Annotated in this window: 47 protein-coding genes; 26 read left to right on the top strand and 21 right to left on the bottom strand. The window is 59.7% G+C overall.

Annotated elements, in window-relative coordinates; all coding sequences use genetic code 11:
• From HA46_RS15845 to HA46_RS15815, 7 genes are all read left to right on the top strand, one after another.
• The coding region (locus HA46_RS15845; RefSeq protein WP_143807648.1) for a cytochrome ubiquinol oxidase subunit I at window positions 1-738 on the top strand (738 nt) is incomplete at its 5' end.
• A 1-nt stretch (window position 739) separates the two neighbouring features.
• On the top strand, window positions 740-1,744 hold the full coding sequence (gene cydB / locus HA46_RS15840) for a cytochrome d ubiquinol oxidase subunit II (protein ID WP_033792169.1): 1,005 nt from the start codon (window positions 740-742) through the stop codon (window positions 1,742-1,744).
• A gap of 1 nt (window position 1,745) precedes the next feature.
• A complete protein-coding gene (locus HA46_RS15835) occupies window positions 1,746-1,913 on the top strand; it encodes a DUF2474 domain-containing protein (protein ID WP_065426289.1) in 168 nt (55 codons plus the stop codon).
• Window positions 1,914-2,362: 449 nt separating this feature from the next.
• On the top strand, window positions 2,363-3,229 hold the full coding sequence (locus tag HA46_RS15830) for a helix-turn-helix domain-containing protein (protein WP_033792168.1): 867 nt from the start codon (window positions 2,363-2,365) through the stop codon (window positions 3,227-3,229).
• Window positions 3,230-3,414: 185 nt separating this feature from the next.
• Window positions 3,415-3,618 (top strand): hypothetical protein, encoded by a 204-nt coding sequence (locus tag HA46_RS15825; protein WP_033792167.1) that lies wholly within the window; start codon window positions 3,415-3,417, stop codon window positions 3,616-3,618.
• 228 nt (window positions 3,619-3,846) lie between these two features.
• Window positions 3,847-4,638, top strand: coding sequence for a siderophore-interacting protein (locus tag HA46_RS15820; protein ID WP_084885324.1), 792 nt, complete (start codon window positions 3,847-3,849; stop codon window positions 4,636-4,638).
• Window positions 4,639-4,719: 81 nt separating this feature from the next.
• Complete coding sequence (locus HA46_RS15815; RefSeq protein WP_033792165.1) at window positions 4,720-5,256, top strand: PadR family transcriptional regulator; 537 nt, start codon at window positions 4,720-4,722, stop codon at window positions 5,254-5,256.
• Between the two features lie 10 nt (window positions 5,257-5,266).
• On the opposite strand, the gene HA46_RS15810 is transcribed toward HA46_RS15815, so the two are convergent.
• Window positions 5,267-5,554 (bottom strand): Rdx family protein, encoded by a 288-nt coding sequence (locus HA46_RS15810; RefSeq protein ID WP_084885322.1) that lies wholly within the window; start codon window positions 5,552-5,554, stop codon window positions 5,267-5,269.
• A gap of 237 nt (window positions 5,555-5,791) precedes the next feature.
• Here HA46_RS15810 and HA46_RS15805 point away from each other — a divergent pair, with 237 nt between their 5' ends.
• The 6 genes from HA46_RS15805 (at window position 5,792) to HA46_RS15780 (ending at window position 12,424) form a co-directional block, all read left to right on the top strand.
• Entirely contained in the window at window positions 5,792-8,143 is a 2,352-nt protein-coding gene (locus HA46_RS15805; RefSeq protein ID WP_084885321.1) for a TonB-dependent receptor domain-containing protein, read from the top strand.
• Window positions 8,144-8,198: 55 nt separating this feature from the next.
• Window positions 8,199-9,230 (top strand): hemin-degrading factor, encoded by a 1,032-nt coding sequence (locus HA46_RS15800; RefSeq protein ID WP_084885319.1) that lies wholly within the window; start codon window positions 8,199-8,201, stop codon window positions 9,228-9,230.
• Entirely contained in the window at window positions 9,227-10,051 is an 825-nt protein-coding gene (locus HA46_RS15795) for a heme/hemin ABC transporter substrate-binding protein (RefSeq protein WP_084885317.1), read from the top strand. Before HA46_RS15800 ends, HA46_RS15795 begins: the two co-directional genes overlap by 4 nt.
• Window positions 10,044-11,042, top strand: a complete 999-nt coding sequence (locus HA46_RS15790; protein WP_084885315.1) for a FecCD family ABC transporter permease — start codon at window positions 10,044-10,046, stop codon at window positions 11,040-11,042. Before HA46_RS15795 ends, HA46_RS15790 begins: the two co-directional genes overlap by 8 nt.
• Complete coding sequence (locus HA46_RS15785) at window positions 11,039-11,818, top strand: heme ABC transporter ATP-binding protein (RefSeq protein WP_084885313.1); 780 nt, start codon at window positions 11,039-11,041, stop codon at window positions 11,816-11,818. The genes HA46_RS15790 and HA46_RS15785 overlap by 4 nt, the downstream gene beginning before the upstream one ends.
• Before the next feature lie 96 nt (window positions 11,819-11,914).
• Window positions 11,915-12,424 (top strand): CinA family protein, encoded by a 510-nt coding sequence (locus HA46_RS15780; protein ID WP_084885311.1) that lies wholly within the window; start codon window positions 11,915-11,917, stop codon window positions 12,422-12,424.
• Here the strand turns inward: HA46_RS15780 and acuI are convergent.
• Window positions 12,421-13,404: an acrylyl-CoA reductase (NADPH) gene (gene acuI, locus HA46_RS15775; RefSeq protein WP_084885309.1), complete on the bottom strand. Its 984-nt coding sequence runs from the start codon at window positions 13,402-13,404 to the stop codon at window positions 12,421-12,423. The two genes, HA46_RS15780 and acuI, sit on opposite strands and share 4 nt — an antisense overlap.
• A 576-nt stretch (window positions 13,405-13,980) precedes the next feature.
• Here acuI and HA46_RS15770 point away from each other — a divergent pair.
• On the top strand, window positions 13,981-16,134 hold the full coding sequence (locus tag HA46_RS15770) for an ornithine decarboxylase (RefSeq protein ID WP_084885307.1): 2,154 nt from the start codon (window positions 13,981-13,983) through the stop codon (window positions 16,132-16,134).
• Between the two features lie 752 nt (window positions 16,135-16,886).
• Here the strand turns inward: HA46_RS15770 and mltC are convergent.
• The 3 genes from mltC to mutY are packed head-to-tail and all read right to left on the bottom strand — an operon-like array spanning window position 16,887 to window position 19,381.
• Window positions 16,887-17,966 (bottom strand): membrane-bound lytic murein transglycosylase MltC, encoded by a 1,080-nt coding sequence (mltC, locus tag HA46_RS15765; RefSeq protein WP_084885306.1) that lies wholly within the window; start codon window positions 17,964-17,966, stop codon window positions 16,887-16,889.
• 57 nt (window positions 17,967-18,023) lie between these two features.
• Window positions 18,024-18,296 (bottom strand): oxidative damage protection protein, encoded by a 273-nt coding sequence (locus HA46_RS15760; protein ID WP_084885304.1) that lies wholly within the window; start codon window positions 18,294-18,296, stop codon window positions 18,024-18,026.
• On the bottom strand, window positions 18,296-19,381 hold the full coding sequence (gene mutY / locus HA46_RS15755) for an A/G-specific adenine glycosylase (protein ID WP_033792152.1): 1,086 nt from the start codon (window positions 19,379-19,381) through the stop codon (window positions 18,296-18,298). Before mutY ends, HA46_RS15760 begins: the two co-directional genes overlap by 1 nt.
• A 155-nt stretch (window positions 19,382-19,536) precedes the next feature.
• Here mutY and trmB point away from each other — a divergent pair, with 155 nt between their 5' ends.
• The 3 genes from trmB (at window position 19,537) to HA46_RS15740 (ending at window position 21,494) form a co-directional block, all read left to right on the top strand.
• Window positions 19,537-20,256: a tRNA (guanosine(46)-N7)-methyltransferase TrmB gene (gene trmB / locus HA46_RS15750; protein WP_033792151.1), complete on the top strand. Its 720-nt coding sequence runs from the start codon at window positions 19,537-19,539 to the stop codon at window positions 20,254-20,256.
• Window positions 20,256-20,582, top strand: a complete 327-nt coding sequence (locus HA46_RS15745; protein ID WP_033792150.1) for a YggL family protein — start codon at window positions 20,256-20,258, stop codon at window positions 20,580-20,582. The genes trmB and HA46_RS15745 overlap by 1 nt, the downstream gene beginning before the upstream one ends.
• A 198-nt stretch (window positions 20,583-20,780) precedes the next feature.
• Window positions 20,781-21,494 (top strand): YggN family protein, encoded by a 714-nt coding sequence (locus tag HA46_RS15740; protein ID WP_084885302.1) that lies wholly within the window; start codon window positions 20,781-20,783, stop codon window positions 21,492-21,494.
• Window positions 21,495-21,536: 42 nt separating this feature from the next.
• On the opposite strand, the gene HA46_RS15735 is transcribed toward HA46_RS15740, so the two are convergent.
• The 3 genes from HA46_RS15735 to cspE form a co-directional block, all read right to left on the bottom strand.
• Window positions 21,537-21,782: a DUF2543 family protein gene (locus HA46_RS15735; RefSeq protein ID WP_033792148.1), complete on the bottom strand. Its 246-nt coding sequence runs from the start codon at window positions 21,780-21,782 to the stop codon at window positions 21,537-21,539.
• Between the two features lie 52 nt (window positions 21,783-21,834).
• Window positions 21,835-22,311, bottom strand: a complete 477-nt coding sequence (locus HA46_RS15730; RefSeq protein ID WP_033792147.1) for a cold-shock protein — start codon at window positions 22,309-22,311, stop codon at window positions 21,835-21,837.
• Between the two features lie 258 nt (window positions 22,312-22,569).
• Window positions 22,570-22,782, bottom strand: coding sequence for a transcription antiterminator/RNA stability regulator CspE (gene cspE, locus HA46_RS15725; RefSeq protein ID WP_023479762.1), 213 nt, complete (start codon window positions 22,780-22,782; stop codon window positions 22,570-22,572).
• A 409-nt stretch (window positions 22,783-23,191) separates the two neighbouring features.
• Here cspE and HA46_RS15720 point away from each other — a divergent pair, with 409 nt between their 5' ends.
• The 5 genes from HA46_RS15720 (at window position 23,192) to HA46_RS15700 (ending at window position 29,707) form a co-directional block, all read left to right on the top strand.
• Window positions 23,192-24,850: an ATP-binding protein gene (locus HA46_RS15720; RefSeq protein WP_084885300.1), complete on the top strand. Its 1,659-nt coding sequence runs from the start codon at window positions 23,192-23,194 to the stop codon at window positions 24,848-24,850.
• Complete coding sequence (locus HA46_RS15715) at window positions 24,837-25,538, top strand: response regulator (protein WP_033792145.1); 702 nt, start codon at window positions 24,837-24,839, stop codon at window positions 25,536-25,538. The genes HA46_RS15720 and HA46_RS15715 overlap by 14 nt, the downstream gene beginning before the upstream one ends.
• Before the next feature lie 176 nt (window positions 25,539-25,714).
• The gene (locus HA46_RS15710; protein ID WP_084885298.1) at window positions 25,715-26,803 is read left to right on the top strand and encodes an ABC transporter substrate-binding protein; all 1,089 of its coding nucleotides are present in this window, start codon (window positions 25,715-25,717) and stop codon (window positions 26,801-26,803) included.
• Between the two features lie 71 nt (window positions 26,804-26,874).
• Window positions 26,875-28,644 (top strand): ABC transporter permease, encoded by a 1,770-nt coding sequence (locus HA46_RS15705; RefSeq protein WP_033792143.1) that lies wholly within the window; start codon window positions 26,875-26,877, stop codon window positions 28,642-28,644.
• Window positions 28,637-29,707 carry an ABC transporter ATP-binding protein gene (locus HA46_RS15700; RefSeq protein ID WP_084885296.1) on the top strand — a complete coding sequence of 357 codons (1,071 nt, stop codon included), beginning with the start codon at window positions 28,637-28,639 and terminating at the stop codon, window positions 29,705-29,707. Before HA46_RS15705 ends, HA46_RS15700 begins: the two co-directional genes overlap by 8 nt.
• 37 nt (window positions 29,708-29,744) lie before the next feature.
• Here the strand turns inward: HA46_RS15700 and hemW are convergent, their stop codons facing one another.
• From hemW to HA46_RS15680, 4 genes are read right to left on the bottom strand one after another with little or no spacing between them, the layout of a single operon-like run.
• Window positions 29,745-30,884, bottom strand: a complete 1,140-nt coding sequence (gene hemW / locus HA46_RS15695) for a radical SAM family heme chaperone HemW (protein WP_084885294.1) — start codon at window positions 30,882-30,884, stop codon at window positions 29,745-29,747.
• Entirely contained in the window at window positions 30,877-31,470 is a 594-nt protein-coding gene (locus HA46_RS15690; RefSeq protein WP_033792140.1) for an XTP/dITP diphosphatase, read from the bottom strand. Before HA46_RS15690 ends, hemW begins: the two co-directional genes overlap by 8 nt.
• A 17-nt stretch (window positions 31,471-31,487) precedes the next feature.
• Window positions 31,488-32,042 carry a YggT family protein gene (locus tag HA46_RS15685; RefSeq protein WP_033792139.1) on the bottom strand — a complete coding sequence of 185 codons (555 nt, stop codon included), beginning with the start codon at window positions 32,040-32,042 and terminating at the stop codon, window positions 31,488-31,490.
• Window positions 32,043-32,054: 12 nt separating this feature from the next.
• On the bottom strand, window positions 32,055-32,762 hold the full coding sequence (locus HA46_RS15680; protein WP_084885292.1) for a YggS family pyridoxal phosphate-dependent enzyme: 708 nt from the start codon (window positions 32,760-32,762) through the stop codon (window positions 32,055-32,057).
• 16 nt (window positions 32,763-32,778) lie between these two features.
• On the opposite strand from HA46_RS15680, the gene HA46_RS15675 reads away from it, so the two are divergent.
• Entirely contained in the window at window positions 32,779-33,831 is a 1,053-nt protein-coding gene (locus HA46_RS15675) for a type IV pilus twitching motility protein PilT (RefSeq protein WP_084885290.1), read from the top strand.
• Here the strand turns inward: HA46_RS15675 and ruvX are convergent.
• The 9 genes from ruvX to HA46_RS21065 all read right to left on the bottom strand — a co-directional run bounded on the left by ruvX (window position 33,800) and on the right by HA46_RS21065 (window position 41,596).
• Window positions 33,800-34,216: a Holliday junction resolvase RuvX gene (ruvX, locus tag HA46_RS15670; RefSeq protein WP_033752261.1), complete on the bottom strand. Its 417-nt coding sequence runs from the start codon at window positions 34,214-34,216 to the stop codon at window positions 33,800-33,802. The genes HA46_RS15675 and ruvX overlap by 32 nt on opposite strands.
• The gene (locus HA46_RS15665) at window positions 34,216-34,779 is read right to left on the bottom strand and encodes a YqgE/AlgH family protein (RefSeq protein ID WP_033792137.1); all 564 of its coding nucleotides are present in this window, start codon (window positions 34,777-34,779) and stop codon (window positions 34,216-34,218) included. Before HA46_RS15665 ends, ruvX begins: the two co-directional genes overlap by 1 nt.
• Before the next feature lie 81 nt (window positions 34,780-34,860).
• Window positions 34,861-35,805 (bottom strand): glutathione synthase, encoded by a 945-nt coding sequence (gene gshB, locus HA46_RS15660; protein ID WP_033752255.1) that lies wholly within the window; start codon window positions 35,803-35,805, stop codon window positions 34,861-34,863.
• A 116-nt stretch (window positions 35,806-35,921) separates the two neighbouring features.
• Window positions 35,922-36,653 (bottom strand): 16S rRNA (uracil(1498)-N(3))-methyltransferase, encoded by a 732-nt coding sequence (gene rsmE, locus HA46_RS15655; protein WP_033792134.1) that lies wholly within the window; start codon window positions 36,651-36,653, stop codon window positions 35,922-35,924.
• A 73-nt stretch (window positions 36,654-36,726) separates the two neighbouring features.
• Entirely contained in the window at window positions 36,727-37,434 is a 708-nt protein-coding gene (gene endA, locus HA46_RS15650) for a deoxyribonuclease I (RefSeq protein ID WP_033792133.1), read from the bottom strand.
• A 78-nt stretch (window positions 37,435-37,512) separates the two neighbouring features.
• Window positions 37,513-38,025 carry a SprT family zinc-dependent metalloprotease gene (locus tag HA46_RS15645; protein WP_143807647.1) on the bottom strand — a complete coding sequence of 171 codons (513 nt, stop codon included), beginning with the start codon at window positions 38,023-38,025 and terminating at the stop codon, window positions 37,513-37,515.
• A gap of 252 nt (window positions 38,026-38,277) precedes the next feature.
• On the bottom strand, window positions 38,278-39,675 hold the full coding sequence (locus tag HA46_RS15640; protein WP_033752553.1) for a sugar porter family MFS transporter: 1,398 nt from the start codon (window positions 39,673-39,675) through the stop codon (window positions 38,278-38,280).
• 432 nt (window positions 39,676-40,107) lie between these two features.
• Window positions 40,108-41,259, bottom strand: a complete 1,152-nt coding sequence (metK, locus tag HA46_RS15635) for a methionine adenosyltransferase (protein ID WP_084885285.1) — start codon at window positions 41,257-41,259, stop codon at window positions 40,108-40,110.
• Between the two features lie 172 nt (window positions 41,260-41,431).
• Window positions 41,432-41,596 (bottom strand): hypothetical protein, encoded by a 165-nt coding sequence (locus HA46_RS21065; protein WP_156943257.1) that lies wholly within the window; start codon window positions 41,594-41,596, stop codon window positions 41,432-41,434.
• Window positions 41,597-41,973: 377 nt separating this feature from the next.
• On the opposite strand from HA46_RS21065, the gene speA reads away from it, so the two are divergent.
• The 3 genes from speA to HA46_RS15620 form a co-directional block, all read left to right on the top strand.
• On the top strand, window positions 41,974-43,950 hold the full coding sequence (gene speA / locus HA46_RS15630; protein ID WP_084885283.1) for a biosynthetic arginine decarboxylase: 1,977 nt from the start codon (window positions 41,974-41,976) through the stop codon (window positions 43,948-43,950).
• Between the two features lie 705 nt (window positions 43,951-44,655).
• Window positions 44,656-45,432: an EAL domain-containing protein gene (locus HA46_RS15625; RefSeq protein WP_084885281.1), complete on the top strand. Its 777-nt coding sequence runs from the start codon at window positions 44,656-44,658 to the stop codon at window positions 45,430-45,432.
• Window positions 45,433-45,669: 237 nt separating this feature from the next.
• A partial coding sequence (locus HA46_RS15620) for an Ig-like domain-containing protein (RefSeq protein WP_143807646.1) occupies window positions 45,670-48,528 on the top strand: 2,859 nt, incomplete at its 3' end.

The raw sequence follows: 48,528 nt of genomic DNA, 5'->3' as shown, positions 1-48,528 counted from the left end.
GTCGCGCCGATTCAGGCGATGATCGGCGATGCGCACGGTCTGAATACCCTTGAGCATCAGCCGGCGAAGATCGCCGCGATTGAAGGCCACTGGGAAAACCCGCCGGGCGAAGCGACGCCGCTGATCCTGTTCGGTATCCCGGATATGGATGAAGAGCGCACCAAATATGCGGTGGAAATTCCTTATCTCGGCAGTTTGATTCTGACGCACAGCCTCGATAAGCAGGTGCCGGCGCTGAAGACTTTCCCGAAAGAGGATCGTCCTAACTCACTGATTATATTCTGGTCTTTCCGCGTGATGGTGGCGATGGGGCTGCTGATGATTACGCTCGGCGTGGTCAGCCTGTGGCTGCGCTATAAAGGCCGTCTCTATCAGTCGCGTCCGTTCCTGTGGTTTGCTTTGCTGATGGGGCCGTCTGGCTTGATCGCGCTGCTGGCGGGCTGGTTCACCACGGAAATCGGCCGTCAGCCATGGGTAGTTTACGGCGTGCAGCGCACTATCGACGCGGTTTCAGGTCATGGCGATCTGCATATGAGCATCAGCCTGCTGGCCTTTATCGCGGTCTACTCCGCGGTGTTTGGCGTGGGTTACGTCTATATGGTGCGCTTGATTAAGAAAGGCCCGCTTACCGGCGAAGGCAAGGATGTGCGTCACGGCGGTCCAGGCCACGGCAAGACGCCGGCTCGTCCGCTCTCTGCGGCCCATGAAAGTCTGAACGATCCGCAGGAGGGAAAATAAAATGATTGATTTTTCCATTATCTGGTTCGCGATTATTGTTTTCGCCACCCTGATGTATATCGTCATGGACGGTTTCGATCTCGGTATCGGGCTGCTGTTTCCCTTTAATAAGGACGCCGTCGAGCGCGACATGATGGTCAATACCGTCGCGCCGGTCTGGGACGGCAACGAAACCTGGCTGGTGCTGGGCGGCGCGGGCCTCTATGGCGCCTTCCCGCTGGCCTATTCGGTGATTGCCGATGCGCTCTCTATCCCGCTGACGGCGATGCTGATCGGCCTGATCTTCCGCGGCGTCGCCTTCGAGTTCCGCTTTAAGGCGACCGAGACGCACCGCGCATTCTGGGATAAGTCGTTCGTTGCAGGTTCGGTGCTTGCGACCTTTAGCCAGGGCGTGGCGGTCGGCGCGATGCTCGACGGCATCAAGGTGACGGGCCGTCATTTCAGCGGCTCGGCGATGGACTGGCTGGCGCCGTTCCCGCTGTTCTGCGGCGTGGGTCTGGTTATCGCCTATGCGCTGCTGGGCTGTACCTGGCTGATTATGAAAACCGAGAACGAGCTGCATCGTAAGATGTCCGCGCTGGCGACGCCGCTGGTGATCGCGCTGCTGGTGGTTGTCGGCATTATCAGCCTCTGGACGCCGTTCAGCCATGACGCCATCGCGCAGCGCTGGTTTACCCGTCCAAACCTTTACTGGTTCCTGCCGGTTCCGGCGCTGGTGCTGCTCTGCTCGTGGGGCATTGTGCGCGCCATTAAGCGCGAGGCGCACTATTCGCCGTTCCTGCTGACGCTGGCGCTGATTTTCCTCGGCTTCTCTGGCCTGGGTATTAGCGTGTGGCCGAATATTATTCCGCCTTCGGTGACTATCTGGCAGGCGGCGTCGCCGGCGATTAGCCAGGCCTTTATGCTGGTGGGCAGCTTGTTGATTATTCCGATGATCCTGGGCTACACCTTCTGGAGCTACTACGTGTTCCGCGGGAAAATCAAAGCAGACGAAGGATACCATTGATATGCGAACCGAGGTCGGCAGCGTGAAAAACCACAAAGAACCCAAAGCCCCGTTGTGGAAACGCATTCTGTGGCTGGTGGTGATCTATGGAGCAAGCGTGCTGGCGCTCGGCGTCGTGGCTACGTTGTTCCGGATGATGATGACAGCGGCAGGAATGCGCAGCCACTAGCGGTTTCTGGTTGATAATTTGAAGGCTGGCTCTGCCAGCCTTTTTTTATGCTGGTGTGAGTATCGGAGTGGATGCGGATGGCATGGACCGAAGAGCATCCGGGGTTTTAGCCTTGTAAAAACCGCACAGATATTGAAACGCGGATGGCATGGCCCGAAGAGCAAAGCGTCCCGCGACAGGGATGTCGCGGGCCGAGCGAGCAGGGATGCGTAAAGCGACTTTGCGATCGGGCCATGCCATCCGCGTCTGCACCAGCACCGCACCATCACCATCATCCATAATAAGAAGGCCAGCTTTGCCAGCCTGTTCTGTTTGGTTATCAGGCTAAGCATTAAATGCCTTTTCTCCGCGCTTTGCTTACGCTTCCTTTACCCTTCCTTACATGCGTAAGACGTTTTTGTTATGATTATGTGACTAATCTCGCAATACTTTCTACGATCCGCACCGAAATGCTCAGCCTGAACGTTAAAAAACAGTACATCAGCGATCTGGTGGACTGGATTGAGGCGAATCTGACCGACGATCTCAATATCGATCTGATTACCCTGAAATCCGGCTACTCCAAATGGCACATGCAGCGCATGTTCAAAGAGATGACCGGCCAGACGCTGGCGGCCTATACGCGTAAGCGTCGCCTGACCATGTCCGCTATGGCGCTGCGCCTGACCCGCATGCCGCTGATCGACATCGCGGTGCGTTTTGGCTTTGATAACCAGCAGAACTTCACGCGGGTTTTCAAAAGCCACTTCTCGCTAACGCCGGGCGCCTTCCGCCGCGTGCCTGACCTGCAGCTGCAAAGCTTCCACGGGCCTATTTCCGTATATGGCGAAATGATGCAGGCGCAGCTGGTGGAGCGCGAGGAGCTGCAGCTGCGCGGCGAACTGATCGAGTGGGAGTGCAAATTCGGCGACTACGTGCGCGACCATGCGCACACTGTCGCGCAGCAGGCGCGCCACTTCGTGCAGCTGGCCGCGCCCCACGTCGAGCGCGGCTGGCTCGGCTTTCAGTACGGTCCGGGCAGCTCGGCGGCAGAGCAGCAGCATATTAGCCTGTTCCAGGCGCTGGAGAGCCAGCACGCCGACATTTTGGGATCGCAAATCGTCAACTGGACCTCGGCGCGCGGCCTCTACGCCTCTTTTTCCTGGCAGGGCGCGCCCGAGCAGCTGACGCGCTTTATTGCCGATCTCTATTACGTGCATCTGCCCGCGCTGGGCGTCGCGCGCCGTCAGGGTAAAGATCTGCTGCGGCTCGATATGAAAGCCTCGACGCCGGATGCGCTGGTGGGGCGCTTCTCGATACCGGTCGTCCAGAGCTGAAAACGGCTTTTCGTGCGGTGAAACGTGACAAACCGCACGATTTTATAAAATAGATGCGTTTTGTAGCGTAAAATTCCTGCCTTAACCCGACAGCCATGCGGATATCGTGCATTTGGCCTGCCGGACTGGATATTCATCTGCCTTTCAGGTTCTTTCCGAACCAGACAGTTAAAACGACGACAACCATGAAACTTTCTACGCTGTTCCTTGTTACGGCGCTTGCTGCGTTGCCGATTTTCGCCAGCGCCCAAATGGCTGAACCCTTTACGCCGCCTGCCGGCCTGCACCCGCATGCCCAGCCGACCCAGCACGAAATCCTGGGCGACAATGCGCTGCCGCAGCAGTCGCAAAAACAGTTCAGCTCAGACGTTTTAAACGACAACGTCTGATTGCCACGCGCGCCTGTCCGGCGCGCCTTCGCTTTATCCCTTCCTTTACCGCTGCGCAGGCGTTTGCCCGCGCAGGTATTCGGCTGCGCAAAAACAGCACGATCGATCCTTGCGCGTAAGATATATCATGAGTAATCTGAGCGTCTCAAATGAGAATCATTTCTAAAATATCTCACGTACCGACGTTTGCAGCCGACGGCGCTGGCCAGCTGCGTAACAGGAGAACTTATGCATTCCGACAACCGAGCCTCCCGCAGCCGCGCGCCGCAGCGCGTGCGCAATGAACTGCGTTTCCGTCGCATCAGCGTTGCCAGCAAAACGCTCATCGCCGGTGAATTCTGGCGCGTGGTGTTTCACGGCAGCGATCTGGCGGGCTTCGCTTCACCCGGCTTTGACGACCATATCAAACTCTTTTTCCCGCAGGGGAGCGGCGCAGAGCTGCCGCTGCCGCAGATGACCGACGAAGGCGTGGTCTGGCCGGACGGCGCGCGTCCGCCGGCGCGCGACTATACGCCGCTCGCCTTTGACGGCGAATCATCGCTGACCATCGATTTCTATATTCATGAAGGCGGCGTCGCCAGCGGCTGGGCGCAGCAGGCGCAAGAAGGCGATCGGTTAATCATCGGCGGCCCGCGCGGCTCGCTGGTGGTACCGACCGACTACGCGTTTCAGCTCTATGTCTGCGACGAGACCAGCCTGCCGGCCTTCGGGCGCCGCGTGGCGGCTGCCGAGGCAAAGGATCTGCATCTGTTCGCCTGTGTGGATGAGGCGACCGGCCGCGACTACCTGCCCGATCTGGCCGGCGTGAATGTGCGCTGGCTCGGCAGCGGCGCCGCGCAGTCGGGTAAGCTTGAGGCGCTAATCGCCGAGCTGGATAGCATCCAGCTGCCGCAGGAGGATTACTTTATCTGGCTGACCGGCGAAGGCGCGTTCGCGAAAGCGCTCGGCGACTACTTTGTCGAGCAACGCGGCCTGGATGCCGCCTTTGTGCGCGCCGTCGCTTACTGGCACGCTAAATAGGCCGCCGCCGCCGCCCGTGTTGAATTTTGCCAGGCGGCGGACTACTATCATCCTCCCGTAAAAACTCCCTTCAGGCAGGCGATGAAACAGGATCCGGCTTTCTCGTGTCACCAGGATTCCGCTGCGCGCGGTGAATGCGGCGGTCGTCGCAAACGTCGTGAGAAAATGCTGGATGCCAGCGATATCCGCCTGTTAATGCTGCACTTCCTCGCGCAAAACGATGCGCACGGCTATGAACTGATCAAGTCGATCGAAGAGCTGTCCAAAGGGGAATATTCTCCCAGCCCCGGCATTATTTACCCCAACCTGACGCTGCTGGAAGAGATGGACGCTATCCGCGTGGTGGACGCGCAGGCGTCGCGCAAGGCTTATACCTTGAATGCGGCAGGACGCGCGCGGCTGGCTGAACAGCAGGCGCATATCGCGCACCTTATCGAGCGTCTCTCGTCGCTGGCGGTGCTGGTGAACAACCGCAGCCTGCCCGACGTCGATCGGGCGATTCATCGCATACGCACCACGCTCAATAGCCGCCTGTCGCAGCAAGATCTCTCGGCGGAAACGCTGGAAAAGGTGGTCGACGCGCTGAACGCCGCGGCGGATAAAATCGCCGCCAGCTAACGCCGCTGCCTCAGGGCTTCTTCTTGTCTACATGACCCAGCGACCGCTCCGGGAAGCAGAGATCGCGCACGCGCTGCTTCAGCGCCGCCGCATCGGGAAAACCGCCGTCGCGCTTACGCTCCCAGATCGTCTCGTTATCGAGGGTAATGACGAAAACGCCGCCGGTGCCCGGTTTGAGCGTCACCGCCGCCAGATCCTCCGCAAAAGTTTGCAGCAGCTCCTGCGCCATCCAGGCGGAGCGCAGCAGCCAGTTACACTGCGTGCAGTAGTGAATGGTCACAGACGGTTTCCCACTCATAGGGTTTTCCGTAGCGAAAAGAGAAGGGCGCACGTCGCAGCTTGGCAATTTGTGCGGTGTAAGATACATCTTACTTTAAAGCTAGTTGATAATGATTACCACTTACATTACATTTCTCGCGAAATTATTCCTATAAAAAATGATGTTTCCCTTTACGGTTTTATGTGCGAAGCCGGAATTTAGCGACTGACAGCAAGTAAGTGAGCAAATACTAACAATCAAAAGGTATTTGCGCTTATGTCTTTAATGTTTCAGGGATTGACCCAACAGCGTCTGTGTAAAATCGCGCTGCTCGCCTCGTCTGTTCACGCCGCCTGCGGCTACGCCGCCAGCGATTCGCCTCTGGTTGACTCGACCAGCAGCGATGCGGTAATGACCGTTACCGCGCCGAAGCCCAAAGCGGGCAATAAAACCACCCTGACCGCAGCCGATCTGCAAAAGCGCGGCGCGAACGACTTCGGCTCCATCATGCGCTATGAGCCGCTGATCGCCGCCACCGGCTCGGCGGGCGGCTCTTCTTCGGGCAAAAGCGGCTTCGACCGCGCAGGCTACAGCGGCTACAACATTCGCGGTCTTGAGAGCAATCGCGTCGGACTCGACGTTGACGGCATTCCGCTGCCGGACGCCACCGGCCGCGCCTATGCCAGCCGCGCCGGCAACAATACCTTCGGCATCGGCCGCGGCGACTATATCGATCCCTATATGTTCGGCAGCATCGAGATTGAGAAGGGCGCGACTGCGGTCGATCAGCCTAACGCCGCTATCGGCGGCAACGTCTCTTTCCATAACAAAAGCGCCGACGACTACCTGAGCAGCGGCAAAACCACGTACTTCGGTTATCAGAGCAACTACGACTCCGCCAACCGCGGCTGGCACAACGGCATTACGGCGGCGGCGGGCGACGACGAGCTGCGCGGGCTGTTTGTCTACAGCCGTCGCGACGGCCAGGAAACCCAAAACAACAGCGGCGTGAAAGAGGCGTATCCGGCCAACTGGCACTCCGACGCCTTTATGACTTCAGGCATCTGGCAGCCGAACGATCGGCACAAGCTGAGCGCCACCTTCGATTATTACCACAAAACCAACCACACCCATTACGACGGCTGGGATACCTCCGGCAACACCATCTGGGGCACCGCGCGCCAGCAGAGCGACACGCGGCGCTTCGGCGTCAGCCTGGCGGACGAGTGGACGCCCTATAACGACCTGCTCGATACGCTGACCACGCGGCTCTACTGGCAGAAAACCGAATCGCACGACAATACGTTTATGCCGGGCAGCGCCAGTGCGTATGAAAGGGTCTATTCAGATTACAACACCGATAGCCTGGGCTTCGACACGCGCGCCAGTAAAATTGTCGGCCGCCATGAGCTCAGCGCCGGCGTCAACGCCCATACGGAAAACAGCGAGCGCCCGTTCCGCCAGTCGCCTGCCCCGAGCCAGACCAGCGTGATTATGCAGCCGCAGGCCGACAGCCGCAGCTACACCGTCGCGGGTTACCTGCAGGACAAAATCAATTTTGACGCCGACGGCCATAACGTCGCGGTTATTTCCGGCGTGCGCGTGATGTATCAGAACACCAAACCGCGCAACCTCGCCAGCCTCGCCGCCGGCAGCAGCGTGCTGACCGACGCGCAGCTGGAAACGCTGTACGGATCCGGCAACAGCGATACCGTGGTGCTGCCGTCGCTCACCTTCCAGTACGACCTGACGCCAGCGCTCACCACTTATCTGCAGTACAAGCGCGGCGTGCAATTCCCGACCGGCAGCCAGCTTTACGGCTCCTGGAATCTTGGATCCAGCTACGCAGGGCGCGCCCAGTACGCGCTGATCGGCAATGCGGATCTTGATACGGAGTCCAGCAATAATTTTGAATGGGGTCTGAAAGGCGAGCCGGTGAAAGGCGTGACGGTCAACACCTCGCTGTTCTACAACCAGTACAAAAACTTTATCGCCTATACGCGCTACACCCGTGCCGGCAATCCCGATAAGTTCGTCAACGTGCCGGGCAACATCTATACCGCCTATCAGGCGGAGAACCGCGACAAAGCCTATATCTACGGCGCTGAGCTGGCGACCCGCATCAACTTCGGCAGCTGGTTCCAGCCGGTCGACGGACTGAGCGCCAGCTTCGCGCTGGGCTATAACGAAGGGAAGTCGAAGTCGAGCTACGCAGGCGACAAATATGTCGATCTCGACAGCGTCGCGCCGCTGAAGGCGATTGTCGGCCTGGCGTGGGACGACGCGCAGCGCGGCTATGGCGCGGCCGTGACCGCGACCTTCGTGAAAGGCAAGCGCGCCACCGAGACCGGCCGCGAAAGCTACAGCAACAGCGGCGCGGCGCTTGCTGACGCCGCCGGCGAGTATATGCGCGTGCCGGGTTATGGCATGGTGGATGCAACGGCCTACTGGCAGGTGGCGAAAAACGTCCGGCTGAGCGGCGGCGTCTATAACCTGACCGACCGCAAATACTGGGACTACACCAGCAGCCGCGAGCTGACCAGCGACACGGCGCAGGATCGCAACGACGTGGCGCTGGCGGTGATGCCGGGCCGGACGTACCAGCTGGGCGTCAACGTCGATTTCTAATCACTGGAACGCCCTGCGCAGGCGCAGGGCGCATCTCTTAGGGGAGCAAGGCGCAATGAATTCACTGTGGCAGCACTACCAGACGCTGAAAAGCCGTCATCCGGAAAAATACGCGCGCGAGCTGGCTGCGCTAATGGGCATCATCGAAGCGGAGCTGTGCGCAGCGCGCGTCGGGCAGGAGGCGCAGCCGCTAAAGCCGCAGTTTCGCGAGCTATTGCCAGCGCTGGAGGCGGTGGGCGAAACGAAAAGCATCACCCGCAATGAATATGCGGTGCATGAGCATCTTGGCCTTTACCAGAACCTGAAGCTGGGCGATCACGCCGGGCTGGTGCTGAATCCGCGCGCTCTCGACCTGCGCTTCTTCCTCAGCCAGTGGCGCAGCGCTTTCTTTCTGCAGGAGCAGAGCGCGCGCGGCGCGCGGCAGAGCATTCAGATCTTCGACCGTCACGGCGACGCGGTGCTGAAAATCTACGCCACCGATCGCACCGATATGGCGGCCTGGCAGGCGCTGATCGCACGCTTTATCGACGACGCGCCCGCCGCGCTGCACGTCGAGCCGGCGCCGGCGGCGAGCTTCGCTCAGCATATCGACGCCGCCGCCATCGACAGCGAGTGGCGTGCCATGACCGACGTGCATCAGTTTTTCGCGCTGCTGAAACGCCATAACGTTTCGCGCCCGCAGGCGTTTCGCGCGGCGGGCAACGATCTGGCGTGGCGCGTGGATAACGACGCGCTGGCGCGCCTGCTGACGCTGGCGCAGCGAGACGGCAATGAAATTATGATCTTCGTCGGCAACCGCGGCTGCACCCAGATCTTTACCGGCGCGGTGGAAAAAACGGCGACGATGGAGAAGTGGCTCAACCTGTTTAATACGCGCTTCACGCTGCACCTGATGGCGGAACGCATCCACGAAAGCTGGGTGACGCGCAAACCGACCGGCGACGGCTTCGTCACCAGCCTGGAGCTGTTTGCGGCCGACGGCACGCAGATCGCCCAGCTCTACGGCCAGCGCAGCGAAGGCACGCCGGAGCAGGCGCGCTGGCGCGAGCAGATAACCTCGCTGAGCGCGGCGGGAGAAGCCGTATGAAAGGGGTGATCGCCGGGTTAATGCTGCTGCTGACGCTGCCTTCGCTGGCGGCGGAGCGCGTGATCGCTATCGGCGGCGACGTCACGCAGATCGTGTATGCGCTGGGCGCGCAGCAGGCGCTGGTGGCGCGCGACAGCACCAGCCAGCATCCGGCGCTGGCGAAGCGGCTGCCGGATATCGGCTACATGCGTCAGCTCAACGCCGAGGGCATTCTGGCGCTGAAGCCGACGCTGGTGCTGAGCAGCGAGCTGGCGAAACCGTCGCTGGCGCTGCGGCAGGTCGCCCAGGCTGGCGTCAGGGTGGTGGAGATCACCGGCGAGAACAGCCTGGAGGCGATTCCCAAAAAGATCGCCGCCATCGGGAAGGCGCTGCACCGCGATGAAGAGGCGCAGGCGCTGGCGCAGCAGATTAACCGCACGCTGGCGGCGCTGCCGAAGCGGCCGCTGCCGGTGAAGGTGCTGTTTATTATGGCGCACAGCGGCATGAAGTCGCTGGCGGCGGGTAGCGATACCGCCGCCGACGGCGCCATCCGCAGCGCGGGCCTGATCAACGCCATGGCGGCGGTGCCGCACTATCAGCCGCTGTCGCAGGAGGGCGTCATCGCCGCCGCGCCGGATCTGGTGGTGATCGGCGACGATGGCCTGAAAACCCTCGGCGACGAAGAGGAGGTATGGCGGTTGCCTGGCCTGGCGCTGACCCCGGCGGGCCAGCATAAAAACCTGCTGGCGATCGATGAAATGGCGCTGCTCGGTTTCGGCCTGGATACGCCAGGCGCCATCGTCAAGCTGCGCAAAGCGGCCGAAGCGGCGCGGCATGAGTAGTATTGCCGCGCCGCGCTGGCTGGCGCTGATGCTGATGAGCATGCTGGTGGCGATGGCGCTGGCGGCTAATCTCGGCGCGATGACGCTGTCGCCGCGCACGCTGTGGCAGGCGCCGCTCAGCGATATGGTCTGGCAGATCTGGCTGCATATCCGGCTGCCGCGCGTGCTGCTGGCGGTGCTGATCGGCATGGCGCTGGCGGTTTCCGGCGCGGTGATGCAGGGGCTGTTTCGCAATCCGCTCGCCGATCCCGGCCTGCTCGGCATCAGCAGCGGCGCAGGGCTGGCGGTAGCGATCGCTCTTCTTCTGCCGCTGACGCTGCCCCCGCTGCTGGCGCTCTGGCTGCCGACCCTGGCGGCCTTTCTCGGCAGCCTGGCGGTGATGGTGCTGATCTTCAGCCTCAGCCAGCGAGCGCAGGGCAGCCTGGCGCGTCTGCTGCTGGTGGGTGTTGCCATCAACGCGCTGTGCGGCGCGGCCGCAGGCGTGCTCTCGTGGCTCAGTAACGACCAGCAGCTGCGTCAGCTTTCGCTGTGGGGCATGGGCAGCCTGAGCCAGGCGCAGTGGCCAGTGCTGGCGGTCTGCGCCGCCTTTATCCTGCCGGCGCTGCTGCTGACGCAGCGACGCGCGCGCCATCTTAACCTGCTGCAGCTGGGCGAAGAGGATGCGCACTATATGGGGCTTGACGTCAGGCGTACCCAGCGGCAGCTGCTGACGCTGAGCGCGCTGCTGGTGGGCGCGGCGGTGTCGGTCAGCGGCATTATCGGCTTCGTAGGCCTGGTGGTGCCGCACGTGATGCGCTTCTGTCTCGGCAGCGACCATCGCTGGATGCTGCCCGGTTCGGCGCTGGCGGGCGCGATCCTGCTGCTGCTGGCGGATACCCTGGCGCGCACCCTCATGGTGCCCGCCGAGATGCCGGTAGGACTGTTGACCAGCCTGCTGGGCGGCCCCTGGTTTCTCTGGCAGATCCTGCGCCAGCAGCGAGGAGTGGAATAATGGATCGATTAGAGGCGCGCAGCCTGCGCTATGCGCGCGGCGGACGGATGCTGATCGACGCGCTGGATCTGTCGCTGGCGTCGGGCGAGCTGGTGGCGCTGATTGGCCCGAACGGCGCGGGAAAATCGACGCTGCTGCGGATGCTGACCGGCTTTCTGACGCCCGATGAGGGGGAGTGTCGGCTGGGCGATCGTCCCTTAGCGGCCTGGCCGCGCGCGCGGCTGGCGCAGCGGCGCGCGGTGATGCGCCAGCAGAATCCGGTCGCCTTTGCGCTGCCCGCCGCCGACGTGGTGGCGATGGGCCGCGCGCCCTGGCCTGCCGCAGGCGCAGCGGCCATCGTCGAGGAGGTGATGGCGCTAACCGGCTGCAGCGAGCTGGCCGGACGCGACTATCGGCAGCTTTCCGGCGGCGAACAGCAGCGCGTGCAGCTGGCGCGCGTGCTGGCGCAGCTCTGGCGCGACGGGGCGCCGCGCGGCTGGCTGTTTCTCGACGAGCCGACCTCGGCGCTCGATCTCTACTGGCAGCAGAGGACGCTGCGGCTGCTGCACCAGCTGTCGCGCCAGAGCGACTTCGGGGTTTGCGCCGTGCTGCACGATCTCAACCTGGCCGCGCTCTGGGCAGATCGCATTCTGCTGCTGCATCAGGGCACGCTGGTGGCGCAGGGCTCGCCGCAGGCGGTGATGACCGAGACGACGCTGACGCGCTGGTATCGGGCGGACCTGCGCGTCTCCGCTCATCCTGAAAGCGGCAGCCCGACGATCCAGCTGCGCGCGTAAAGCCGTTTGGCTTACTATTCATAGCGTTAGCGCTTAGCGGCGCGCCGATTTTCGACCATACTTTCTACTCTGAATCACTAAACAGGGAAGCAAAATATGAACGATGCACTAGATCGGGCCGCCGAACAGCTTGGCGAGCGGCTTCTCTCCTCTGAGTGGCGGTTAGCGACCGCCGAGTCCTGCACCGCCGGCCTGATCAGCATGACGCTGGCGAAAGTGGAAAACAGCGGCAACTTCTATACCAGCGGCTTCGTCACCTACAGCGACAATGCGAAAACCCAGCTGCTCGGGGTGCGGCCGGAAACGCTGGAAGCGCATACCGCGGTGAGCGAACAGACGGCGCGCGAGATGGCGATCGGCGCGCGCGAGCGCTCCGGCGAACCGGTCAGCCTGTCGATTACCGGCTACGCGGCACCAGACGGCGGCGAAGACGGCACGCCCGCAGGCACCATTTGGTTTGGCTGGACCTTGCCCGACGGCAGCGTGGCGGCGGAGATGCGGCGCTTCGAGGGCGAACCGAAATCGGTGATGGAGCAGGGCGCGCAGTTCGCGCTGGAGCGTCTTGCGGTGCTGCTGCGCGACGCCGCCCTGCATCAGAACGCTTAACGGCAGTCGACAATCAGGCGGCCGCGCACCTTGCCGTCCAGCAGATCCTGCGCGCCCTGTTTCGCTTCGCTGAGCGGGATCAGCGTCGTAAGCCGGGTGAGAGTGTCGCCGTTCAGCAGTTCACTGAGGCGCTGCCACGCCTGCTGGCGCAGCGGTTTCGGACACATCACGCTGTCGACGCCGGTCAGGGTTACGCCGCGCAAGATAAAGGGCGCGACGCTGGCGGGCAGATCCAGCCCCTGCGCCATGCCGCAGGCGGCGACCACGCCGTCGCGCTGGGTAGCGGCCAGCACGTTGCTCAGCGTATGGCTGCCGACGCTGTCGATGGCCGCCGCCCAGCGCTCTTTCGCCAGCGGCTTGCCGGGCTGCGACAGCTCGCTGCGGTCGATGACAGAATGGGCGCCGAGCGTATCGATCAGATAGCCTTCGTCGCTGGCGCGTCCGCTGGCGGCGATCACCTCAAAGCCCAGGCGCGCCAGCAGGCTGACGCTGAAGCTGCCGACGCCGCCGCTCGCGCCGGTGACCAGCACCGGGCCGCGATCCGGCGTTACGCCCTGTTTCTCAAGCGCCATCACGCACAGCATCGCGGTAAAGCCCGCGGTGCCGATCGCCATCGTCTGCAGCGGACTCAGGGCGGCGGGCACCTCTACCAGCCAGTCGCCAGAGACGCTCGCCTTCTGCGCCAGGCCGCCCCACTGTTTCTCGCCGACGCCCCAGCCGGTCAGCAGCGCCACGTCGTCCAGCCGCCACTCTGGATGGCGGCTGGCGGTAACGCGGCCGACGAAATCGATGCCCGGCACCATCGGGAAGTGACGCACGATCGGGCCTTTATTGCAGATGGCGAGCGCGTCTTTGTAGTTCAGCGTGGAGTAGGCGACGTCGACGGTGACGTCATGGTCGGGCAGCTGGGATTCGTTGAGATCTTTCAGGTTGGTGCGGTAGCCTTGCTCATCATTTTCAATGACTAATGCTTTAAACATGCAGCCTCCGGCAATCAGGAAATGTGCCGGCCAGTCTACTACTCCTCAGCGGGAAGGGGTAGAGAAGGCGCAGAAGCTGACTCAACGCGCGGCTAAATGCATAACCTTTCATAAAGAAAAGATAATTAAGCATTTAGTTAAAGTATTCATGTTTTAATTCATTATTTATCAGTAGATTACATTTGTTTGCTCTTGCAAGGTTATTGATTCGGGCGGGTTGTTCCCGCGCTAAAAAGATGACATGATTGCGCCTCTTTTTGCCTGTTCGTCGAGGATGTCGCTATGGTCGGAACAATGCACAGCCGCACCTGCCTCCGCTCGCTTTGCCCTGTGCGCAAGGCGCTCCTCTCTGCCCGCCGCTTTCAGGCGTTCCCGCGCGCCATGCGGTGAGGCCAGCTAAACGTTCGCTGTTGGGCATGCGTAAAGACAGACGCGATCTGGCTTTACTGATGTCTATCGGGTGCGGCTTTACCTTTTGCTCCGTCTCCGCTTCCGCCTGACGTTATTCGCCGGGGAATCTTCCCTATTGCCGTGCCTCTGGCACTCACTCATCCTTCACCGTTGGGGATTTGTGTTATGACACCACTGAAAATTGCCGCCAGCGCCGCTGTGGCTCCCAGCCTTACCCTTAATACCGGGCGTGACGTAGTGACGCTGGACAATACCGACTTTACCGACGTGGCGGCAGTGGTCGTCTCGCTGGCCGATACGCGCAGCGGCGTGCTGGCGCTGTTGCGCCATACCGGCTTCAATCTGCCGGTATTTGTCGCCAACGCCTGGGAAGAGGAGGTGCTGCATCTGCCGGGCGTGACCGGCGAGCTGAACGGCTCCGCGCAAGAGTGGGCGGCGCTGGAAGCGGCTGCGGCGGAGTATGAGGCGAACCTGCTGCCGCCGTTTTTCGATACCCTGACGCGCTATGTCGATATGCAGAACAGCACCTTCGCCTGTCCGGGCCATCAGGGCGGGGCGTTTTTCCGTAAGCATCCGGCGGGACGGCAGTTTTACGATTTTTACGGCGAGAACGTTTTTCGCTCCGACATGTGCAACGCCGACGTTAAGCTCGGCGATCTGCTGATCCACGAAGGCTCGGCGAAAGATGCGCAGAAGTTCGCGGCAAAGGTGTTCAACGCGGATAAAACCTACTTCGTGCTGAACGGCACCTCCAGCGCCAACAAAGTGGTGACCAATGCGCTGTTGACGCGCGGCGATCTGGTGCTGTTCGACCGCAATAACCATAAATCGAACCATCACGGCGCGCTGATCCAGGCGGGCGCGACGCCAGTCTATCTGGAAGCGGCGCGTAATCCTTTCGGGTTTATCGGCGGCATCGACGCGCACTGCTTCGACGAGAGCTGGCTGCGCGAGCGGATCAAAGAGGTGGCGCCGCAGCGCGCCGAAGAAGCGCGACCTTTCCGGCTGGCGATTATTCAGCTCGGCACCTACGACGGCACTGTCTATAACGCGCGTCAGGTGGTGGATCGCATCGGACATCTCTGCGACTACATCCTGTTCGACTCCGCGTGGCTCGGCTATGAGCAGTTTATTCCGGTGATGGCCGGCACCTCGCCGCTGACGCTGGAGCTTACCGAGAACGATCCCGGCATTTTCGTCACCCAGTCGGTACATAAGCAGCTGGCTGGCTTTTCGCAGACGTCGCAGATCCACAAAAAAGATAACCATATTCGCGGGCAGAAGCGCTTTTGCCCGCACAAGCGGCTGAATAACGCCTTTATGCTGCACGCTTCTACCAGTCCCTTTTATCCGCTCTTCGCCGCGCTGGACGTTAACGCCAAAATGCATCAGGGCGAAGCGGGCCGCCAGCTGTGGCAGTCGTGCGTGACGCTCGGCATCGAGGCGCGCAAGGCGATCCTCGATCGCTGCGAGATGATTTTGCCGTTTGTGCCGGAGCAGGTTAACGGCATGCGCTGGCAGGATGCGCCCACGGAGACCATCGCCCGCGACAGCCGCTACTTCAGCTTCGAGCCGGAGGCGAAATGGCACGGCTTTGCCGGTTATGCCAAGGATCAGTATCTGGTCGATCCCTGCAAGCTGCTGCTGACGACGCCGGGCATCGACGCGGCGAGCGGCGAATACGCTGACTTCGGCATTCCCGCGACGATTCTGGCGAACTATCTGCGCGAAAACGGCATCGTGCCGGAGAAGTGCGACCTTAACTCTATTCTTTTTCTGCTGACGCCGGCAGAGAGCGCGGAGAAGATGGCGCATCTGGTGGCGATGCTGGCGCAGTTTGAAGAGCGCGTCAGAGAGGATGCGCCGCTGGCGGAGGTGCTGCCGACGATTTATCGCAAAAATCAGGCGCGCTACAAGGGCTATACCCTGCGTCAGCTGTGCCAGGAGATGCACGATCTCTATGTCAGCTTCGACGTGAAGGATCTGCAGAAGACGATGTTCCGCCAGAAGAGTTTCCCGGCGGTGAAGGTGAATCCGCAGGACGCGCATCAGGCTTATATTCGCGGCGACGTCGAGCTGGTGCCGATCGCGCAAGCCGAAGGGCGCATCGCCGCCGAAGGCGCGCTGCCTTATCCGCCAGGCGTGCTCTGCGTGGTGCCGGGCGAGGTGTGGGGCGGCGCGGTACAGCGCTATTTCCTGGCGCTGGAAGAGGGCGTCAACCAGCTGCCGGGCTTCTCGCCGGAGCTGCAGGGCGTTTATACCGAGGATGACGGGCAGGGGCGTCTGCAGCTGGTGGCGAATATGATGGTGGAGCGGTAGCGGACCCTGCCTGACGGGTGATTTGCCTGCTGCGCAGGCGGGCTCTGAGCGGGTTTCGTTCGCCTGACCGCGAGGCAGTTTCATTCCGCCCGCTGCGGGCGACCGAGCAGGGCCGGTGGGCGCCGGCCCTGCACCCGCGCCCCGGGCCAGCTCACCCGCCCGCTGCGCGGGTCCCTTCGCTCTCTCAGGATTTCTGACGGACCGCGCAGGACAGGCCGTCCTGGCCTGGCCCGCGCTTTCGGCGACGTCCTGTCGCCTCATCCTGAAATCCTTCCTCCGCTCAGCGGCTGCGATGGCCCCCAAAAACCCCCCGCTGCAAATCCTGATTCCTGAAGGCGCAACGTCGTCGCTGAAAACATGCGTTATGCGCTCAGACGTCGCTGTCGTTAATGAAAACCAAGGAAATTACAGGCGGGGCAGTCAGAGGCATCCGACACGCTGAGGCGCGCACGGCGGTCAGGACGAGCCGACAGGACGTCGGCGAGAGCGCGGCATGAGACAGGATGTCGAATCCGCGCGGTCCGTGCGGCCGACGTAAGCAACGAAGGCACCGCGCGGAGCGCGGCGTGGAGGCTGCCGGAAGCCGGGATTGTTAAGGGGCTGGCGAGTCCCTTAACACGCACGCCGGCAGCGGAGCGGCTGAAACTCCCCGACGCCTGGCGGGCGGAACCCGCTCAGAGCCCGTTCGCGCAGCGAACCTAACCCCCGGCGGGCGGAACCCGCTCAGCGCCGCCTGCGCAGCAGACACCCTGTCAATAACGGCGATAGCTGCGCTGCGCCGTACTCACCTTATACAGATAGCGCCGCGACTCCGCAGACGGATGCTGCGTCGTCAGCGTGGTATAAACCTGGCTCGGCGACATATTGTTAATGGCGTTGAAGGCGCGATCCTTATCGCTGGAGAAGACGCGCAGCACGCTGCCCGCACCGCCGTTATAGGCGGTAATCACCGCATAGCGCCGCGACACCGGATCCTGAATCCCGCCCAGATAGCTCTTCTGCAACAGCGAAAGATAGGCGGTACCCGCATCGATATTGTTCTCGGGATCGAGCAGGTAGCTGCGGCTCGGCTTGCCCCACTTGCCCTTCATGCGGAATACATCGACGCCTGCGGTATGCTGCACCACCTGCATCAGCCCCAGCGCGTCGGAATGGCTGACCGCATAGGGGTTGAAGCTCGACTCGGTCTGCATAATCGCCAGAATCAACGACGCGTCGACGCCGTACTGCTCGGCGGCCTTACGCACTATCGGCAGATATTTGTGCGCACGCTTGTCGAGGTGGTTAGGCACCATCGGAATGGTCACCGAGTAGATGACATGCAGGCCGGAAACGCGACGCTGCAGTTTATTTTGCAGCAGGTAATCGGCGAAGTTGCCCGCACGGCCCTGCCAGCGAATCGGCTGGCCCGTGTTGTCCAGCACCTGGCCGTAGAGCAGCGGCTCTTTACTGATGACGATATCGTTGGCGTCGGAATAAAGATCGACATTGCCCGGATCGTCGCCGATCAGCAGCGTGGTCACGATCGCCTGGCGCAGGCTGGCCATCGGATCGGTACCGGAAATGGTTTCGATAGTGATATTGCCGCTTTCGAAGTTGATATGGCTGCGGGTGTAATAGTTGTCGCTGTATTTGACGTAATCTTTCGGTCCGGCGATCAGGACTTCGTTGATACCCCAAATGTTCTCGATGTTATGCGCAAACTGGCCCATTAAAATATCGAAGCCGTTGGTGTCCTTTACCCACTCTTCGTGATACTGCGAAGACTTCTTTCCTGAGCAGGAGACCAAAAGGGGCGCGATCACCAGCAGTGCGAGTAATTTCTTATTCATTGTAAATACGTGCCTGACCCGGAAAAGAGAGGGGCCTCAACGCTGAGGCCCTAAAATTTATGCTTCTGGCGGCGTATAGCCTTCGATGTGGACCTCTTTGCCTTCAAACAGGAAATTCACCATCTCCTTCTCCAGCACTTTGCGGTCTTCCGGATTCATCATGTTGAGCTTTTTCTCGTTGATCAACATGGTCTGTTTGGTCATCCACTTCTGCCAGGCTTCTTTCGAGATCTCATTGTAGATGCGCTTGCCCAGTTCGCCCGGATAGAGCTGGAAATCCTGCCCTTCGGCGTCGCGCTGTAGAAACGTACAAAAAATCGTGCGGCTCATTACTTTTCCTCTTCAATCTCATGCCGGTGCAGGGCCAGCTGTTGCGGGTGACGTAGCTCGTGCAGTAGCCGCTCAACCGGCGCCGCAAGCCCCACTGACGGCGGCTGGGCTAAGTTATACCAGAGACCGCCGGGTTCATCCATCGCCGCCCCGACAGATGGCCACGATAGCCACATTGGCACGATATCCAGATGGAAATGGCTGAAGGTATGACGAAACGCGGTGAGCTGCTGCGGCTTCGCAGCGATGCCGCGCGCCTGCAGCCAGTCGTGCAGCGCATCCTCTGTCGTGAACTGCGGGAAGCAGAACAGACCGCCCCATAATCCCACCGGCGGACGCTGCTCTAGCCAGACATCATCGCCATCCTGCAACAGCAGAAACCAGCCGCTGCGCTCCGGCAGGATCTGCTTCGGCTTTTTGCCGGGATAGCTCGCCTGGCTATTGTTGGCGTAGGCGATACAGCCGCTGTTAAGCGGACAGATGTCGCATTTGGGTTTCGAACGGGTACAGACCAGCGCGCCGAGATCCATCATCGCCTGGTTGAACTGGCTGACGCCCTCTGCCGGCGTGACGGTTTCGCTGATTTCCCACAGCCGCTTCTCGACATCCTTTTTACCCGGCCAGCCGCCGACCGCGTAGCAGCGGGCCAGCACGCGCTTTACGTTGCCGTCTAGAATGGGGAAGTGCTGGCCAAGCGACAGCGACAGCACCGCCCCTGCGGTCGAGCGTCCGACGCCGGGCAGCGCCGCGACGTCGTCGAAGTTGCGCGGAAACTCGCCCTGATGCCGATCGGCGATCTGCTTCGCCGCCTTATGCAGGTTGCGCGCGCGGGCGTAATAGCCGAGCCCGGTCCAGAGGTGCAGCACCTCGTCGAGCGGTGCGGCGGCCAGATCGGCGACGGTGGGAAAGCGCGCCATAAAGCGTTCGAAATAGGGAATAACGGTGGCGACCTGGGTCTGCTGCAGCATCACTTCAGAGAGCCACACCTTATAAGGCGTTTTCTCCTGCTGCCACGGCAGGGTCTTGCGGCCAAAGCGCTGATACCAGTCCAGCACCTGTTGCGCGAACTGCGGCGCTTGCATCATAAGAAGGAAATTTTCCGTGATTACTCTACACTCAGGCAGGCATTCCAGCACAGGCGCGGCCCCGGTGTAAACCTGAAGATCGCAAGGGCTTGCTTCTGCTAATTAACTTTGCATAATGCGCCTTTCCCCAAACAGGCTACTCAGCAGGCTACAACATGATTAATGACGTCATCACTCCGGAATTTGATGAGAACGGGCGGCCGCTGCGCCGTATACGCAGTTTTGTGCGCCGCCAGGGGCGTCTGACCAAAGGGCAGCAGCTGGCGCTCGACCAATACTGGCCGGAGATGGGCGTTGAGTTTCAACCCGAGCCGCTGGATTTGAGTCAACTGTTTGGCCGCGACGCGCCGGTGGTGCTGGAGATCGGCTTCGGCATGGGCGCGTCGCTGGTGACCATGGCGCAGAATAATCCGCAGCAGAACTTTCTCGGTATCGAAGTTCACGCGCCGGGCGTGGGCGCCTGTCTCGCCTCCGCGAAAGAGGCGAACGTCGAGAACCTGCGCGTGATGTGCCACGACGCGGTGGAAGTGCTGGAGAAGATGATCCCGGATAACTCGCTGCGGATGGTGCAGCTTTTCTTCCCCGATCCCTGGCATAAAGCGCGCCACAACAAGCGTCGCATCGTGCAGACGCCTTTCGCCGAACTGGTGATGCGCAAGCTGAAGCTGGGCGGGGTGTTCCATATGGCGACCGACTGGGAAGCCTACGCCGAACATATGCTGGAAGTGATGAACGGCATCGACGGCTATAAAAACCAGTCGGAAACGCAGGATTACGTGCCGCGTCCGGAGACGCGTCCACTGACCAAATTTGAGCAGCGCGGGCAGCGACTGGGCCACGGCGTTTGGGACTTAATGTTTGAGAGGATTAAATAATGGCCACACATCGCAGCCGCCGTTTACGTAAAAAACTGCATCTCGACGAATTTCAGGAGCTGGGTTTTTCGGTTGCCTGGCGCTTTGCCGACGGCACCACGGAACAGCAAATTGATAAAACCGTCGACGACTTTATCAACGAAGTCATCGCGCCGAACGGCCTGGCCTATGACGGCAGTGGCTATCTGGTGTGGGAAGGGTTGGTTTGCCTGCAGAAGACCGGCAAGTGCACCGACGAGCACCGCGAGCTGGTGCGTAAGTGGCTGGAAGATCGTCAGCTGAGTGATGTGCAGGTTACCGAACTTTTCGACGTCTGGTGGGACTAATATTTTTATCCGGCGTTGAGTCCGCTTCAGGCTGGCTTACTTGCGCTACCGACGCCGGGCAGTGCTCGCCTTCCTCACGTACTTCAGTACGCTCCGGAGGCTGTGCGCTGGCCGTCGCCAGTATCGCTGCGCCGCCGACGCCTGACCCTTCAACAGCGGAAAGGCGATTACACGGAATAAGTTTCGTTGGGAGAGATTATGGTTCGTAAAACGCTTATCGCCGCGCTGCTGCTGGCAGCGACGCAGGCGCAGGCTGCCTGGGAGTGCAGCGTTAAACCGCAGGATGACGTGGTGATTAAGCCGCAAAGCGTGCAGGTGGTCGGCGCAAACGGCAACCTGGAGATCTCCCCGCAGGGCGATGTGCGGCTCAACGGCCAGAAAGTGGCGGTGAACAACGCGCAGCGTCAGCAGGCTATCGACTACCAGAATGCGCTGCGCCGCGATCTGCCGTGGATAGATACCGGCGCCTCGTCGCGCCTGGAGAAAGGCCGCATCGCGCTGGATAAGGTCATCGTCGAGAAGCTCGGCGCCGACAGCAACGTGCGCAACCGCCTCACCACGCTCAACGGTCAGCTGAAGCAGCAGATGAACCGTATTATCGAACACCGCGACGACGGCCTGACCTTTCACCATCAGGCGATCGACCAGGTGCGCGCCGACGGCGAACGTCTGGTGCAGAGCACCATGGGCGGCGTGCTGCAGGACAGCCTGAATGAGATGGGCAGCAAGCAGGCGAGCGGCAGCAATCCGCTGCAGGCGATCATGGGCAACCTGGGCGGGCTACAGCAGTCGATCCAGGCGGAGTGGAGCAATCAAGAGCAGGATTTCAAAAACTTCGGACAGGAAGTCTGTAACCGCGTGATTAGCCTTGAAGATCAGCGCAAGAAGCTGGTCGGCAGCGTGAAGTCGTAAAGAAGGCGGCGCGCTTGCTGATTTCAGGCGCGCCTTGCGGGATTACTCGTTGCCCCACTGATTAAGAAACTCAGCGATCTCGTCAATACGCTGCGCGTCGATGCCCGCTTCCACAGCCATTTCATGCTGCGCTTCTTCGCTGATTTCCTCATTATTCATCAGGCGCGTGATCAGCAGCTGGAAATAGCGCGCCAGCGAATCGCGTTCCGATTCGTCTACCGGCTTGTCGCTCTCCGTCGCATACTCATCCGCAACGTCGTAGTATCTGATTGGTATTTCATCGTTCATAAAGAATCTCCAGGGTAACGCCTGTTGTACTTTCGGGACTGTCTGCCGTATCTCAGACTTTAAGCATTTTCGCCGTGGCATCGACGTCGATCTCATCTTCCGAGAAGATCAGCGTCGTTCCCTGGAAAGTGGTGATCGCCAGCTTTCTCACCGTGCGCATTTCGCCAGGCCTGGCTTCGGTTTTCGGCCGGATGTTATTCAGCAGCGAACCCACAGAGAGCACGGTGTTCTCTTTATCGATGCGGCTATCCGCCGGCACCTCTTCGCTGAAGACCACGAAAGATTTGATTGCGGTGAGCTTGATGCGCTCGCCGGCGATAAAGATATATTTGCTCTCCGGCATTACCTTCACAGCATAAGCTGACAGCCCCTTGCTGTTGGTGGTGGGTTCGAAGGTCACCGCCGCATTCTTTTTGATTAGCTCAGGGTTGGCGACCTTGATCACGTGAAAATAGCGATTGTCGCCGTTCTCATCTTTGATAAATCCAAAACCTTTGTCCTGAAACCAGGTTGTGATCGTTCCGTTCATCGCCGTTACCGCCTGTTTAATCGTTAATCTACTCAGTTTTTGCAGCGCGCAGTGTAATGCACAATGGCAGTGCCGACTACGGCTTTGGGTAAGTGTGGCTGATAAATTTAACGGGTGCGAGGAGAGCGCGGGCCGCTCAAGGGGAGACCGATATGAAAAAACCCGCACAGGGCGGGTTTTTTCATTATCAGCGGCAGCTTAGCCGCTCAGGCTTGCGCCTTCATCGCTGTTGTAAGCGTCGCTGATAACAGACGCGTCTTACAGCGCGGTGACGTTGCCGGCAGCAGGGCCTTTAGCACCATTTTCGATGGTGAAAGAGACTTTCTGGCCTTCGTCGAGGGTTTTGTAGCTGTCGCTCTGGATTGCAGAGAAGTGTACGAATACATCTTTGCTGCCGTCGTCCGGAGTGATGAAGCCGAAACCTTTGTCAGAGTTGAACCATTTTACTAAACCAGTCATTTTGTTAGACATAGATATTTCCTTAATTTATGAGCCACTAAAAGCGGCGAAGATGGCCTGAGAATTACTTATGGGGCGCTTAGGAGGAGCTCACGAAGAAGGGTATCTTTGGATAACACTTGAACTGAGGACTGCTTTACTAAAACTGCTTTCATAAGGTCTGTATTCCAAACCGATGGCGCTATTAAGCCACAGCGCATGAGGTTTGGCAACATTTATATTAATTTATTTTAACCACTTATACACCTGGACGGCTGTATGGACAGAGGCAGCGGCTGACGTGCCCCTCAATGCAGCGATTCAGCCGTCTCGCTGAGATGGTAGCCAGTTCACAACTCTGGGCTTAGCCAGCCGCTGGCCGCCTGTGCCCATGCTAGTCTTGCCTGATGCCGCGCACCCGCTCCTCTATTTAACAGGTTGTATGAAACGCAGACTGCCTTTTCAGGTAAAGCTCTTCCTCTCGCTGGTGCTGTTTTCCTGCCTGCTGCTGGCGCTGCAGGGCGCGATCCTGTTTCATTTTATCGACCGGCAACTGCATCACGATCTGGGGCAGCGCGCGCGAGTGCAGGCGAGCGAAATCGCGCTGATGCCCGGCCTGGCGGAGAAGGTGGCGAGCCGCGATATCGCCGCCATTGCGCGTCTGATCCAGCCGCTGCGCGAGCAAAGCGACGCGAGCTATATCGTGATAGGCGACGCGCGCGAGCAGCATCTCTATCATTCTGAATCGCCCGAACGCCTTAATTTGCCGCTAATTGGCGGCGATAATGCCGAGGTGCTGCAGGGGAAAACCATTATTTCGGTGCGTAAGGGCGGCATCGGCGTATCGCTGCGCAGCAAAGCCCCCATTTTTGATGCCCGCCATCAGGTGATCGGCATCGTCTCGGTTGGTTATCTCACCTCCTATATCGCCAACATCAACGTCAGCCTGCTGTGGCAGGCGAGCCTCTACGGCCTGGCGCTGCTGGTTTTGCTGTTTATTTTTTCATGGGCTTTTAGCCGCAACCTCAAAAAGCAGATGTTCTGGCTGGAGCCGAAAGATATCGCGCTGCTGGTGCTGCAGCAAAAAGCGCTGCTCGAGGCGATGTATGAGGGGGTCTTCGCCGTTAACGCAGAAAAGCAGCTGATCTTAATCAATCGCGCCGCCAGGGAGCTGCTGGAGATCGATCGCAGCGAGAGCGAACTGCTGGGCAAGCCGCTGCATGAGGTGATGCAGATCCATCCCGCTTTTCTCAGCCAGAGCGGCGGACAAGCGAGCGAGGGCCGGCACGATCAGATCACCGTCCTGAATCAGCGTCAGGTAATCGTCAACCGGGTTACTATCGATCTTGAACCTGGCGTGCCGGGCGGCTGGGTCTGCAGCTTCCGCGATAAAAACGACATCAACACCCTGAGCAGCCAGTTGAGCCAGGTAAAGCGCTATGCGGATAATTTGCGCATTATGCGCCATGAACAGCTCAACTGGACCGCCACGCTGGTGGGGCTGCTGCAGATGCAGCGCTACGAGGATGCGATGCGTTATATTCAGGCGCAGTCCGCCGGCGCGCAGCAGGTGCTCGATTTCGTCTCGGCACGCTTTACTTCGCCGGCGCTGTGCGGGCTGCTGCTGGGAAAATATGTCAGCGCCCGTGAAAAAGGGGTGGAGCTTAAGTTCGATCCCGCCTGTCAGCTCATGCGCATCCCCGCGACCATTAGCGAAACCGCGCTGATGTCAGTGGTAGGCAACGTGCTGGATAACGCCGTAGACGCTACGCTCAAGGTGAAAAAACCTGCTCCTCCGGTGGAGCTCTATATTTCCGATCGCAATCAGGAGCTGTTGATCGAAGTGGCCGATCAGGGCTGCGGCGTGGACGAACAGCTGAAACCGCATCTGTTCGAGCAGGGCGTAACCAGCAAGCCCTTCAGCGGCGACGATCCGCTCGGCTCGGAGCACGGCATCGGACTCTATCTGGCGGCGGGATACGTTCATCAGGCGGGCGGCAGCATCGAAATCAACGACAACGCGCCGCAGGGAACGATTTTCACCATTTTTATTCCGTTCCCGTCCGCCGCTTCGACAGGAATTTCTCATGAACAACGCTAAGCCGCTCAAAGTCGTGATTGTGGAAGATGAGCCGCACCTCGCCGATTTGCACCGCGAGTTTATCGAGCAGCATTTCCATCTGCGCGTGGCGGGCATCGCGGCCACGCTGGAGCAGGCGCGCCAGCTGATCGAGCAGCATCAGCCGCGGCTGGTGCTGCTCGACAACTATTTGCCGGACGGGCAGGGCGTCACGCTGATCGACGACCCGCTGCTGAAGCGTTTTGACTGTTCCGTGATCTTTATTACCGCCGCGAGCGATATGCAGACCTGTAGCCACGCGATGCGCAGCGGCGCGCTGGACTATCTGCTCAAGCCGGTCTTTTTTCACCGCCTGCGCGCCTCGCTGGAACGCTTTATGCTGCTGGTGCAGACGATGCGCCAGATGACCAATGTGGACCAGCATGCCCTGGACAAGCTGTTCAACCTGCCGACCAGCGACGCGCCGCCCGCGCCGTCGACTAAAGGCATCGAGTCTCTGACCCTGACGCGAGTTAAACGCTTTTTCAGCGATGCGCCTGACCGCAGCTGGTCGGTGGAGCAGGTGGTAGAGAGCGTCGGGATCAGTAAAACCACCGGCCGCCGTTATCTGGAGTATTGCGTGGAGATCGGCTTTATCAGCGTCGAAATGCAGTACGGCAACATCGGGCATCCGCGCCGACTCTATCGCAAAATGAGCGGCCTGCAATAGTGTGATCGCGCGCAATAAGGGCGCGCGGCCTCTACGTGGTTTTAATGGTGTTAATCGCCGAAAAAACGCCGATAATCACACTTCGCGAAGATAACGCCCGGGCACCTCTTGTCTGGCGGACCCAATCGACTATGTTGACCCTTAGTTCCCAAAGTGTAACTAAAAGGTTAAATATAATGTCGAAAAACTATCCTCTTACTCTGGTTGCCGCGACCGTATTTGTCTCCTGTTCCGCCTTCTCCGCACCGCCACAGGGGTATCCGGCGGACTACCAGGGCGTTATCGACGCCGCGACCAAAGAAGGCAAAGTCGTGGTCTATTCCACCACCGACACCAAAGCCGCAGGGCCGCTGATCAAGGGGTTCGAGGCCACCTATCCCGGTATCAAAGTCGAATATAACGACATGAACAGCACCGAGCTGTACAACCGCTTTATCAGCGAGCAGGCCTCCGGCGGCACCAGCGGCGACGTGGTCTGGAGCTCCTCCATGGATACCGGTCTGAAGCTGGCGACCGACTACGCCCAGGAGTATCAGTCGCCCGAGCTCGCTCAGCTGCCGAAGTGGTCGGTGTGGAAAAACCGCGCGTACGGCACCACCTACGAGCCGGTGGTGATTATCTATAACAAGCGGCTGATCCCGGCTGGCGAGGTGCCCGATTCGCACGCCGCGCTGGCGAAGCTGATCGCCAGCCAGACGGACAAATTCAAGAGCAAGGTCACCACCTACGATATTGAAAAATCGGGGCTGGGCTTCATGCTGTCGGTACAGGATTCGAAGGCCGATCCAGACTATTTTAAAACCCTTGCCGAAGTGGCGAAGGGCGGCTTAGCGGTGCAGTCCTCTACCGGCACCATGATGGAGAGGGTTTCTTCTGGCGAAAACCTGATCGGCTTCAATATTCTCGGCTCCTACGCTGAAGCCCGCGCCAAAACCGATCCTTCGCTGGGCATCTCTTATCCGAAGGATTACACGCTGGTGCTGTCGCGCGTCTCCTTTATCAGCCAGCAGGCCCAGAACAGCCATGCGGCAAAGCTGTGGCTCGATTACGTCCTCTCTGAAAAAGGGCAAACCATTCTGGCGAATCAGGCCGACATTCCCTCGCTGCGTAACGATATTGAAGGCAAAAACGATATCGACGGCCTGACCAAAATGTTAGGCAATGCGCTGAAGCCTATCCCGGTAGACGAAAGCCTGCTGGAGTACCTGCAGCCGAAAAAACGTCTGGATTACATCAAGCAGTGGCGCGCAGCCGCCGGTAAATAACGGCAGTTCGGAAGCGCGGCCCGCTGCGTCGCGCTTCTCTTTCCTAAGATTTCGCCATTCAGGGTCTCAATATGAATGCATTGCGCAGAAAGTGGCAAAGCCTGCCGCGTGGCGTCGTGGTGCTGTTAACCGCGCTGGTTATCTATGTTCCGCTATCGTTTATCGTCATCCAGAGTTTTTTATCCGCCCCCTTTTTTGCGCCGTCAAAAGAGTGGAGCCTGGAGTCATTTGAATTTATTTTCACCGACCCGGACTTCTACAAGGCGCTGAAGAGCGGCTTTATTCTCGCCTTTGGGCTGGTGATCATCGCCATTCCGCTGGGCGGCATCCTGGCGTTTCTGATGGTGCGTACCGACCTGCCGGGCAGACGCATTATCGAGCCGCTGATCCTCGTGCCGATCTTCGTCTCGCCGATGGTGCTGGGATTCGGCTATGTGGTGGCCGCCGGGCCGGTCGGCTTCTTCTCGCTGTGGGCGCAGTCTCTGCTCGGCTTCGTGCCGTGGAATATCTACGATATGTCGAGCATCGTGGTGATTGCGGGGCTGACGCACGTTCCCCATGCCTACCTCTATATCTCCTCGGCGCTGCGCAGCGTGGGATCGGATGTAGAGGAGGCGGCGCGCATCGCCGGCGCCTCGCCGCTGCAGGTAATGACGGCGGTGAGCCTGCCGATGGTGCGCCCCTCGATCCTCTATGCCGTGGTACTGCTGTTCTTTCTCGGACTGGAAGTCTTCGGCTTAATGCTGGTGCTGGGCGATCCCGAAGGGAATATGGTGCTGGCGACCTACCTCTACCAGCTGACCAATAAGCTCGGCACGCCTTCGTATCACCTGATGGCCGCAGTGGCCGTGGTGCTGATCTGCATCACCATTCCGCTGGTGATGCTGCAGCGCCGCCTGATGCGCACCGCCAACCGCTTCGTGACCGTTAAGGGCAAGGCTTCCCAGGCGCGCGCCTTGCCGCTGGGGAAATGGCGCTGGGTGGCGGGCGCGGTAGTGGCGTTCTGGCTGACCGTGACCATCGGCGTACCGCTGTTGGGCGTGGTGCTGCGCGCCTTTATCTCTAACTGGGGCGTCGGCGTCTCGCTGTGGGACGAGCTGTCGATCAAAACCTTCCAGACTATCTGGGCGCAGCCAAATCTGCTGCGCGCCATCGTCAACTCCATGGCGATCGGCGTGATCGGCGGGGCGCTGGCGGTGGCATGCTACCTGTTCATCGGCATCGCCATGCACCGCAAGCCTGACAACACCACGCGCTTCCTTGACTACAGCGTGCTGGTGCCGCGCGCCGTGCCGGGGCTGCTGGCGGGCCTGGCGTTTCTCTGGGTGTTTTTGTTCCTGCCGCTGTGGCTGGACAACTCGCTTAAATCGGGCTGGCTTTCTGATTTCACCTGGTCGCAGTGGCTGCGCGATAACCTCATCGTCTGGCTGCGCTCGCTGCGCAGCACCATCTTCAGCGTCTGGCTGGCCTATACCGTGGTGTGGATGGCCTATGGCCTGCGGCTGATCTCCTCGACGCTGCTGCAGGTGGGGCCCGAGCTGGAAGAGGCGGCGCGCAGCACCGGCGCCACGCGCGGGCAGATCACGCGCCACGTGACGATCCCGCTCTCTCGCTACGGCCTGATCGGCTCCTGGCTGCTGATGTTCCTGATTTTTGAACGCGAATACTCCACCGGCGTTTATCTGCTGTCGCCCGGCACGGAAACCATCGGCTCAATGCTGGTTTCCCTGTGGGCGGCGGGCGCGATCGATATCGTCGCCGCGCTCTCCTTTATTAACATCCTGCTGGTGGTGGTGGGCCTGGGTATCGCCCTGCGATTTGGAGTTAAATTACATGATTGAATTATCCGTAGAAAATCTGCATTTGACCTATGGCGACAACCCGGTTCTGAAAGGGGTCTCCATGAATTTACAGCGCGGCGAAGTGGTGTCGCTGCTTGGCCCCTCCGGCAGCGGTAAAACTACGCTGCTGCGCGCCGTCGCCGGGCTGGAAAAGCCGACTCAGGGCAAGATTATCATCGGCAAAAACCAGGTATATGCCGGTACGCCGCGCAGCGAGATCCCGGCGGAAGAGCGCAACCTCGGGCTGGTGTTTCAGTCCTACGCGCTCTGGCCGCATAAGACGGTGTTCGAGAACGTGGCCTATCCGTTAAAGCTGCGTAAGGTTGCTTCCGCGGAGATTAATCAGCGGGTGCAGGACGTACTCAATCAGCTGGGGCTGGGCCATCTGGGCAAGCGCCATCCGCATCAGCTCTCGGGCGGGCAGCAGCAGCGCGTCGCCATTGGCCGCGCGCTGGTTTATAACCCGCCGGTGATTCTGCTGGATGAGCCGCTGTCGAACCTCGACGCCAAGCTGCGGGAAGAGGCGCGCGTTTTCCTGCGTGAACTGATCATCAAGCTGGGCCTGTCGGCGCTGATGGTGACGCACGATCAAAACGAGGCGATGGCGATTTCCGACCGCATCCTGCTGCTGAATAACGGCAAGATCGAGCAGCAGGGCACGCCGCAGGAAATGTACGGCTCGCCGAAAACCCTGTTTACCGCCGAGTTCATGGGCAGCAACAATCGGCTGCACGGGAAAATCGCCGAGCTGCGCGACGGTAAAGCGCGTATTGAGGGCAAAGGCTGGAGCCTGTGGGGCAGAGCGGGAGAGGGGGTGCGGCAGGGCCAGGAGGGCACGGCGGTGATCCGCGTCGAGCGTGTAAGGCTGGTGGACGGGCCGGGCGAGAACCAGCTGGAACTGCCGCTGGTCACCAGCATGTATCTCGGCGACCGCTGGGAGTACCTGTTCCGCACCGCGGGCGACGATTTCGCTATTCGCGCGTACGGCAATGAGGTGCGCGACCCGCAGCACGGCTATCTGGCGCTGCCGGAAAACCATCTGTGGATTTTCCCGAAGGCATAACGGCGAGGGCGGCTTGCGCCGCCCTCGTTGTTTCCACTTACTCCTCCGCCAAAAACAGCTCCAGCAGCGAGTTCAAAAACAGCTTACCTTTTTCCGTTATCTGCCAGTGCGTGGCGCTCTCCGCTACGTAGCCTGCCGCGATCGCCGCATCCATCTGCGGCCGAATGGTCTGCTCGCTCAGGCCGGTGTAGCGCGCAAACTCCTCGCGCGGCGCCGCTTCCAGCAGGCGGAAACGGTTCATAAAGTATTCGAAGGGCTTCTCCGCGTCGGCGACCTCATACTGCTTCTCCTGATAGCGGCCCTGCATAAAGCCGCGCGGGTGGCGCGTCTTCACGGTGCGCACGATGCGTCCGTCAGGCTGGGTCAGCTTGCCGTGCGCGCCGCAGCCAATGCCGAGGTAGTCGCCAAAGCGCCAGTAGTTGAGGTTGTGCTCGCAGCGGTAGCCGGGCTTCGCGTAGGCGGAGGTCTCATACTGCTGATAGCCGGCGGCGGTCAGCAGACGATCCCCTTGCTCGAAGATATCCCACAGCGCGTCGTCGTCCGGCAGCGTCGGCGGACGCGAGCCGAACAGCGTATTCGGCTCGATGGTCAGCTGATACCAGGAGAGATGCGGCGGGTTGAGTGCGATAGCCTGCTTCAGGTCGCTCAACGCCTCTTCCAGCGACTGATCGGGCAGGCCGTGCATCAGGTCGAGGTTAAAGCTGCGCAGATGCAGCCCCTCGGCCAGCTGTGCGGCGCGCTTCGCCTCGTCCGGGCCGTGAATGCGCCCCAGCCGCTCCAGCTTCTGCGAATCGAAGCTCTGCACGCCGATAGAGATACGGTTAATGCCCGCCAGCTGATAGGCGCTGAAGCGGTCAGCCTCTACGGTGCCGGGATTGGCCTCCATGGTGATTTCCGCATCCGTCGCCAGCGGCAGCCGCGCGCGCACGCCGTCCATCAGCATCTGCATCGCCTCGCCGCTCAGCAGGCTCGGCGTGCCGCCGCCGATAAAAATGGTGCGCACGGCGCGCCCGTGGGTCAGCGGCAGGTCGTTTTCCAGATCGCGCAGCAGGTGCTGCACATACTCGACGTGCGGCACCTCGCCTTTCAACGCATGGGAGTTGAAGTCGCAGTAGGGGCACTTCTGCACGCACCACGGAATATGGATGTAGAGGCTTAACGGCGGTAAATCAGGCATTGCGCATCGCTTCCAGCAGCAGCGTCAATGCTTTGCCTCGATGAGAAACCGCGCCTTTTTCCGTTTTGCTTAGCTCGGCGGCGGTTTTGCCCAGTTCGGGCACGTAGAAAATCGGATCGTAGCCGAAACCGCCTTCGCCGGCGGCGGAGCGGGTGATCTCGCCCGCCCAGCTGCCGTGGAAGACCAGCGGCGTCGGATCTTCCGCATGGCGCAGATAGACCAGCACGCAGTGGAACTGCGCCTGACGTTCGCCGTCCGGCACCGTTTCCAGCGCGTTCAGCAGCTTCTCAAGGTTCTCCCGATCGCTGGCCGCCTCTCCGGCGTAGCGCGCTGAATAGATGCCGGGCGCGCCGCCCAGCGCATCCACCGCCAGGCCCGAATCGTCGGCGATGGCGGGCAGGCCGGTGATCTGCGCGGCGTGCCGCGCTTTCAGGATGGCGTTTTCGATAAAGGTCAGGCCGGTCTCTTCCGCCGACTCCACGCCCAGATCGGTTTGCGCCACGATATCCAGGCCAAAGGCGGAGAGGAGATCCGCCAGTTCACGTACCTTGCCGGGATTGCCGGTGGCGAGCACAACTTTTTGCATAGCAGTTCCAGTCATATTTACAGCAGAAACCAGAGGCCCGGAAACAGATCCATTCCGAGGAAGTTCAGGGCGTAGAGCACCAGAATCACAATCATCGCCGAGAAGTCGATGCCGCCCATCGCAGGCAGAATGCGGCGAATCGGCGACATCAGCGGTTCGGTCAGCTGCACCAGCACATAGTCCAGCGGGCCGCGTCCCTGGCTGATCCAGCTCATCAGCGAGCGAATGATGATCACCCAGAACACCAGATAGCCGGCGGATTTCACCAGCGACAGCAGGCCGACCAGCAGATTGGCCGGATCGACAGAGAAGGCGCCGACCTGGATCAGCAGCAAAATCGGGTATTTCAGCGTCGTCAGCACAAACGCCAGCAGCAGCGAGGCGGTATCGATCGGACCGATGGCTGGAATAATGCGGCGCAGCGGCTTGATAACTGGCTGGGTGATTTTCACCACGAACTGCGACAGCGGATTATAAAAATCGCAGCGCGACCACTGCATCCAGATGCGCAGCAGCAGCACCATCACATACAGGTCGATCAGCGTTTTGACTAAAAACGTCAGTGTTAACATGAGGTTCCTCAATTATTGTTGTGGGTTGCGCGCATAATCCCGCGCGCCGAAAATCGCGGTGCCGATGCGCACCATGGTGCTGCCTGCGGCAATAGCCGCTTCCATGTCGTCGCTCATTCCCAGAGAAAGCGTGTCGACGTCGGGATAGCGCTGCTTCAGCTCACGGAAGGCGTCGGCCATTCGCTGACACACCGCCAGCTGGCGCGCGTAGTCGCTCTCCGGCGCCGGGATCGCCATCAGTCCGCGCAGCTGCAGCCGCGGCAGCGCGGCAACCTGCTGCGCCAGCTCAGCCAAATCCTCCAGCATGATGCCAGATTTGCTGTTTTCGTCACTGATATTTACCTGAATCAACACTTTCAGCGGCGGCAGCGAGTCGGGACGCTGATCGTTCAGGCGCTGGGCGATCTTCAGACGATCCACCGTATGGCACCAGGCGAAATGCTCCGCGACCAGGCGGCTTTTATTCGACTGCAGCGGGCCGATGAAGTGCCACTCCACCTCAGGATGTGCGGCCAGCGCCTCAATCTTTTCAACCCCTTCCTGCACGTAATTTTCGCCGAAGGCGAGCTGCCCGGCTTCGATGGCTTCCTCGATCGCGCTCGCAGGTTTGGTTTTACTGACGGCAAGCAGCGTAACTTCTTCTGGATCGCGCCCGCATTGCGTTGCGGCAGCGCGGATTCGCTGACGCAGTTGCTGTAGGTTGTGCTGGATTGAGGTCATCGTCAGGAGGCTATCTATGGAGTTGGAAGAAATGGTGGCGCTTAGTGTAAAGCATAATGCCGCCGATCTGCACCTGTGCAGCGGAGATTCGCCGCGCTGGCGGCGCCACGGCAGGCTGGAGCCGCTTCCCAATCTCGCGCCGCTGACGGCCGACTGGCTGGAGCAGGTTATCGGGCGCTATCTCGGCCCGCGGCAGCGCGAAGAGCTGGCGGCACAGGGGCAAACCGATTTCGCTTTCTCGCTGGTCGACGGTCAGCGGCTGCGCGCCAGCCTGTTCCGCCAGCGGCAGGGGCTGTCGCTGGCGCTGCGGACGCTGGCGACCCGCTGCCCAACGCTGGAGAGCCTGCGCCTGCCAGCGGCGGCGTCGCGCTGGCTGCTGCTGGAGGATGGGCTGGTATTAGTGACCGGCGCGACCGGCAGCGGCAAGTCGACCACGCTTGCCGCGATGGTCGACGCCATTAACCGTCAGCAGGCGAAGCACATTATTACGCTGGAGGATCCCATCGAGTTTATTCACCAGAGCCGGCAGTCGCTGATCCAGCAGCGCGAAATCGGCACGCACTGCGCCTCGTTCAGCCTCGGGCTGCGCGCCGCGCTGCGTGAAGATCCCGACGTCATCCTGCTGGGCGAGCTGCGCGACGGCGATACTATTCGCCAGGCGCTCACCGCCGCCGAAACCGGGCATCTGGTGCTCGCCACGCTGCACACGCGCGGCGCGGCGCAGGCGGTCGATCGCCTGGTGGATGTCTTTCCGGCGGAGGAGAAAAACCTGGTGCGCGCCCAGCTGGCAGGCAGTCTGAAAGCGGTAATGGCGCAGAAGCTGATCGCGGCGCGCGACGGCGGACGCATCGGGCTGTTTGAGGTGCTGATCGCCACGCCCGCCATCGCCAGCCTGATCCGCGACGGCAAGATGCATCAGATCGGCGCGCTGCTGCAAACCGGCGCGCAGGCCGGCATGCAAACCTTCGAACAGAGCCTGCTATCGCGGCAGCGGGAAGGGCTGATCGCTCCTGAATCAGGCGAGAGCGAGACGGGCCTTAGTGGGTTTCGAACCAGTCCTGCAGAATAATCGCCGCCGACTGCGAGTCCACCGAGCCTTTATTCAGCGCGCGATAGCCGCCGCGTTCGAACAGGCCGGCACGCGCTTCTACCGTGCTGAGGCGTTCGTCCTGCAGCTCGACGCGCACGCCGAAGCGGCCGTGCAGGCGGTTGGCGAACTTGCGCGCGCGCGCGGTAAGCGGCTGCTCGGTGCCGTCCATATTCAGCGGCAGGCCGACCACCACGAAATCAGGCTGCCACTCCTTGAGCAGGCGCTCGATCTGCAGCCAGTCCGGCGTGCCGTCCTGCGCTTTCAGCGCGGCGAGCGGGCGGGCGCTGCCGGTCAACTGCTGGCCGACCGCGACGCCGATGCTTTTGGTGCCGAAGTCAAAACCCAGCAGCGTTTGCGTCGTCATCAGGCGTGTCCCGCATCGCTGGCGATGCTGTGAATATCGATGCCGATGCTGCGCGCCGCTTCGCGCCAGCGATCGGCGATCGGCGTCTGGAACAGAATATTGCTGTTGGCGGGCGTGGTGAGCCAGGCGTTCTCCATCAGCTCGTTTTCCAGCTGATCTTTCTCCCAGGCGCAGTAGCCCAGCGCCACCAGTACATGCTCCGGCTGCGAAGCGGTGCCGAGCGACTCCAGCACGTCGCGCGAGGTGGTGATCACCGTGGTATCGGAAATGCGGATGCTGGAAGAGAAGGTGCGCTGCGCGGAGTGAAGAATAAAGCCGCGATCCTCAGCCAGCGGGCCGCCGCTGAATACCGGTTTGTCCAGACGAATCGCGGGATCGCGCTCGCCTGACGTGATTTTCAGCTTCTTTAAAATGCCTTCGACCGTCAGATTTTCCATCGGCTTGTTGATAATCAAACCCATCGCGCCTTCTTCATTGTGCTCGCAGATATAGACTACTGAGCGTTTGAAAAAGGGATCCTGTAGGGAAGGCATGGCAATCAAAAAATGATGCTGTAAATTCATTCTCACTCGATGTACCAAAAATAGCCGGCGCGGGTATGCGCCGGTTTGGGTTGATCACGGAGCCTGGCTCCAGGGTCATGCTCAGCCCAGACGCTTCTCGATAGCGTCCATCAACATACCGGTGATGGAGATCGGGAATGCGGCTTCGATTTCACGCACGCAGGTCGGGCTGGTGACGTTCACTTCAGTGAGTTTATCACCAATGATATCCAGACCGACAAAAATCAATCCTTTTGCTTTCAGCGTCGGGCCGACGCGGCGGGCAATTTCCCAGTCGCTTTCGCTCAGCGGACGCGCTTCGCCACGGCCGCCTGCCGCCAGGTTGCCGCGCGTTTCGCCACCCTGCGGGATGCGCGCCAGGCAGTAAGGCACCGGCTCGCCGTCCACCACCAGCACGCGTTTATCGCCTTCTTTAATGGCCGGCAGATAGTTCTGCGCCATACAGAAGAACTGCCCGTGGTTAGTCAGCGTCTCGGTAATCACGCCGAAGTTCGGATCGTCCTGCTTGACGCGGAAGATCGATGCGCCACCCATGCCGTCCAGCGGCTTCATAATAATGTCGCCGTGCTCCTGCCAGAAAGCGCGCAGTTTCTCCTTGCTGCGCGTCACCAGCGTATCCGGCGTGAACTCCGAGAACCAGGCGGTGTAGAGCTTCTCGTTACAGTCGCGCAGGCTCTGCGGCTTGTTGACGATCAGCGTGCCTTGCTCTTCGGCGCGCTCCAGAATATAGGTGGCGTAGATAAACTCGGTGTCGAACGGCGGATCCTTACGCATCAGGACCACGTTGAGATCGGCCAGCTTGATCTCCTGCTCGCTGCCGAACTCATACCATTTATCATAGTTCTGATCGACGCTCAGCAGGCGGGTGCGGGCGTAAGAGACGCCGCCGCGCAGCGAGAGATCGGCCATCTCCATATAGTGAATTTCGTAACCGCGGCGCTGTGCTTCCAGCAACATGGCGAAGCTGGTGTCTTTTTTAATGTTAATGGACGCGATAGGGTCCATAACGATGCCAAGTTTAATCATTATTCTCTCCTCAGAGAGGCGGTCTTTTCCGCCTCGTTCTGTGCGGTCAGCGCAGGCTGACCAGTCAGGACGCCAGTAAGTGCTGCGCGCGTCTTAATATAAACCCTGATTATTCCCTAGCCGAGATCGCCAAACCTCACCTGGAGTGCCGTAATCGCGGTCAGCGCGGTGGTTTCCGTGCGTAAAACGCGCGGGCCGAGCAAAATATCGGTAAAACCGCGCTCGCCGGTCATGGCGATCTCCTCGGCGCTTAGTCCGCCTTCCGGGCCGATCAGCAGGCGAACCCGCTCGACCGGCTGCGGCAGCGTGTTGATGCTCTGCTGCGCGCGCGGATGCAGGTTGAGTTTCAGGCCGTCGTCGACCTCGGCGCACCAGGCCTCCAGCGTCATCGCCGGGCGGATTTCCGGCACGCGATTGCGGCCGCACTGTTCGCAGGCGGCGATAGCGATCTTTTGCCACTGCTGGCGTTTTTTCGCCAGCCGTTCGGCATCCAGCTTTACGCCGCAACGTTCGGAAAAGAGGGGGGTTATCACGCTCACACCCAGCTCAATCGATTTCTGGATAGTGAACTCCATCTTTTCGCCGCGCGACATCACCTGGCCGAGATGCAGAAACAGGGGAGACTCACGATCGTCGGGCTGGCCTTCAAGGACTCTTACTTTTACACGCTTTTTATCGACAAGAGTGATCTCTGCCGCAAAAGTCAGATTAGTGCCATCAAAGAGTTCCAGACGCTGGCCGCTGGTCATGCGCAGAACGCGTCCAACGTGGTTAGAGGCGTCTTCGTCCAGCGCGATCTCGCTGCCGCTGGTTAAAGGTTCGGAATGATAAATGCGAGGTATGCGCATACAGGCCCTGAAAGCTGAGCGCCGCGCACCCGGCGCGGCAATATCGAGAAGACGTTAGTGTAGGGCAGTGATTTTAACGCTGGCAAGCCTGCTGCACATAAGGATTGTGATTACCCTGCACGCGCGCGATGCGCTGGTCACGTTCGCACTCCCAGCTGGAGACCGGATAGAGCTTGTCCCAGACGGTGAAAAGCTGAGTCTGCTGGCGCGACAGGCGCAGATGATACTGGTCGCGCATATAGAAGTAGGTGCGCGCGATGGCGCCGCGGGCGCGGGCGGGCGGCTCGGCCTGCTTGTTCTTGAAGTCCACCTTCATGGCGCACTGGCCATACTGCTGTTCGCCGCCGTTCCACTGGCTGTAGGCGAAGTTGCCGCGGTCGCCGTTGACCTCGCCGACGGCGGGCTGCAGGTTATGCAGATCGCTTTCGATGCGGCGGTAGTCGGCGTCTTTGCTGCAGTTTTTGCGGCCGCCGTTCTGCCAGCACTGACGCTGATGGCCGAACTCCCAGGCGGGCATCACATGTTCCCACTCGATGCGTCCGGCGCGGTTGGCGTTTTTACGCACCTGATAGCCGCAGCTGTTGAGATCGGGTATGCCTTTTTTACCCTGCCAGCTGATTTTACAGCCGCAGTAGAAGGAGCCGGGCGCGTCGGCGTTAATCGCCGCAGCGAAGGTTTTCGCCTGTTGAAAGTTATTCTGATGGTAGTTGTTCAGGGCGATCGCCTGGGCAGCGAGAGGGGAGAGCAGCAGCGCGACGGCGCAGATAATTTTGCGAGACATATTGCGGAATCATTCTCAGTCGGTAAAAAAGTGCGGCAGGGTAGCAGAATGACGTCGCGAGCGGAATGGGAATTCCGCTCAGGCTGGCGAATAGTCGCCCGGTTTTAACAGGCTTTTGCAGCGCACGCAGCGGTATTCGCTTTCGCCGCGCAGCACGCGGTTATGGCGGCGTACCGTGAGGTGATGCTGCTGGCATCCGCAGCGGTAAGGAAAGGTGGCGGCGCGCACCGAGGCGATTTCGAACTGATGGGTGCGACGTGCGGGCACGCCAAGCACTTCCTGCATCATCCACTTCCACTCTTTGCCGTGCGGCGGCACGCGGCCAAAGACTTTCCATACCAGCAGATGCGCCAGCTCGTGCGGCACCACCTCATCGATGAATGCCTGCTGGTTTTCCATCAGCAGCACCGGATTGAGGCGAATTTCCCATTTTTCCAGCCAGGCGGTGCCTGCCGCCGTGCCGCGCTGCTGATAGACCAGCGCAGGTTCGGCAAACGGGCGCTCCAGCCTGTCGCTGGCAAGCTGTAAAAAATGGCGCAGCGAGCGCATAACGGCCTGTTGGAGGGCGATGGGAAGTCGGGGCGTTTTCATGGCGAAAAGCATAGGCGGCGAGAGGGAAGAACTCAATCAAATAAAAAAGGCGGGCCATAAGGCCCACCTTCAGACGGCTAACAAACTCAAAACACGGGTGACAAGGACCAAAGAGCAAAGCGTCCCGCGCAAGGGACTGCGCGGGACGAGCCGCCATGGATGGCGCTTTTGCGTCTTTGCGATCGGGCCTTGTCACCCGTGTCCGCACATTGCTAACCGCTTCAGGCGGGCCTTTTGGCCCGCCTGAGTAACTTAGTTGTTTGAACCGATGTCGCGCAGTTTTTTGCCGGACATCAGGTTGCGCTCGATGTGCTCCAGCGAGACGTTTTTGGTCTCTGGAATCAGCATTAGCGTCAGCACAATGAAGAAGACGTTCAGCAGCGCATAGACCCAGAAGGTGTTCGCGTTGCCCAGCGTATTCAGCATCGTGAGGAAGGTCGCGCCGACAATCATGTTGGCGATCCAGTTAGTCGCGGTCGAAACGGTAATACCGAAGTCGCGGCCTTTCAGCGGCTGGATTTCCGAACACAGCACCCAAATCAGCGGACCGGCGCTCATGGCGAAGCCGACGATAAACATCAGCAGCATGGCGATAGCGAAGTACTGCGCGCCCTGCGAATGGATGCCCATGTGCAGCATGGTGCCCAGCACGCCCATACCTGCCGCCATCACCAGGAAGCCCAGGATCAGCGTCGGTTTACGGCCCCAGCGGTCCACCAGGCCGATAGCGATAAAGGTTGCCAGCACGTTGACCAGGCCAACGATAACGGTACCCCACATCTGCTCGGTGGTATTGGTGAAGCCGGCGATTTCAAAAATCTTCGGCGCGTAGTACATGATGACGTTCATACCGGTGAACTGCTGCATCACCTGCAGCAGCACGCCGAGGAACACCGCGCGGCGGAAATTGCTGTTGCTCTGGAACAGCTGCCAGCCGGACTGCTTGATCTTCAGGCTCTCGCGAATCTCTTCAAGCTCGCGTTTCGCCTGCTCGCTGGTGTCGCGCAGACGATCCAGCACGCGCTGGGCGTCGCGAAAGTCGCCTCTGGCCGCCAGCCAGCGCGGGCTGTTGGGCAGGAAGAAGACGCCCACCAGCAGCAGCACCGCCGGAATAGTGATGATGCCCAGCATCCAGCGCCAGTCGCCGGACGCGCTGAAGGCGGTGTCGGAGAGGTAGGCGCCGAGAATACCGATGGTAATCATCAGCTGATAGAGCGAAATCATCGAGCCGCGAATTTTTTCCGGCGCGATTTCAGACAGGTAGAGCGGCGCGGTGTAAGAGGCAACGCCGACGGCGAGACCCAGCACTACGCGTGCGACGATCAGCATTTCCGGGTTCGGCGCCATGGCGGACCAGAGCGAACCGATAACGAACAGAATGGCGCCGGCCATCAGGCTCTTTTTACGACCAAGACGTGAAGACATCCAGCCGGAGCCGACTGCGCCAACCGCCGCGCCGAACATCATGGAGCTAACGATCCACTCCTGCTGGTGCGCGGTCACGTTAAAGTCTTTGGCGATAAACGGCAGCGCACCTGCGATAACACCGATATCCAGTCCAAATAACAGCCCTGCGAGAGCTGCAAGAAAGCAGACAAACAAGGTCATCGCCTTGTTTGAGGTTCTGCTTTTGTGAGTGTTGCCAGGCATGTTGCCTCCGAGTTTATCCATCATTGTTGTTATCTAATGTTAAAAAACCTTTCTCGAGTAAAAAGTGAGGACGATCACGCTGATGTAATCGCTTACACACGCCGAAACCCTGAAATTCAGCATATTCAGCCCGAAAAGGTTTACTAACCAGTAAGGTATAGCACTTGTTAAGTTTCCGACATGGTGTCAATTATCGGCTATCAGAGGACGCTGAAAATAACGCATTTTCAGCCGAATAACCACGCAGGTTAAATCCTAAATAACAGATTAATAAAGCGTTTCAATTTGTAATCGTTAACACGTCGAGGCTTGACGAGTGTGAAAAGTGTAGTAGAGAAAAGAAAATGTGCTGAGCGGGGGGCAAGGCGGAAAGAAAAGAGGCCAAAAAACAAGGCTCTCCCCTGCGACAGGGGAGAGCCTTTAGATCGAACCTTACAGGCCAGCAGCGTCGCGCAGCTGAGCAGCCTTGTCGGTTTTTTCCCACGGGAAGTGTTCGCGACCGAAGTGACCGTAAGCGGCGGTCTCTTTATAGATTGGCTGCAGCAGGTCCAGCATCTGAATCAGGCCGTAAGGACGCAGGTCGAAGAACTCGCGCACCAGCAGCGTCAGCTGTTCGGTTGAGATCTTCTCGGTACCGAAGGTTTCCACCATGATGGAGGTCGGCTCCGCTACGCCGATAGCGTAGGAAACCTGAATCTCGCAGCGGTCAGCCAGGCCGGCGGCAACGATGTTTTTCGCCACATAGCGCGCCGCGTAGGCCGCAGAACGGTCAACCTTAGAGGGATCCTTGCCGGAGAACGCCCCGCCGCCGTGACGCGCCATGCCGCCGTAGGTATCGACGATGATTTTACGGCCGGTCAGGCCGCAGTCGCCCATTGGGCCGCCGATAACGAAGCGGCCGGTCGGGTTAATGTGGTACCTGGTGCTGGCGTTAATCCATTCGCTCGGCAGCACCGGCTTGATGATCTCTTCCATCACCGCTTCGCGCAGGGTTGCCTGATCGATATCTTCAGAATGCTGAGTAGAGAGCACCACCGCGTCGATACCGACGATTTTGCCGCCGTCGTACTGGAAAGTGATCTGGCTTTTCGCATCCGGACGCAGCCACGGCAGCGTGCCGTTTTTACGTACTTCAGACTGGCGCTGCACCAGACGGTGCGCATAGGTCACTGGCGCCGGCATCAGCACGTCGGTTTCGTTGGTGGCGTAGCCGAACATCAGGCCCTGGTCACCCGCGCCTTGCTCCAGCGGATCGGTGCGGTCAACGCCCTGGTTAATGTCGGGTGACTGCTTGCCAATGGCGCTCAGAACGGCACAGGAATTGGCGTCAAAGCCCATATCGGAATGGACATAACCGATTTCACGTACGGTATTGCGGGTAATCTCTTCGATATCGACCCATGCGCTGGTGGTGATTTCACCGCCGACCAGCACCATACCGGTTTTAACGTAGGTTTCGCAGGCCACGCGCGCTTTGGGATCCTGCTCGAGGATGGCGTCCAGCACGGCGTCAGAAATCTGGTCGGCGATTTTATCAGGATGTCCTTCTGATACGGACTCGGACGTAAAAAGGTGTTTAGCCATTCTGTTCTTTACCTTACAAATGGTTTGAATTCGACTGCATAGCGTAAGTGAGATGAACTTACTTGACGCCCCTTCAGGCAAAGCCGCGAGCAGTGTTAGAAGTGTCAGCGTGCCAGACGTAAAACGCCTGGATGTTAACCAGTTTAGATGGAAAACCATCTGGACGGCTATTTTAGGTTAAGGGGTGAACGAAATGCCAGCCCTTTTTCTGTTTCCGCATTTTTCGGAAAAGCGTCTGCTGGCAAAAAATCGTGACGCTGAACGGCGGCAAACCAGCGAAACGCTTTGCAATTTCGCCCGTCAGGCGGTATAAAACGCCGCTGCTGCCTGCAGCCATAAGGATGACGCCGCTGCGCGTAAGCCACTGTCAGAGCTTCTCTGACGTTCGCCCAGATTGTTTCCACATGCGAAAACATGTGTGGAGGTGACAGAAGTAATGAACCACGCTTTCCTCTCTTGCGGTTCTCTGCGCTCAACGGGCGCGCTGGCGTACTCCTTTCCTGCCTTTTCTCCTCTTTTCCGACGAATCGCCTGTTGCGGTCATTCTCCCGACACGCGCGCCGGTTAACCTGTTTTTCCTTATTTACGCTACTGGCGATCGCGCGTCAGTGAACGTCGTGATGCATTCGGGGTCCATTTACACGTAACGGGCCAGGGTGTTTTACACTTAGTTTTGTGCTTTTTTCACATTCCAACAGAAATTCGAGGTTCGTGATGTCTGGCGACATGAAGACTATTAAGGGTTCGTCAGCTGGCGAACAGGGTGTGCTCCGCTCAATGCAGGAGGTTGCAATGAACGACCAGGATGCCAGCAAAATGCTGCGTACCTATAACGTTGCCTGGTGGGGCAATAACTACTACGACGTTAACGAACGCGGTCACGTCAGCGTCTGTCCGAACCCGGACGAGCCGACGCTGCGCGTCGATCTGGCGAATCTGGTGAAAGAGCGCGAGGCCCAGGGCCAGCGTCTGCCTGCGCTGTTCTGCTTTCCGCAAATCCTGCAGCATCGTCTGCGCTCGATTAACGCGGCGTTTAAGCGCGCGCGCGAATCTTACGGCTATCGCGGCGACTACTTTCTGGTTTACCCGATTAAGGTCAACCAGCATAAGCGCGTTATTGAATCGCTGGTCAATTCTGGTGAACCGCTGGGGCTGGAAGCGGGTTCCAAAGCGGAGCTGATGGCGGTGCTGGCCCACGCCGGCAAAACCCGCACGGTGATCGTCTGCAACGGCTACAAAGATCGCGAATATATTCGTCTGGCGCTGATTGGCGAAAAGCTCGGTCACAAAGTCTATCTGGTCATCGAAAAGATGACGGAAGTGCGCCTGGTGCTGGAAGAGGCCGAGCGTCTGAACGTGGTGCCGCGTCTCGGCATCCGCGCGCGTCTGGCGTCGCAGGGCTCCGGCAAATGGCAGTCGAGCGGGGGCGAAAAATCGAAGTTCGGCCTCTCGGCGTCGCAGGTGCTGCAGCTGGTGGAGATTATGCGCAACGCGGGCCGTCTCGACAGCCTTCAGCTGCTGCACTTCCACCTCGGTTCGCAGATGGCTAATATTCGCGACATCGCTACCGGCGTGCGCGAGTCGGCGCGTTTCTATGTTGAACTGGCGAAGCTCGGCGTCAACATCAAATGCTTCGACGTCGGCGGCGGTCTGGGCGTCGACTATGAAGGCACTCGTTCGCAGTCCGACTGCTCGGTCAACTACGGTCTGAACGAGTACGCCAACAACGTTATCTGGGCGATCGGCGACGCCTGCGAAGAGCACGGGCTGGATCACCCGACGGTGATTACCGAGTCAGGCCGCGCCGTGACCGCGCACCATACCGTGCTGGTCTCCAACATTATTGGCGTGGAGCGTAACGAGTTCATTACGCCGCAGGCGCCGGAAGAAGATGCGCCGCGCCCGATCCTCAGCATGTGGGAAACCTGGCAGGAGATGCACGAACCTGACGTGCGCCGTTCGCTGCGTGAGTGGCTGCACGACAGCCAGATGGATCTGCACGACATCCACACCGGCTACGCCTCCGGCACCTACGATCTGACGCAGCGCGCCTGGGCGGAACAGCTTTATCTCAGCATCTGCCACTATATCCAGCAGCATCTCGACCCGAGCAACCGCGCGCACCGTCCGATTATCGACGAGCTACAGGAGCGTATGGCGGACAAGATGTACGTCAACTTCTCGCTGTTCCAGTCGATGCCGGATGCCTGGGGCATCGATCAGCTGTTCCCGGTATTGCCGCTGGAAGGGCTGCATAAAAAGCCGGAGCGTCGCGCGGTGCTGCTGGACATCACCTGCGATTCCGACGGCACCATCGATCATTACGTCGACGGCGACGGTATTGCCGCCACCATGCCGATGCCGGAATACGATCCAGAGAATCCGCCGATGCTCGGCTTCTTTATGGTCGGTGCCTATCAGGAGATCCTCGGCAATATGCATAACCTGTTCGGCGATACCGAGGCGGTCAACGTCTACGCGCGCGCGGGCGGCGAAGTCGAGGTCGAGCTGTCGGACGAGGGCGATACCGTTGCGGATATGCTGGAGTACGTGCAGCTGAATCCCGATGAGCTGATGACGCTGTTCCGCAATCAGGTCAAAGAGACCGATCTCGACGACGAGTTGCGCGCGCAGTTTCTGGAAGAGTTTGAAAGCGGCCTTTACGGCTACACCTATCTTGAAGATGAGTAAGTAGTGCTTCATGCCGGGCCTTGTCTGGGGCCCGGTATTCCGTTCTCCCGCCTGAAATCCCCCTTTTTATCTGTTTTGTGAGCATCATCACTGTTTCACGCCTGATTAAGCTTCGTAAAACCCGCGCTCCAGAGAAGCGCCCTGTTTTCCGCTGAATTTTTTAGAAAAAACGAGGCGTTAGCGTTAGGTTCCGTTCAGGCGGTCTCGATTGTTAAATTTACATCGTGTATAGCCTCTACTTATCAGGCTTATACATTATAAAAGTTAAACATTATGCCTAAAGCGCAATTTACAATAGCCGTTTTTATTTGGCGCTTTTTGGAAGTTAATGCGGCTTTTGTTTCAGGTAAAATTTATCAGCTAATGTGATGTTTAATATGACAACTTTAATTTATTTACTAATAAAATCAATTTGTTGGATTTTTTTGGATTCGTCAAGTCCATAGAGTAAATTAATTTATAACATGTTTTATGATTTTTAATTTCTAAAAATCCTTTTCAATCACCTTTATTGATTGGTTTTGGCTATTGAATTTTCCGTCTGGTTTGGCTTAAATCTATTTTTCAAAATGTAAGTTGTACGTTAGCATCAGGTTAAGGTGTTAAGGATCTTCTGGGTTTTCTTAACGTTCATATGAGTTTTCCTGACATTTCCGTTGCGGTTTTCAGGCAGCTGGCTTATCGGGTTGATTGGGTAGCAGCAGAATGGGTCGCCAACTACATCTTCGTCAGCACTACGTTTTTCTGCTTGACCCGATTCATGCTCCCTCAGGGAAAGTGATAGTGTGGGAGCTGTTAACGCGCATCGCGCCGGATCGCGACATCGCCTGCCCGGCAGATGCCGACAGCGGACACCGGCTGTTTGCCTACCTGCTTGAGGCGGAAAAATGGCAACTCTTTCAGCGACAGCTAACACAGCTCGAAACGCTCTATAAAAGCGGCTTCACGCAGCTTGTCAGCCTTAATGTCGACGGCGATATTATTCGCGCTATTCTGGATGATGCTGCGACGCAGCAAAGGCTGGATCGGCTGCCGCTATTGCGTCTCGAAATTTCCGCCTTTTTTACCCAACGTTATTGCGCTGCCGATCGCCTGCTGCTGCAAAAGCTGGCGGGTATTACCCCAGCGTTATTATGGCTGGATGATTTTGCGGCGGGCGGATCCACCTTATCGATGCTGACCAGCGGCCTGTTTGAATATGTCAAAACCAGCAAAGACTTCTTCTGGAAATATGGCGATGGTTATGCCTTCGATACGCTGCTTAATCATGTAAACGATTTCTGCAATGGCGTTATCGTCCAGGGCGTAGAGGCAGAACAGCATCTCCAGATGCTCGCACGTAAACCGATTATCGGCCTGCAGGGGCGTCGCTATAAAGTACGCTATTTAACGGATTTAATTGAGCAAACAGCAGCAGCCTCATCATCCAGGACGTTAAGAAAACAGCAGGCCGCCATCGACAGCTACCCTCATTTTTTATGATATGCCGCCTGTTTCCATTATTACGGGAACAGGCTAGCCCATTGCGGTTATTAAAAAAATAAAAGTGATTCCCTCACCAGGATAAAGACTCAAAACGGCTCAGAGCGATTTCGTCAAGCGTATGGGATCGACAAAGAGGGGAGTGAATAGCACGCAGCGTTATTCACGGATAAACCGGGATCTTAAGGTGCCGGGCATTTTTATGAATATTAATAACCTCAGTGGGATATACATAACATGAATAATATCTCAGTAACGCCTAAAGGCGGTACTATCGCCTCTCAGCTGAGTGGCAGCGACGTTAATTTGTCCACTCCAAGTGTGGTTAAACTCAACCTCAATCGATCTGACATCAAGTCTTTCGCACGCAACGGCAACGACCTCGTTGTTACTACGAAATCTGGCGAAACGGTTGTTATTCATAATTTTTATGGCCCGGCAGGTGAAAGCGATCTGGTGCTGCAGGATGACAAGGGCGCGCTCTGGTGGGTAGAAAATCCCGGTGAACAGGGTTTCCAGTATGTCTCTATCGACAGCACCGAAGGGCTGCTGGCGGATAACCTGACCAGCGACAACACTATCGCCGCCTTTGGTATCGGCGGCGCGGCGCTGGCGGGTATCGGCGCGCTGTTTGCTACTAACGGCGGTGGTGGAGGCGGTGGCGGCGGCGGCGGCGATGCAGGCGGCGGCACGGGTGGCGGCGGTACGGATGGCGGCACGGGCGGCGGCGGCACAGGCGGCGGCGGCACAGGCGGCGGCACGGGAGGCGGCGATACTACCGCGCCCGGCACGGCGGCCAATCTGGTCATTAGCGACAGCGTCGGCAGCATTCAGGGCGCCATTGCCGCAGGCGGTGTTACCGATGACAATACACCAGTTTTAAGCGGAACGGCTGAAGCGGGTGCTACCGTCAGCGTTTATGACAACGGCACGCTGCTGGGAACGGCGATTGTCAACGCCGACGGCAGCTGGAGCTTTACCTCGCCGACGCTGGCGGATGGCCAGCATAGCCTGACGGTGACGGTCACCGACGCTGCGGGCAACACCAGTAGCGCCACCGATCCGCTGAACTTTACCGTCGATACGCTTGCGCCGGCGCTAACCGACGTGAGCGCCAACAGCGATAACGGCACGATCCTCACTCCCATAGCCGCAAACGGCGCGACCAGCGACGCGACGCCGACGCTGCAGGGCACGGCCGAAGCGGGCAGCACCGTCACCATTTCCGATAACGGCACCGTGCTGGGCACGGTTATCGTCGGCAGCGATGGGCGCTGGTCTTTCACCCCCTCTACGCTGGGCGAAGGCGGCCATACGCTGAGCATTACCGCCGCCGACGCGGCAGGCAACGTTAGCCCGGCAACGACGCTGACTTTCACCGTCGATACCCTCGCGCCGGACGCAGCCAGCAACCTGCAGCTCACCGATAACGTCGGCGACAGCCAGGGTCCACTCGCTTCCGGCAGCTCGACCGACGACAATACGCCAGCGTTGAGCGGACAGGCAGAAGCGGGCACTACGGTCAGCGTCTATGACGGCGATACCCTACTCGGCACGGTCACGGTCGGCGCCGATGGCCTCTGGAGCTTTACCACGCCCGCGTTGAGCAACGGCAGCCATAGCCTGACGGCGACCGTGACCGATGCGGCAGGCAACGTCAGCGCGCCGACGGCGGCGATTGTGGTCAACGTCGCGGCGGATCTGCCGCCGGCGACCAGCTCGCTGGAGATTACCGACGACAGCGGCAGTACGCTGGTGCCGTTGACCAATGGCGCCTCAACCGCAGACAGCACGCCGACCCTGAGCGGCCTGACGACGGCGGGCGCGCTGGTGACGCTCTACAACGGCGAAACCGTCATCGGCAGCGTTACCGCCGACGCCAGCGGCCAGTGGAATTTTACCCCCGCCGCGCTGGCCGACGGTACCTACGCCTTCCGCGCCGATACCACTAACGCCGACGGCAGCATTACCCCTTCACCGGTGCTGAGCATCACTATCGACACGCTGGCGCCCGCCACGCCAGCCGATCTGCAGCTGGTTAACGACGACGGCGCTGCGGTGGCCGCTGGCAGCGCGATCAGCGACAATACCCTGACGCTGAGCGGCAGCGCGGAACCGGGCAGCACAGTCACCGTGCGAGACGGCGACACGCTGTTGGGCACCGTTACCGCAGGCGGAGACGGCAGCTGGAGCTTTACTACGCCGGTGCTGACGGACGGCAGCCATAGCCTGACGGCAACGGTGACGGATGCGGCGGGCAACGTTAGCGCGGCTTCCGCGCCGCTGAGCTTTACCGTCGATACGCAGGCTCCGGAAGCGGTCAGCGGCCTGGTGGTCACGGACGACGTCGGCGACAGCACTGGTCCGCTGACGTCAGGCGCCACCACCGACGACGCGACCCCTGTTCTGAGCGGACAGGCGGAGCCCGATTCGCTGCTGACGATTTACGACAACGGCGTCGCCATCGGCAGCCTGACGGTTGGCACCGACGGCAACTGGAGCTTTACCACGCCGACGCTGAGCAACGGCGCGCACAGCCTGACGCTGACCCTGACCGATGCGGCAGGCAACGTCAGCGCGCCGACCGCGCCGTTCGATTTCACCGTGGCTGCAGGCGAACCGCCGGCGGCCAGCACGCTGGTGATCACCGACGACAGCGGCAGCGCGCCGGTGGATCTGGCCGACGGCGCCAGCACGCGCGACACCACGCCAACCCTGAGCGGACAAACCTTCGCCAACGCGCTGGTAACCCTCTATAACGGCGATACCGTCATCGGCAGCGTCACTGCCGACATCAACGGCCAGTGGAGCTTTACGCCCGCCGCGCTGGCAGACGGCACCTACGATTTTCGCGCCGCCGTTACCGATGCCGCCGGCAACACCACCGATTCCGCCATCCTGGCGATTACCATCGATACCGTCGCGCCGACAGCGGCGGCGGACGTTACGCTGGCAGACGCCAGCGGCGATCCGATCGCCAGCGGCGGCCTCACCAATAACAGCACGCCGCAGCTGAGCGGCAGCGCGGAGCCGGGCAGCATCGTTACCGTCTCTGACGGCGGCACGCCGCTGGGCAGCGTCACCGTTGGCCAGGAT

The sequence above is a fragment of the Pantoea septica genome (assembly GCF_002095575.1).
Classification (GTDB): domain Bacteria; phylum Pseudomonadota; class Gammaproteobacteria; order Enterobacterales; family Enterobacteriaceae; genus Pantoea; species Pantoea septica.
The sequence above is the reverse complement of the archived record's forward strand: the minus strand, read 5'-3'. Positions and strand labels throughout refer to the sequence as shown.

What these genes read in the sequence shown, in the direction of transcription:
- HA46_RS15715 (WP_033792145.1), top strand. Translation starts at nt 24,837, where the DNA reads ATGAACAACGCTAAGCCGCTCAAAGTCGTGATTGTGGAAGATGAGCCG.
- HA46_RS15735 (WP_033792148.1), bottom strand. Translation starts at nt 21,782, where the DNA reads ATGAACGATGAAATACCAATCAGATACTACGACGTTGCGGATGAGTAT.
- endA (WP_033792133.1), bottom strand. Translation starts at nt 37,434, where the DNA reads ATGTCTCGCAAAATTATCTGCGCCGTCGCGCTGCTGCTCTCCCCTCTC.
- HA46_RS15745 (WP_033792150.1), top strand. Translation starts at nt 20,256, where the DNA reads ATGGCCACACATCGCAGCCGCCGTTTACGTAAAAAACTGCATCTCGAC.
- HA46_RS15680 (WP_084885292.1), bottom strand. Translation starts at nt 32,762, where the DNA reads ATGACCTCAATCCAGCACAACCTACAGCAACTGCGTCAGCGAATCCGC.
- HA46_RS15820 (WP_084885324.1), top strand. Translation starts at nt 3,847, where the DNA reads ATGCATTCCGACAACCGAGCCTCCCGCAGCCGCGCGCCGCAGCGCGTG.
- HA46_RS15805 (WP_084885321.1), top strand. Translation starts at nt 5,792, where the DNA reads ATGTCTTTAATGTTTCAGGGATTGACCCAACAGCGTCTGTGTAAAATC.
- HA46_RS15790 (WP_084885315.1), top strand. Translation starts at nt 10,044, where the DNA reads ATGAGTAGTATTGCCGCGCCGCGCTGGCTGGCGCTGATGCTGATGAGC.
- HA46_RS15760 (WP_084885304.1), bottom strand. Translation starts at nt 18,296, where the DNA reads ATGAGCCGCACGATTTTTTGTACGTTTCTACAGCGCGACGCCGAAGGG.
- HA46_RS15825 (WP_033792167.1), top strand. Translation starts at nt 3,415, where the DNA reads ATGAAACTTTCTACGCTGTTCCTTGTTACGGCGCTTGCTGCGTTGCCG.
- cydB (WP_033792169.1), top strand. Translation starts at nt 740, where the DNA reads ATGATTGATTTTTCCATTATCTGGTTCGCGATTATTGTTTTCGCCACC.
- mutY (WP_033792152.1), bottom strand. Translation starts at nt 19,381, where the DNA reads ATGATGCAAGCGCCGCAGTTCGCGCAACAGGTGCTGGACTGGTATCAG.
- hemW (WP_084885294.1), bottom strand. Translation starts at nt 30,884, where the DNA reads ATGCCTGATTTACCGCCGTTAAGCCTCTACATCCATATTCCGTGGTGC.
- HA46_RS15705 (WP_033792143.1), top strand. Translation starts at nt 26,875, where the DNA reads ATGAATGCATTGCGCAGAAAGTGGCAAAGCCTGCCGCGTGGCGTCGTG.
- HA46_RS15720 (WP_084885300.1), top strand. Translation starts at nt 23,192, where the DNA reads ATGAAACGCAGACTGCCTTTTCAGGTAAAGCTCTTCCTCTCGCTGGTG.
- HA46_RS15730 (WP_033792147.1), bottom strand. Translation starts at nt 22,311, where the DNA reads ATGAACGGAACGATCACAACCTGGTTTCAGGACAAAGGTTTTGGATTT.
- HA46_RS15645 (WP_143807647.1), bottom strand. Translation starts at nt 38,025, where the DNA reads ATGAAAACGCCCCGACTTCCCATCGCCCTCCAACAGGCCGTTATGCGC.
- HA46_RS15690 (WP_033792140.1), bottom strand. Translation starts at nt 31,470, where the DNA reads ATGCAAAAAGTTGTGCTCGCCACCGGCAATCCCGGCAAGGTACGTGAA.
- ruvX (WP_033752261.1), bottom strand. Translation starts at nt 34,216, where the DNA reads ATGACGACGCAAACGCTGCTGGGTTTTGACTTCGGCACCAAAAGCATC.
- speA (WP_084885283.1), top strand. Translation starts at nt 41,974, where the DNA reads ATGTCTGGCGACATGAAGACTATTAAGGGTTCGTCAGCTGGCGAACAG.
- HA46_RS15815 (WP_033792165.1), top strand. Translation starts at nt 4,720, where the DNA reads ATGAAACAGGATCCGGCTTTCTCGTGTCACCAGGATTCCGCTGCGCGC.
- HA46_RS21065 (WP_156943257.1), bottom strand. Translation starts at nt 41,596, where the DNA reads ATGGCTGCAGGCAGCAGCGGCGTTTTATACCGCCTGACGGGCGAAATT.
- HA46_RS15740 (WP_084885302.1), top strand. Translation starts at nt 20,781, where the DNA reads ATGGTTCGTAAAACGCTTATCGCCGCGCTGCTGCTGGCAGCGACGCAG.
- cspE (WP_023479762.1), bottom strand. Translation starts at nt 22,782, where the DNA reads ATGTCTAACAAAATGACTGGTTTAGTAAAATGGTTCAACTCTGACAAA.
- HA46_RS15625 (WP_084885281.1), top strand. Translation starts at nt 44,656, where the DNA reads ATGGGTCGCCAACTACATCTTCGTCAGCACTACGTTTTTCTGCTTGAC.
- HA46_RS15640 (WP_033752553.1), bottom strand. Translation starts at nt 39,675, where the DNA reads ATGCCTGGCAACACTCACAAAAGCAGAACCTCAAACAAGGCGATGACC.
- HA46_RS15710 (WP_084885298.1), top strand. Translation starts at nt 25,715, where the DNA reads ATGTCGAAAAACTATCCTCTTACTCTGGTTGCCGCGACCGTATTTGTC.
- mltC (WP_084885306.1), bottom strand. Translation starts at nt 17,966, where the DNA reads ATGAATAAGAAATTACTCGCACTGCTGGTGATCGCGCCCCTTTTGGTC.
- HA46_RS15685 (WP_033792139.1), bottom strand. Translation starts at nt 32,042, where the DNA reads ATGTTAACACTGACGTTTTTAGTCAAAACGCTGATCGACCTGTATGTG.
- HA46_RS15795 (WP_084885317.1), top strand. Translation starts at nt 9,227, where the DNA reads ATGAAAGGGGTGATCGCCGGGTTAATGCTGCTGCTGACGCTGCCTTCG.
- HA46_RS15835 (WP_065426289.1), top strand. Translation starts at nt 1,746, where the DNA reads ATGCGAACCGAGGTCGGCAGCGTGAAAAACCACAAAGAACCCAAAGCC.
- HA46_RS15770 (WP_084885307.1), top strand. Translation starts at nt 13,981, where the DNA reads ATGACACCACTGAAAATTGCCGCCAGCGCCGCTGTGGCTCCCAGCCTT.
- rsmE (WP_033792134.1), bottom strand. Translation starts at nt 36,653, where the DNA reads ATGCGCATACCTCGCATTTATCATTCCGAACCTTTAACCAGCGGCAGC.
- HA46_RS15830 (WP_033792168.1), top strand. Translation starts at nt 2,363, where the DNA reads ATGCTCAGCCTGAACGTTAAAAAACAGTACATCAGCGATCTGGTGGAC.
- HA46_RS15810 (WP_084885322.1), bottom strand. Translation starts at nt 5,554, where the DNA reads ATGAGTGGGAAACCGTCTGTGACCATTCACTACTGCACGCAGTGTAAC.
- HA46_RS15675 (WP_084885290.1), top strand. Translation starts at nt 32,779, where the DNA reads ATGGAGTTGGAAGAAATGGTGGCGCTTAGTGTAAAGCATAATGCCGCC.
- metK (WP_084885285.1), bottom strand. Translation starts at nt 41,259, where the DNA reads ATGGCTAAACACCTTTTTACGTCCGAGTCCGTATCAGAAGGACATCCT.
- HA46_RS15800 (WP_084885319.1), top strand. Translation starts at nt 8,199, where the DNA reads ATGAATTCACTGTGGCAGCACTACCAGACGCTGAAAAGCCGTCATCCG.
- trmB (WP_033792151.1), top strand. Translation starts at nt 19,537, where the DNA reads ATGATTAATGACGTCATCACTCCGGAATTTGATGAGAACGGGCGGCCG.
- HA46_RS15700 (WP_084885296.1), top strand. Translation starts at nt 28,637, where the DNA reads ATGATTGAATTATCCGTAGAAAATCTGCATTTGACCTATGGCGACAAC.
- HA46_RS15780 (WP_084885311.1), top strand. Translation starts at nt 11,915, where the DNA reads ATGAACGATGCACTAGATCGGGCCGCCGAACAGCTTGGCGAGCGGCTT.
- HA46_RS15665 (WP_033792137.1), bottom strand. Translation starts at nt 34,779, where the DNA reads ATGAATTTACAGCATCATTTTTTGATTGCCATGCCTTCCCTACAGGAT.
- gshB (WP_033752255.1), bottom strand. Translation starts at nt 35,805, where the DNA reads ATGATTAAACTTGGCATCGTTATGGACCCTATCGCGTCCATTAACATT.
- acuI (WP_084885309.1), bottom strand. Translation starts at nt 13,404, where the DNA reads ATGTTTAAAGCATTAGTCATTGAAAATGATGAGCAAGGCTACCGCACC.